The sequence below is a fragment of the Microbacterium oxydans genome, assembly GCF_000956405.1.
Lineage (GTDB): Bacteria > Actinomycetota > Actinomycetes > Actinomycetales > Microbacteriaceae > Microbacterium > Microbacterium oxydans_C.
Window position 1 is genome coordinate 1 of record NZ_JYIV01000011.1, and the last position, 48,157, is coordinate 48,157.

Annotated in this window: 43 protein-coding genes and 1 tRNA gene; 20 read left to right on the top strand and 24 right to left on the bottom strand. The window is 69.1% G+C overall.

The window, feature by feature from the left end:
• Positions 1 to 43: 43 nt before the first annotated feature.
• The 4 genes from RN51_RS00945 to RN51_RS00960 are packed head-to-tail and all read right to left on the bottom strand — an operon-like array spanning position 44 to position 4,403.
• The gene (locus RN51_RS00945; RefSeq protein ID WP_025103854.1) at positions 44 to 400 is read right to left on the bottom strand and encodes a YidH family protein; all 357 of its coding nucleotides are present in this window, start codon (positions 398 to 400) and stop codon (positions 44 to 46) included.
• A 25-nt stretch (positions 401 to 425) separates the two neighbouring features.
• Positions 426 to 2,069, bottom strand: a complete 1,644-nt coding sequence (locus tag RN51_RS00950; RefSeq protein ID WP_045262177.1) for an amidohydrolase — start codon at positions 2,067 to 2,069, stop codon at positions 426 to 428.
• A gap of 1 nt (position 2,070) precedes the next feature.
• Entirely contained in the window at positions 2,071 to 2,910 is an 840-nt protein-coding gene (locus RN51_RS00955) for a molybdenum cofactor biosynthesis F family protein (RefSeq protein WP_045262178.1), read from the bottom strand.
• Positions 2,911 to 2,948: 38 nt separating this feature from the next.
• Positions 2,949 to 4,403, bottom strand: a complete 1,455-nt coding sequence (locus RN51_RS00960) for an APC family permease (RefSeq protein WP_045262179.1) — start codon at positions 4,401 to 4,403, stop codon at positions 2,949 to 2,951.
• Between the two features lie 120 nt (positions 4,404 to 4,523).
• Between RN51_RS00960 and RN51_RS00965 the strand changes: the two genes are divergently transcribed.
• Positions 4,524 to 5,414 carry an SDR family NAD(P)-dependent oxidoreductase gene (locus RN51_RS00965; RefSeq protein WP_231579179.1) on the top strand — a complete coding sequence of 297 codons (891 nt, stop codon included), beginning with the start codon at positions 4,524 to 4,526 and terminating at the stop codon, positions 5,412 to 5,414.
• A gap of 89 nt (positions 5,415 to 5,503) precedes the next feature.
• Positions 5,504 to 6,319: an SDR family NAD(P)-dependent oxidoreductase gene (locus RN51_RS00970; protein ID WP_045262180.1), complete on the top strand. Its 816-nt coding sequence runs from the start codon at positions 5,504 to 5,506 to the stop codon at positions 6,317 to 6,319.
• A 16-nt stretch (positions 6,320 to 6,335) separates the two neighbouring features.
• On the opposite strand, the gene RN51_RS00975 is transcribed toward RN51_RS00970, so the two are convergent.
• Complete coding sequence (locus tag RN51_RS00975; RefSeq protein WP_045262181.1) at positions 6,336 to 6,893, bottom strand: TetR/AcrR family transcriptional regulator; 558 nt, start codon at positions 6,891 to 6,893, stop codon at positions 6,336 to 6,338.
• A gap of 117 nt (positions 6,894 to 7,010) precedes the next feature.
• Here RN51_RS00975 and RN51_RS00980 point away from each other — a divergent pair, with 117 nt between their 5' ends.
• On the top strand, positions 7,011 to 8,045 hold the full coding sequence (locus tag RN51_RS00980; RefSeq protein WP_045262182.1) for an aldo/keto reductase: 1,035 nt from the start codon (positions 7,011 to 7,013) through the stop codon (positions 8,043 to 8,045).
• A gap of 26 nt (positions 8,046 to 8,071) precedes the next feature.
• Here the strand turns inward: RN51_RS00980 and RN51_RS00985 are convergent, their stop codons facing one another.
• The 8 genes from RN51_RS00985 to RN51_RS01020 form a co-directional block, all read right to left on the bottom strand.
• Positions 8,072 to 8,722 carry an HAD-IA family hydrolase gene (locus tag RN51_RS00985; RefSeq protein WP_045262183.1) on the bottom strand — a complete coding sequence of 217 codons (651 nt, stop codon included), beginning with the start codon at positions 8,720 to 8,722 and terminating at the stop codon, positions 8,072 to 8,074.
• 68 nt (positions 8,723 to 8,790) lie between these two features.
• Positions 8,791 to 9,483, bottom strand: a complete 693-nt coding sequence (locus RN51_RS00990; RefSeq protein ID WP_045262184.1) for an ABC transporter ATP-binding protein — start codon at positions 9,481 to 9,483, stop codon at positions 8,791 to 8,793.
• Entirely contained in the window at positions 9,480 to 11,252 is a 1,773-nt protein-coding gene (locus tag RN51_RS00995) for an ABC transporter permease subunit (RefSeq protein WP_045262185.1), read from the bottom strand. The genes RN51_RS00990 and RN51_RS00995 overlap by 4 nt, the downstream gene beginning before the upstream one ends.
• Positions 11,239 to 12,099, bottom strand: coding sequence for a branched-chain amino acid ABC transporter permease (locus RN51_RS01000; protein WP_045262186.1), 861 nt, complete (start codon positions 12,097 to 12,099; stop codon positions 11,239 to 11,241). Before RN51_RS01000 ends, RN51_RS00995 begins: the two co-directional genes overlap by 14 nt.
• Before the next feature lie 80 nt (positions 12,100 to 12,179).
• Complete coding sequence (locus RN51_RS01005; protein WP_045262187.1) at positions 12,180 to 13,352, bottom strand: ABC transporter substrate-binding protein; 1,173 nt, start codon at positions 13,350 to 13,352, stop codon at positions 12,180 to 12,182.
• A gap of 91 nt (positions 13,353 to 13,443) precedes the next feature.
• On the bottom strand, positions 13,444 to 13,833 hold the full coding sequence (locus RN51_RS01010; protein WP_045262188.1) for a nuclear transport factor 2 family protein: 390 nt from the start codon (positions 13,831 to 13,833) through the stop codon (positions 13,444 to 13,446).
• A gap of 24 nt (positions 13,834 to 13,857) precedes the next feature.
• Positions 13,858 to 14,646: a MoaF C-terminal domain-containing protein gene (locus RN51_RS01015; RefSeq protein WP_045262189.1), complete on the bottom strand. Its 789-nt coding sequence runs from the start codon at positions 14,644 to 14,646 to the stop codon at positions 13,858 to 13,860.
• 220 nt (positions 14,647 to 14,866) lie between these two features.
• Positions 14,867 to 15,823, bottom strand: a complete 957-nt coding sequence (locus RN51_RS01020) for a helix-turn-helix domain-containing protein (protein ID WP_045262190.1) — start codon at positions 15,821 to 15,823, stop codon at positions 14,867 to 14,869.
• A gap of 114 nt (positions 15,824 to 15,937) precedes the next feature.
• Here RN51_RS01020 and RN51_RS01025 point away from each other — a divergent pair, with 114 nt between their 5' ends.
• Positions 15,938 to 17,059, top strand: coding sequence for a DUF998 domain-containing protein (locus RN51_RS01025; RefSeq protein WP_045262191.1), 1,122 nt, complete (start codon positions 15,938 to 15,940; stop codon positions 17,057 to 17,059).
• Here the strand turns inward: RN51_RS01025 and RN51_RS01030 are convergent.
• Positions 17,056 to 17,982 carry a spermidine synthase gene (locus RN51_RS01030; RefSeq protein WP_156149056.1) on the bottom strand — a complete coding sequence of 309 codons (927 nt, stop codon included), beginning with the start codon at positions 17,980 to 17,982 and terminating at the stop codon, positions 17,056 to 17,058. The two genes, RN51_RS01025 and RN51_RS01030, sit on opposite strands and share 4 nt — an antisense overlap.
• Before the next feature lie 106 nt (positions 17,983 to 18,088).
• On the opposite strand from RN51_RS01030, the gene RN51_RS01035 reads away from it, so the two are divergent.
• The 6 genes from RN51_RS01035 (at position 18,089) to RN51_RS01060 (ending at position 25,548) form a co-directional block, all read left to right on the top strand.
• Positions 18,089 to 19,912, top strand: a complete 1,824-nt coding sequence (locus RN51_RS01035) for an ABC-F family ATP-binding cassette domain-containing protein (RefSeq protein ID WP_045262213.1) — start codon at positions 18,089 to 18,091, stop codon at positions 19,910 to 19,912.
• Positions 19,913 to 19,952: 40 nt separating this feature from the next.
• Positions 19,953 to 21,719 (top strand): Na+/H+ antiporter, encoded by a 1,767-nt coding sequence (locus RN51_RS01040; RefSeq protein ID WP_045262192.1) that lies wholly within the window; start codon positions 19,953 to 19,955, stop codon positions 21,717 to 21,719.
• A 57-nt stretch (positions 21,720 to 21,776) separates the two neighbouring features.
• Positions 21,777 to 22,742 carry a quinone oxidoreductase family protein gene (locus RN51_RS01045; protein ID WP_082066196.1) on the top strand — a complete coding sequence of 322 codons (966 nt, stop codon included), beginning with the start codon at positions 21,777 to 21,779 and terminating at the stop codon, positions 22,740 to 22,742.
• Positions 22,743 to 22,838: 96 nt separating this feature from the next.
• Entirely contained in the window at positions 22,839 to 23,750 is a 912-nt protein-coding gene (locus RN51_RS01050) for a MetQ/NlpA family ABC transporter substrate-binding protein (RefSeq protein ID WP_045262193.1), read from the top strand.
• A gap of 95 nt (positions 23,751 to 23,845) precedes the next feature.
• Positions 23,846 to 24,889, top strand: coding sequence for a methionine ABC transporter ATP-binding protein (locus RN51_RS01055; protein ID WP_045262194.1), 1,044 nt, complete (start codon positions 23,846 to 23,848; stop codon positions 24,887 to 24,889).
• Entirely contained in the window at positions 24,889 to 25,548 is a 660-nt protein-coding gene (locus tag RN51_RS01060; RefSeq protein ID WP_045262195.1) for a methionine ABC transporter permease, read from the top strand. Before RN51_RS01055 ends, RN51_RS01060 begins: the two co-directional genes overlap by 1 nt.
• Here the strand turns inward: RN51_RS01060 and RN51_RS01065 are convergent.
• From RN51_RS01065 to RN51_RS01075, 3 genes are read right to left on the bottom strand one after another with little or no spacing between them, the layout of a single operon-like run.
• Entirely contained in the window at positions 25,535 to 26,482 is a 948-nt protein-coding gene (locus RN51_RS01065; RefSeq protein ID WP_197073153.1) for a pseudouridine synthase, read from the bottom strand. The genes RN51_RS01060 and RN51_RS01065 overlap by 14 nt on opposite strands.
• Before the next feature lie 16 nt (positions 26,483 to 26,498).
• The gene (locus RN51_RS01070) at positions 26,499 to 26,993 is read right to left on the bottom strand and encodes a MarR family winged helix-turn-helix transcriptional regulator (protein ID WP_029260528.1); all 495 of its coding nucleotides are present in this window, start codon (positions 26,991 to 26,993) and stop codon (positions 26,499 to 26,501) included.
• Between the two features lie 30 nt (positions 26,994 to 27,023).
• The gene (locus tag RN51_RS01075) at positions 27,024 to 27,497 is read right to left on the bottom strand and encodes a GNAT family N-acetyltransferase (RefSeq protein WP_045262197.1); all 474 of its coding nucleotides are present in this window, start codon (positions 27,495 to 27,497) and stop codon (positions 27,024 to 27,026) included.
• 112 nt (positions 27,498 to 27,609) lie between these two features.
• On the opposite strand from RN51_RS01075, the gene RN51_RS01080 reads away from it, so the two are divergent.
• From RN51_RS01080 to RN51_RS01105, 6 genes are all read left to right on the top strand, one after another.
• Positions 27,610 to 27,681: transfer RNA gene (locus RN51_RS01080), tRNA-Gln, on the top strand.
• Between the two features lies 1 nt (position 27,682).
• Entirely contained in the window at positions 27,683 to 29,113 is a 1,431-nt protein-coding gene (gene glmU / locus RN51_RS01085; RefSeq protein WP_045262198.1) for a bifunctional UDP-N-acetylglucosamine diphosphorylase/glucosamine-1-phosphate N-acetyltransferase GlmU, read from the top strand.
• Positions 29,114 to 29,119: 6 nt separating this feature from the next.
• The gene (locus tag RN51_RS01090; protein WP_045262199.1) at positions 29,120 to 30,154 is read left to right on the top strand and encodes a ribose-phosphate diphosphokinase; all 1,035 of its coding nucleotides are present in this window, start codon (positions 29,120 to 29,122) and stop codon (positions 30,152 to 30,154) included.
• A 93-nt stretch (positions 30,155 to 30,247) separates the two neighbouring features.
• Positions 30,248 to 30,721 (top strand): FMN-binding protein, encoded by a 474-nt coding sequence (locus RN51_RS01095; RefSeq protein ID WP_045262200.1) that lies wholly within the window; start codon positions 30,248 to 30,250, stop codon positions 30,719 to 30,721.
• A 15-nt stretch (positions 30,722 to 30,736) separates the two neighbouring features.
• Entirely contained in the window at positions 30,737 to 31,615 is an 879-nt protein-coding gene (locus RN51_RS01100; RefSeq protein WP_045262201.1) for an FAD:protein FMN transferase, read from the top strand.
• 32 nt (positions 31,616 to 31,647) lie between these two features.
• Positions 31,648 to 33,222: an FAD-dependent oxidoreductase gene (locus RN51_RS01105; RefSeq protein WP_045262202.1), complete on the top strand. Its 1,575-nt coding sequence runs from the start codon at positions 31,648 to 31,650 to the stop codon at positions 33,220 to 33,222.
• 60 nt (positions 33,223 to 33,282) lie between these two features.
• Here RN51_RS01105 and RN51_RS01110 read toward each other — a convergent pair whose 3' ends face one another.
• The 3 genes from RN51_RS01110 to RN51_RS01120 all read right to left on the bottom strand — a co-directional run bounded on the left by RN51_RS01110 (position 33,283) and on the right by RN51_RS01120 (position 36,610).
• A complete protein-coding gene (locus tag RN51_RS01110) occupies positions 33,283 to 34,785 on the bottom strand; it encodes a sensor histidine kinase (protein ID WP_045262203.1) in 1,503 nt (500 codons plus the stop codon).
• Between the two features lie 26 nt (positions 34,786 to 34,811).
• Positions 34,812 to 35,540, bottom strand: coding sequence for a response regulator transcription factor (locus tag RN51_RS01115; protein WP_045262204.1), 729 nt, complete (start codon positions 35,538 to 35,540; stop codon positions 34,812 to 34,814).
• 92 nt (positions 35,541 to 35,632) lie between these two features.
• A complete protein-coding gene (locus tag RN51_RS01120) occupies positions 35,633 to 36,610 on the bottom strand; it encodes an acetylxylan esterase (RefSeq protein WP_045262205.1) in 978 nt (325 codons plus the stop codon).
• 166 nt (positions 36,611 to 36,776) lie between these two features.
• Between RN51_RS01120 and RN51_RS01125 the strand changes: the two genes are divergently transcribed.
• Positions 36,777 to 40,745 carry a hypothetical protein gene (locus tag RN51_RS01125; RefSeq protein ID WP_156149057.1) on the top strand — a complete coding sequence of 1,323 codons (3,969 nt, stop codon included), beginning with the start codon at positions 36,777 to 36,779 and terminating at the stop codon, positions 40,743 to 40,745.
• Positions 40,746 to 40,825: 80 nt separating this feature from the next.
• Here the strand turns inward: RN51_RS01125 and RN51_RS01130 are convergent, their stop codons facing one another.
• Together RN51_RS01130 and RN51_RS01135 are read right to left on the bottom strand one after the other, a co-directional pair.
• Complete coding sequence (locus tag RN51_RS01130; RefSeq protein WP_045262207.1) at positions 40,826 to 41,986, bottom strand: mandelate racemase/muconate lactonizing enzyme family protein; 1,161 nt, start codon at positions 41,984 to 41,986, stop codon at positions 40,826 to 40,828.
• Between the two features lie 84 nt (positions 41,987 to 42,070).
• The gene (locus tag RN51_RS01135; RefSeq protein ID WP_045262208.1) at positions 42,071 to 42,874 is read right to left on the bottom strand and encodes an IclR family transcriptional regulator; all 804 of its coding nucleotides are present in this window, start codon (positions 42,872 to 42,874) and stop codon (positions 42,071 to 42,073) included.
• A 228-nt stretch (positions 42,875 to 43,102) separates the two neighbouring features.
• Between RN51_RS01135 and RN51_RS01140 the strand changes: the two genes are divergently transcribed.
• Genes RN51_RS01140 through RN51_RS17880 form a run of 3 tightly spaced genes read left to right on the top strand, consistent with a single transcriptional unit; the run spans position 43,103 to position 46,263 of the window.
• The gene (locus tag RN51_RS01140; protein WP_045262209.1) at positions 43,103 to 44,041 is read left to right on the top strand and encodes a carbohydrate ABC transporter permease; all 939 of its coding nucleotides are present in this window, start codon (positions 43,103 to 43,105) and stop codon (positions 44,039 to 44,041) included.
• Positions 44,041 to 44,898, top strand: a complete 858-nt coding sequence (locus RN51_RS01145) for a carbohydrate ABC transporter permease (RefSeq protein WP_052674532.1) — start codon at positions 44,041 to 44,043, stop codon at positions 44,896 to 44,898. Before RN51_RS01140 ends, RN51_RS01145 begins: the two co-directional genes overlap by 1 nt.
• A gap of 51 nt (positions 44,899 to 44,949) precedes the next feature.
• Complete coding sequence (locus tag RN51_RS17880) at positions 44,950 to 46,263, top strand: ABC transporter substrate-binding protein (protein ID WP_052674533.1); 1,314 nt, start codon at positions 44,950 to 44,952, stop codon at positions 46,261 to 46,263.
• Between the two features lie 131 nt (positions 46,264 to 46,394).
• Here RN51_RS17880 and RN51_RS01155 read toward each other — a convergent pair whose 3' ends face one another.
• Both RN51_RS01155 and RN51_RS01160 read right to left on the bottom strand, forming a co-directional pair.
• Positions 46,395 to 47,114, bottom strand: coding sequence for an SDR family NAD(P)-dependent oxidoreductase (locus RN51_RS01155; protein ID WP_045262210.1), 720 nt, complete (start codon positions 47,112 to 47,114; stop codon positions 46,395 to 46,397).
• Positions 47,111 to 48,004 (bottom strand): dihydrodipicolinate synthase family protein, encoded by an 894-nt coding sequence (locus RN51_RS01160; protein ID WP_231579180.1) that lies wholly within the window; start codon positions 48,002 to 48,004, stop codon positions 47,111 to 47,113. The genes RN51_RS01155 and RN51_RS01160 overlap by 4 nt, the downstream gene beginning before the upstream one ends.
• Positions 48,005 to 48,157 lie beyond the last annotated feature (153 nt).

The window sequence follows — 48,157 nt, forward strand, 5'->3', positions numbered from 1 at the left end:
GTCGGGGACCGGGGTATCGGGGGCGGTCATCGGCAGGCCTCGCTCAGCGCCACAGCACCCCGGCGAGGACGAGCAGCCCCGTCGTCACCACGACCACGGCGAGCACCACCGCCGACAGCGCGCCGGGCAGCGGTCGTCCCTGCCGGAGGGCGCGTTCGGCCCGCATCCACTCGAACCAGGCGAGCGGCGCCACGGCCGTGCCGGCGATCATCAGCAGCAGCGAGGCGGCCAGCCGGAACCCGGGGTGCAGATCGAGGCCGAGGACCTCGAGCGCGACGCCGCCCGCGATCAGCGCCAGGCCGGTCCGGGTCCAGGCCAGGAACGTGCGCTCGTTGGCGAGGGAGAACCGGGGATCGGGCTCGTCCCCGACCCGGTAGACGGAGGCGGGGAAGCGACGCATGCGCCCATCGTACGGCTCGGCGCGCTCAGCGCTCGTGCACCGTGCGCCCGGCGAACCACGTCGAGACGACCTCAGTGTGCACGATCTCCTCCGCCGGTCCGCCGATCGCATCCCGTTCCAGGATCACGAAGTCGGCCGACTTGCCGGGGGTCAGCGAACCGGTCTCCGCACCGAGCCCCATCGCCGTCGCGGCGTTGATCGTGAAGACCTCCAGCGCCTCCTCGGCAGAGATCGCCTGCTCCGGCCACAGCGTGCCCGCGGCGCGACCGAGCGGATCGGCCCGTGTCACGAGCCCCTGCAGGCCCTCGAGCGTGTTCGGCGACTCGCTCACGGGCCAGTCCGAGCCGCCGGCCACGAGGGCCCCGGCGTCGAGGAGCGCGCGGTTGGGCTGCGAGTGCTCGGCACGCTCTCCCAGCACGTCCGCCAGCGCCTGCGGGATGACGCCCGGATACCAGATGAACGGGGAGATGTCGGCGGAGACGTCGAGCGCCGCGAGCCGGGGGATGTCGCTCTCCGCGAGGAACTGCCCGTGCGCGATCTGCACCGGCGTCGTGAAGCCCTCCCCGCGCAGGCGCGCGGCGGCATCGAGCACGAGGCGTGCCGACCCGTCGCCGGTGCAGTGCACCTTGGCCCCGAGGCCGCGTGCCGCGACGGCGCGCAGCCAGTCGGTGAGCTCGTCGAGGGTCATGGTCGTCTCGCCGTGGAAGTGCGCGCCGTGCACCGGATCCGTCGGATACGGGTCGAGGAAGGAGGCGGTGCGGGCGGGCGGCACGCCGTCGAGGAAGATCTTCACGAAGTCCGGGCGATGATGCGGGGTGCGGAACTCCTCACCCCGGTCGAGCAGGGGCGCGCCGATGGGGTCGAACCCGAAGATCTCGTCGTTGATGAGGAGCGAGGAGACCACCCAGGCGTGCAGCTCGTCGGCGCGGTCGAGGCCGGCGAGCGCGGCGAGGATGTCGACGGAGACCCCGGCGTCCTGGAACGCGGTGATCCCGAACGAGTTCAGCAGCTCGATGCCGCGGCGGGACGCGGCGGCGTGCTGCTCCGCGGTGAGTCCGCCGCTGCGGTCGTACGCCTCCTGCACCGGGATGCCGGCGGCTTCCAGGAGCACGCCGGTGGGGGTGCCGTCATCGGGGTCGAGCACCGTCACTCCGGCGGCCGGGATGCTGCCGGCCGTGATGCCGGCGAGCTCCAGGGCCCGGGTGCTGGCCCAGCGGTTGTGGCGGGAGTCCTCCATGAGCGCCACCGGCCGTCCGCCCGCCGCCTCGTCCAGCCGGCGCCGCGTGGCGGTGTTCGCGAGGGTCGGGAGCAGGGTCGTGGCCACGGCGCCGCCGACGATCCAGGCGTCCTCCGGCAGCGTCTGCGCCTTCTCCCGCACCCGGTCGAGGATCTCGTCGAGAGTGAGGGACGGGGCGAGCGACAGTTCGAAGAGCTCGGTCCGTCCGGCGAGCGCGTGGTGGTTGTGCACGTCCACGAACCCGGGATAGACGGCCGCGTCGCCGACCTCGACGACCTGCGTGCGTCGGCCCCGGAACGCCTCCACGTCGGCGCGGTCGCCGACGGCGAGGATCCGTCCGTCGCGTACGGCGAAGGCCTCGGCGCGCGGGCGAGCGCGGTCGGACGTGCGGATCACGGAGCCGGTGACGAGGAGGTCGGCGACGTCGGTCATGTCAGGCGTCTCCGAAGGTCGCGGGCTCGAGCGCGGGCGTGTGGTGGGTGGTCGACAGCAGGCGGCCGTGTGCGCCGAACGTGAAGTGCGTCGGCACCTCGCCGGTCTCGTCCAGACCGAACAGCACACCGTGGGAGCGGATCGCGTTGACGTCGCGGTGGTCGGCGATCGTCACGGAGGCGCACGGGATCACCTTCTCGCGCCACGCGAAGACGTAGATGCCGGGGCGCACCTCCCACACGCTGTTCTCGTCGGTGTCCGCGAGTCCGCGCTCCGGACCGGCCAGGCACTGCCACGAGTACCAGCGCGGGGAGAGGTACACGTGCTCGTAGGCGTGCTCCCCGCTGTAGACCCACTCCACCCGGCGACCGATGAGCGTGGTCGTGGGGGCGGCCTCGGCGCCGGTGACCTCGGCGCCCTCGATGGTGCCGGGGGCGAAGTGGTGCTGCACCCGGGTGCGGCCCTGCTCGGGCGCGGGGAGGATCTCGGAGATCACCGCGAGGGAGCGTCCGTGTCGCAGGTCGAGCACGAGCGAGACGGCCTCGTTCGGGAGGTAGCGGTGGTGGAACTGCACGAAGTAGAGCTCGTCGTCGACCTCGAACGCCTCGTAGTCGTCGGTGTCGGACGCGGCCTCCGTGGGGTCCTCGGCGCCGGGCTGGTACTCCCAGGTGACCGTCGAGTCGTCGAAGCGGTGGACGATGCGAGTGCCGCGGGCGTCGACGACGGCGATCTCGCGACCGTTCAGGGCGGTGCTGTGCGGGGCCTTGTTGGCGTCGAAGCCGGGGGCGAGACCTTCCAGCGGCAGCCAGGTGGAGGTGTCGGCGGGGTTCAGGGTCGTCATGGGGATTCCTTCCTTCGGAGAACGGGGTCGGGCGGACGTCAGCGGTCGCTGAACCGCTCCAGATCGGTGGCGAGGCCGTCGTAGACGGCGGGCTTGGCACGACGGAGGTAGGCGGCGTAGACGATGCCGCCTATCAGCGCGAGCACGAGCAGGAGCGGCATCAGGCGGATCGCGAGCTCCTCGGAGCCGGCCACGATGTTGAAGTTCACGATCGCCAGGATCGAGATGGCCGCGATGCCGAGGAAGCCGATGCCCGGAGCGACGAACGTGCTCCACCACCGCGGGTCGTTCCGGCGCCGGAAGTACACGACGATCGAGATCGCCGCGAGCCCCTGCAGGATCAGCACGCTGAGGGTGCCGAAGCCGAGCATCGCGGGCACGAGCGTGACGATGGGGTCGGCGCCGGCGAGGGCGAACAGGATCGCCACGATCGCCGCGAAGCCGGCCTGCACGATGCCCGCGAGCTGCGGAGCGCCGTTCGGGCGGGTGCGGGCGAGGGCCTGCGGGAGGATCTTCGCGCGACCCAGCGAGTACAGGTAGCGGGTGGCGGAGTTGTGGAAGGCGAGCATCGCCGCGAACAGGCTCACCAGGAGCAGCACCATCATCACGGTCGTGAGCGGGCCGCCCAGGTACTGCTGCGAGAGCGAGAAGATGAGGTCGCCCGTGGGCAGGTGCTCCAGCGCGGTGGCCTGCGCCTGTGCGACACCGGTCGCGCTCACCACGGCCCAGGTCGTGATGCCGAGGATCACCCCGATCGCGATGATCGAGGTGTAGGTCGCCCGCGGGATCGTGCGCAGCGGCTGCTTGGCCTCCTCGCTGAAGAGCGCCGTGGCCTCGAACCCGAGGAAGCCGGTCGCCGCGAGCAGCAGCCCGATGGGCAGCGAGCCGGAGAAGACGGCCTCGGGGCTGAACGCCGCCACGTCGTAGCCGGTCTGCACGAGCACGGAGACGTCGAACACGACGAGCATGAGCACCTCGAGCACGAGGCACACGCCGAGGATCTTCGAGCTGAAGTCGACGCCTACCCGGGCCAGCACGAAGCACACGACGATCGACAGCAGGCCCCAGACGAGCCAGTGCACGTCGAGTCCGGTGAGGTCGCGGATGATCGTCTGCATGAAGAAGCCGCTGGTGCCGATCGTGCCGACCACGAAGAAGTTGTAGCCGAGCGTCGCGATGAGGCCGGCGATGAGCCCGCCGGTGCGGCCGAGGCCCTTCACGACGAAGGCGTAGAAGCCCCCCGCGTTCACGAGCTGCTTCGACATCTGGGCGTAGCCGATAGCGAACAGCAGCAGGATCCCCGCGACGAGGAAGAACGACATCGGGGTGCCGCCGCCGTTGCCCAGCGCGATCGCGAGGGAGGCGACGACCACGATGCCGGTCAGCGGCGCGACCGCCGCGAGGACGAGGAAGACGATGCCGGCGACGCCGAGGGCGCCGGGTCGAAGAGAGGTGTGGGCGTGCGTCGTGGACGCGGATGTCGGGTCTGCCACGTCGGCTCCTTTGCTGGGTGACGGCCGTGCGGACACGGCATCGACGACGAGGGGAATCGTCGATAGAGCGAGTCTGCTCGTGCTGTCGACGGCGCGCTTGACCCTGAGGGAAGGACGATGGTGCCAGCGTGCACAGCCTCCTCCGGGACCTTCGAGCCGCCGGGGGCAGAGGAGCAGGATGACCGTGATGACACCGCCGTCCTCCTCCGCACCACCGGTGCACGGACGGCCTGCGAGGAACAGATGGATCTGCAGCTGCACGACAGGACGGCCCTGATCACGGGAGCCGGGAGCGGCATCGGTCGTGCCACGGCCCGCGCACTCGCGGGGGAGGGGGTGCGGGTGGCGTTGCTCGACCGCGACGGCGCCGCCCTGGAGGCCACCGCTGCGCTCGTGCGGGACTCTGTTCCGGAAGCGCCGGCGGCGGTGCTCGTGGTCGCCGACGTGACGGATGAGGAGCAGGTCCGGGCCGCCGTGTCCGCAGCGATCACGGGGCTGGGCGGTCTGGATCACGTCGTGTGCTGCGCAGGGATCTCCGGTCCGGTCGGTTCGTCGATCGAGGACACCGACCTCGCCGCGTGGAACGCCGTGCTCGCCGTCAACGTGACCGGTCCCTTCCTGGTGCTCAAGCACGCGCTCCCTGCGCTGCGGGTCGCGGTCCGGGCGTCCGTCGTCCTCCTCGCGAGCGACTCGGCCGTCGTCGCCTCACCAGGGATGGCCCCCTATTGCGCCTCGAAGGCCGCGCTCGTGCAGTTCGGGCGCGCGCTGTCCGTCGATCTCCTCGGCACCGGGGTCCGCGTGAACTCGATCGCGCCGTCGGTCGTCGACACCCCGATGAGTCGCGGAGATCTGGGTGAGGCCGCTCTCGACGATCCCGGATTCCCCGTGCAGACCGCCGACCAGGTGGCCGCCCACGTGGCCTACCTGCTGTCGCCTCACGCCGGAGCGGTGAACGGCACCACGCTGATCAGCGATTTCGGCTACACCGCCCGCTCGGGATTCCCCGCCTGACGCGGACGCATCGGACCAGACCATCGCGCGCACGCGCATCGTACGAACAGCGCGCACGCGCATCACGCGAACACCGCACAGGAGAAGACATGGGAATCACGGTCGGATCGAGCGTCTCGGGGCGCGTCGTCGTCATCACAGGGGGCGGCACGGGCATCGGCGCGGCCATCGCCGAGCGCTACGCGGCAGAAGGCGCCCACGTCGTGGTGGTGGGCCGGCGAGCGGAGCCGCTGCACGAGGTGGAGCGGGCGGTGGGCGCGGTGCCCGTCATCGCGGATGCCGCGGACACCGCGTCGGCCCAGGCCGCTGTCGCCGAGGTGCTGGCGCGCTTCGGTCGCATCGACGTGCTCGTCGCGAACGCCGGCGGCCACGGGTTCTCGCCGGTCGGGGACACCGACGATGCGAGCTGGGAGGCGGCGATCCGGGCGAACCTCACGACCGCGTTCACGATGGCGCGCGAGGCCCTTCCCGCCCTGATCGAGGCGAAGGGGCAGATCGTGATCGTCTCCTCGCTCGCCGGTCTGTTCGCCGGCCCGTCGGTGGCCGGGTACACGGTGGGCAAGCACGCGCTGATCGGTCTGACCCGCACGCTGGCGCGTGACTACGGCCGGCACGGCGTGCGGGTGAACGCGATCTGCCCCGGCTGGGTGCAGACGCCCATGGCCGATGACGAGATGGACGAGTTCGCCTCGCATGCGGGCCTGGGGTCCCGTGAGGAGGCGTATGCGACGGTCACCGCCGACGTGCCGCTGCGTCGCCCGGCGCGCCCCTCCGAGATCGCCTCGGTGGTGCGGTTCCTCGGGTCGGGGGAGTCGTCCTACATCACCGGTGCCGTGATCGTGGCGGACGGCGGTTCGCACGTCGTCGACGTGCCGACCATCGCCTTCGATCACGCCGGGATGTGACCGACCCGCGGGTGCGTCAGGGGCGGGTTCCGGCCGTTGCTCGGTAGCGGAGACCGTCCACGAGCAGCCCGACCAGGACCTGGCTCTGCTCCTCCGATCCCGCGGAGTGGCAGAGGTTCGCTGCGGCGTACAGGAGTTGCGTCGCGTCGACGTCGCGGCGGATCCTTCCCGCCTCGGCTGCGGCGTCGAGAAGACGTTCGAGCGCTCCGCCGAGTTCGGCGGTGAAGTAGGACGGCAGTGCCTCGAAGGCGGGATCTCCGGAGTGCAGCGCGGCAGCGAGTCCGCGCTTCGTGGCGATGAACTGCGTGAAGCGCTGCAACCACAGAGCCAGCGCCTCATCCGGGGCGTGCGCGGCGGCGAGCTCGTCCGCGGCCGCCGCGGTGGCATCGACGGCATGCCGGAAGACGGCGACCACGAGGTCAGACCGCTGCGGGAAGCGGCGATACAGGGTGCCCACTCCGACGCCTGCGCGCTCGGCGATCAGCCTCGCGGGCGCATCGACCCCCTCCGTGGCGAAGACCTCGCGCGCGGCGTCGGTCAGGGCGTCGGCATTGCGGCGGGCGTCGGCGCGCATGGATCCTCCAGGGGTTGCATAAACGGAACACCGTTCCGTATGCTTCCGGAAAGGCGTTCCACTTCGGTCGACGATACGGCACCGGACAGCAGAGCGCCATTCAGGAAGGAACACGACATGCACTACCGCACCCTCGGCCGCACCGGCATCCAGGTGAGCCCGTTCGCCCTCGGGGCCATGATGCTCGGGACGGACGGCAGCATCGGGAACGGCGACGAGCGGGACTCCCTCCGCATCGTGCACCGCGCGCTCGATGCGGGCATCAACATCATCGACACGGCCGACCGCTACTCGCAGGGCGGCTCCGAAGAACTCATCGGCAAGGCGCTCGCCGGCCGTCGCGACGACGTGGTCCTGGCCACGAAGTTCAACGGACCGATGGGCACCGACCCGAACAGGCGCGGCAACTCCCGCCGATGGATCATGCGCGCCGTCGAGGACTCGCTCCGTCGGCTGGGTACCGACTACATCGACCTGTACCAGGCGCACCGTCCTGACGACACCGTCGACCTCGAGGAGACGCTCTCCGCGCTGACCGATCTGGTCCGCAGCGGCAAGGTGCGGGCGATCGGCAGCTCGGACTTCCCCGCCTCGATGCAGGTCGAGGCGCAGTGGATCTCCGAGCGTCGGGGCCTCGAGCGCTTCCGCACCGAGCAGCCGACCTACTCGATCCTGAACCGTGGCATCGAACGGGAAGTCCTGCCCGTCGCGCAGCGCTACGGCATGGGCGCCCTCGTCTGGAGTCCTCTCGCCGGCGGCATGCTGACCGGACGGTTCCGGAAGGGACAGCAGACCGATCTCGCTCGCGCGACCATGTTCCGGCACAACCAGGACGAGCGGCGGATCGACGCCGTGGAGCAGATCGTCGCGCTCTCCGAGGAGACCGGCATCCGGATGACCCACCTCGCGATGGCGTTCGCGATCGCGCATCCCGGTGTCACGAGCGCGCTGATCGGCCCGCGGTCGATGGAGCAGCTGGACGACCTGCTCGCGGGAGTGGACATCGCGCTCACGGACGAGGTGCTCGACCGGATCGACGCGATCGTCCCGCCCGGCACCGATGTCGGACGCCTCGATCAGCAGTACAACCCGCCCGCTGTGCTCGAGGCCGCGCTGCGACGGCGACCGGTGGCGCACCGCTCCGCCGCCTAGGCGACCGGGTGTGAGCTCCGGACCGCTCAGCCGATCCGGAGCTCGAAGCCGTCGTCGACGGCGGCGATCGACACGTGCGTGAGGTCGTCCACGTGCGCGGTCGGCGCGTGGGCGGCGGCGTGCGGGCCGACGCCGATCACTCGCATGCCCGCGGCGTGGGCGGCCTGGATCCCGGCGCCGGAGTCTTCGAACACGAGGCAGTCCGCGGGGTCGACGCCCAGAGTGCGCGCAGCGAGGAGGAAGCCCTCCGGGTCGGGCTTCGACGCCGACACGTTCTCGGCCGTCACGGCGAGGGCGGGCACGGTCAGCCCGGCCTGCCGCATCCGCGCGGTCATCAAGGCGACGTTGGCGGAGGTCACGATCGCGTGGGCGAAGGGCTCCAGAGCATCGAGCAGGCCGTCGGCGCCGGGGATCATGATGACGCCTTCCACGTCGGACGCCTCGTTCGCGAGCATGACCTCGTTCTCGCGGAGGTTGATCGCGTGGTCGCGCTCGGGCAGCATGATCGCCATGCTCTGATGACCCTGACGTCCGTGCACGACGCTCAGCACCGTCTCTGGGGCGATCCCGTGGGGCTCCGCCCAGGCCAGCCACAGCCGCTCCACCACAGCGGTCGAGTCGACGAGTGTGCCGTCCATGTCGAGGAGGGCGGCGCGGGCGTGGATGGTCTGGGTCATCCTCTCAGGCTAATCCCCGCCGCCCGTTCGTCCCTGCCCGCTCGTCCTCGCCTGCCGCCCGTGTCTGCTCAGCCGCCGAGGTAGGCACGGTGCAGCAGCGCGGGGTCGGCCTGCAGCGCCTGTGCTGTGCCCTGGAAGGAGACGCGTCCGCCGGCGACGACCACCGCTTCCTCGGCCAGCCCGAGCGCGAGCTGGGTGAACTGCTCGACCAGCAGCACTCCGACCCCCGACTCGGCGATCGACTGCACGATCGGCATCAGCCGCAGGAACACGACGGGGGCGAGGCCGAGCGACATCTCGTCGATCAGCAGGATGCGCGGTTTCGCGGCGAACGCCCTGGCGAGCACGACCATCTGCTGCTCGCCGCCGGACAGCAGCGCGGTGGGGGCGTCGATGCGCTTCTCGAGTTCGGGGAACTGCGCCAGGACGGCATCGAACTCCGCAGGGGTGCGGGCCGTGAGCGAGAGGTTCTCGCGCACGGTCAGCGACGGGAACACCGCTCGTCCCTGCTCGATGTGCACGATGCCGCGTCGTGCCCTGGTGACTCGGGAGAGCTTGTCGATGGGTTCGCCGTCGAGGGTGATGCTCCCCGCGGAGTGAGGGGTCACGCCCGAGACGGATTCGATCAGGCTGGTCTTGCCCGCGCCGTTGGGGCCGACCAGGGCCAGCACCTCGCCGCCGGCGACCCGCAGCGAGACGTCCGAGATGACCGGTCCGGCTCCGCGACTCACCGTCACGGCGTCCATCACGAGTTCGCTCATGTCAGCAGCTCCGTCTCTCCCATGTAGGCCTTCACCACGTCGGGGTTCGCGAGCACCTCGGCCTGCGGTCCGCTCGCCAGCACCCGACCGAAGTCGAGCACGGTCAGGGTGGGGCAGACGGAGCGCACGAGGTCGAGGTCGTGCTCGATGATGATCAGGGCGACGCCGTAGCGTGCCGGCAGGTCTCGCAGACGTGCCGCGAGCGCCAGGTGCTCCTCGTGCGACAGGCCGGCAGCGGGCTCGTCGAGGATCAGCAGGCGGGGTCGGGCGGCGACGTTCGCGGCGACCTCCACCAGCCGTCGGGTACCGACGTCGACACTCGACAGACGTGCGCGGGCGTGCGGGCAGCCGAAGAACTCCAGCACCTCGTCGATGTCGGCCTTCGCGAGCCGGCGTCTGGCCACGAACCGCACGTAGGCGCCGACCGTGAGCGCGGGCGGGACCCGATCCTGTTGGAACGTGCGCCGCAGCCCCCATCTCGCACGACGGGTGGGGGAGAGACCGGCCAGATCGCGGTCGTCGAGCAGCACGCGTCCTCCGTGCTTCGGCAGGAAGCCGCTGATTGCGTCGACGAAGGTCGACTTCCCGGCACCGTTGGGCCCGATCAGCCCCATGATCGACGCAGCCGGCACCTGGAACGACACATCATCCAGTGCCTTGAGTGCGCCGAACTGCACCGTCAGACCCTCCACGGTGAGCACGGGCGCACCGTGGAGGATGGCATCGTCGACCGTCGCCGTGGTCGTCGTCGTGACGACCGAGGCATCGGCTCCGGCATCGGCGGGCAGCGCGGTGAGCTGCGCGTTCGCGGTTCTCCGGTCCGCGCGGCGGTAGAGCAGGTTGCGGATGCCCTGGCCGAGGTTGGTGCCGCTGGTGAGCGCCTGCACGCCCAGCACGCCGAAGACGACGAAGGCCCAGTCCTGCGGCACGCCCCAGCGCTTGAGGAGCTCGGGCACGAGCACCCAGAGCAGCCCGCCGAAGATCGCCATGTCGATCAGGTGGGCGCCGGACATGATCGCCAGCACGTAGAGCGCGAGCGACTGCAGCGGGGTGAAGCTCGACGCGAACGGCAGCTGCACCTGACCGGCCAGCAGCCCGCCCGAGATGCCGCCGAGGGCCGCGGAGACGGCGAAGGCGGTCAGCTTGGCCGCCTGAACGCTCTGCCCCGAGGCGGCGGTTCCCCGTTCGGAGAATGCCACGGCCTTCCAGCTCGACCCCCAGCGGCCACGCTGCAGGAAGAACACGCCGAGGGCGCAGACCGCGAGCACGACGATGGAGAGGAAGAAGAACTGACGGTCGTTCGAGAACATCTCCGGTCGTTCGATGGCGGTGCCGTCCGCCGAGCCGGGGAACTGGATCTGCACCAGCGTGACGTCGGCCGCTGCGGCGAAGCCGAGGGTCACGACCGCCAGGTTCACCCCCCGCAGTCGCAGGGCGGGGAGGCCGACCAGGATCCCGACGAGCCCTGCGGCGATACCGCCGAGGAGCAGCCACAGGAGGAATCCGCCCGGTGCCTGCAGGACGTTGAGCAGCGAGACGATCCACGCGCCGACGGCGGCGAACGTGAGCTGGCACAGGGCGATCATCCCCGCCGAGCCGGTCACGATGCCGAGGCCGAGGATGGCGATGGCGGCGGTGACGGCGCTGATGGCGAGGAAGACGAAGTACCCGGGCAGGGCCGAGCTGAGGATCGCACCGACCCCGATGCCGACGAGGGCGACGGCGAACGGCCAGGTGATGCGGAACCAGGGGCGGTCAGCGAGCGGCATCCCACACCTCCTTGCGCTGCGTCCAGAGCAGCAGGACGACGATGAACAGGAACGGGAGGAAGTTGCGCACCAGCGCCACCTCGTCGATCTGGGCGACGAGTCCGCCGAGCACGCCGAGGACGAGTCCCCCGACCACAGCGAGGTCGAGGCGACGGAAGCCCCCGAGGAGCGCGGCTGCGGCGGCGGGCACGATGAGCATCGACAGGCTCGTGGCGTCGTTGGACTGCGACGGCGCCACGATGATGATCGCGATCGCGCTGATCACACCGGTGACGAACCACACCGCGATGGAGAGCGGCCGCGAGCGGATGCCGAGCAGCTCCGCCGTCGTGGGGCGCTCGGAGAGGGCGCGCAGCTGCGTTCCGACCCTGGTGCGACGCAGGACGATGCGCACGGCGACGGCTGTCACGATCGCCATCGCGACGGTCGCGACGGTGACCTGGCTGACGACGACGCCGCCGATCGTGAAAGCGGGCCCGGCGATGATCGGCGCGAACGGCTGCGGCTTGTTGCCGAACAGGATGAACGACATCGAGATCAGCAGCAGCAGCGGGCCGACGGTCATGGCCGAGCGGGTCGTGGTCGACGCCTCGGACAGCCACGTCGCCGCGATGAACCCGATCGCCGCGGCCAGCAGACCCGCCACGAGCACACCGAGCACGGATCCGACCCAGATGGGCAGCCCGAGTTCGCGCACGAACCAGACGGCCGTGAAGCCGCCGAACATGCCGGTCGCGGCCTGGGCGAAGTTGACGACCCGCACGAGCCGGGACATGAGCGTCAGGCATACGCCGAGAACCGCGTAGAGACCGCCGGCGGCGAGTCCCGCGATGGCACCTTGCAGCATGGGCGTCCTTTCTGTTCCGAGGGGGAGGGCGGAAGGTGCCTGCCGCCGGTAATGCGCCCGGCGGCAGGCGGTCAGGTGGACTACTCGCCGATGCGGAGCCAGTCGTCGGCGACCTGCTCCCAGGCGTGGGTGCCGGACTTGAGGATGATCGGCCAGCCCGCGGTGTTCTGCGTGCCGAACGCGTAGGGCGTGCCGACCATCGGGTTCTCGATCGGCTCCATGTTCTTCAGCGCCTCGGAGACGCTCTCCCGGGTGATGTCGCCGTCGATGCCCTTGAGCACCTCGATGAAGTAGGTTGCGGCGAGGTAGCCGCCCTGGCTGAACGACGTGAGCGGGATGTCGTTGTCCTCCATGAGGGTGCGCCAGTCGGCGTTGATCTCGCTGTCGTCCGTGAACGGGTAGAACTCCGCGGGAACGTAGATGCCGGCTCCCGCATCGTCCACGGCCTCGGCGAAGTTCTCGCTGTAGACGCTCGTCAGGTACAGCCAGGTCACGTCGTCCCAGCCCTGGGCGTTCGCGGCCTTGACCTGACCGATCGCGTCCGGCTCGACGGGGTTGATCGCGAGGGCCTTGCAGCCGGCTTCGCGCGCCTTGACGATGTAGGGCGTGTAGTCGGATGCGCCGTACGGGACGGTGTCGTCCACGTACTTCGGCTCCTTGCCGGTGATCTCCGACCACTTGTCGATCGCGGCCTGGTAGGTCGGTCGGGTGGAGCCGGCGATCTCGAGGAGGATGCAGATGTCGTCGAGGCCGAGCACCTCGGAGCCGTACTGCAGCGTGAGGGTCATGTCGTTGAAGGGGCCGACGTTCGCCGGGGAGATGTTCTCGCTGTCGAAGCAGCCGGTGTCGACACCGATGCCCGGCATCGACAGGATGCTCTCCTGCTCGTAGTACTTGGCGTTGATCTCGCACTCGATCAGGCTCGCGGAGCCGACCAGCGCGACGGCGCCGTCGCTGCCGACCAGCTCCCGGGCCGAGGCGGTCGCCGTGGCGGGGTCGCCCTTGTCGTCGAGGGTCTTGTAGTCGATCTTCCGGCCGTCCAGTCCGCCAGCGTCGTTGAAGGCGTCGAACACCGCGGCTGCTGCCTGGGACGCCTCGGGGAAGGTGGCCGGCCCGCTGATGGTGTTGATGGACCCGACCACGATCGGGGCGCCGTCGCCCCCGCCGGATCCGTCATCTCCTCCGGCGCAGCCGGCCAGGGCGAGGGCTGCCACGGCGATGAGTGCCGCGGTGCCTGATACTCGCTTGTTCATGTGATTCCTGCCTCTCGAATTCGGATCGTGCTGTGCGTGCGGTGCGTGTGGTGGTGCGGTGTGTGTGGCGGTGCGGTGCGTGTCGCGAGCCTCAGTCGCGCAGTGCGCGGGACACGAGCTCCGTGTCGGTGAACTGCTCGAAGGCCACGACCCTGCCGTCGGCCAGGCGCCACACATGGGCCACACGTGCCGCGAAGAAGCGGCCGGTGCGCCGGTAGGTGCCGGAGTACGTGCCGATGCCCACGACCGCATCGCCCGCGTCGAGGACCTCGTCGATCGCCACGGTGTAGTCGTCCCAGTCCTCCTGGATGCGCTGGAACACGTTGGCGGCCACCGCGTCGGGGCCGATGTAGGTTCCCGCGTAGGGGAAGCCGGCGGCTTCGGTCCACTGCACATCGGATGCGAGCGGTGCGAGCATCCCGTCGAGGTCGCCGCGGTCGCTCGCCGCATAGTGCTCGCGGATGATGTCGGCATTGCCCATGGTGTCTCCTGTTCTCGCTGTCGATCAGACGGGCTGCGCGTCGGGGTAGGCGACCGAGCCGAGCGGGTAGATGTGCCCGCCGGCCTTGGAGTGCTCGGAGTCGCCCTCGCCGTTCAGCCCGAGGAAGATCCCGGTCGTCATCAGCTGGTAGCCGAGGTCGTGCAGCCAGACGCTCGCGACGGCGATGCGGAACTCGCGGAAGCAGAACAGATACAGGCCGTCGGCGAACTTCCAGACGGTCGACAGGTCCATGTCGCCGTGACCGCGCTGCACGCCCTCCAGGCACTGCCACGCGTACCGCTGGCTCGACACGTACACGTGCTCGTACAGGTGGTGCGGGCTGTAGCGGTAGATGTTGCGCTTGCCGATCAGGTCGCGGCTGGGGCCGGGAACCTCGCCCGTGGCCGCTCCGGCATCCGTCGTCGCCGCCCAGAAGTCCTGGCCGACCTGCGGCGTGCCCTCGACGGCCTCGGCGGCGATACGCGAGCGGATGACGGTCGCCCGATGCGTGGTGGAGGAGACGACGACCGTCAGGGCCTCGCGCTCGCGGCTCTCGAACGGGATGTTGACGAACACGACGTCCTCGCGCACGCGGACGGCGTCATACGGGTCTCTGCCGTCGGTGCCGAAGCCCTCCCAGGTGACGGCCTCCTCGTCGAAGCGCAGCGAGAGCGTGCCGCCGTCGTCGAGGGTCAGCGTCAGGGAGGTGCCGGCGAGCTGCGTGCTCGGCAGGCGGAAGGTGTCGATCCCGGCGGCGAACTCATCGTAGGTTCGCCATTCATCCAGTGCCGGGTCGGTCGTGATGTCGGTCATGCGGGTCCAGACGTCGCACGCGGCAGGGCCTCTTCGCCCCGGGCACCGCGTCGTCGCGATGCGCTTGCCTCATGCTCCGTCCCACGCCCTCAGACGCTCAAGGTCGCGGGGCCCATCGCGCGCCGAGAGTCAACCGGCGTGCCGTCCAGGGCAAGCGGGCATGACGGCGATTCCGCGCACGCCGGTCACCCGACCTGCGCGGCGGGTCTTCGTGTCGTGTTCAGTGAGCGGCGCGGTACTCGCTGGGGGAGATGCCGAACGCCGCCTTGAACGCGCGGCTGAAGTGCGCCGCGTCGACGAAGCCCCAGCGCGCGGCGATCGCGGCGACGGGCCGGTCTGCGAGCATCGGGTCGAGCAGGTCGCGGCGGCACTGCTCGAGACGACGCGTGCGGATCCACGTCGACACGGTCACACCCTGCTCCTGGAACAGGCCGTGCAGGTGGCGGGTCGAGATGAAGTGTGCCGAGGCGATCGAGGCGGGCCCGAGGTCGGTCGACGCCAGGTTCCGGTCGATGTGGGAGCGGATGCGCTGCACGAGCGCGCGGTGCGGGTCGGCCGAGACGCCGTCGAGACCGAGTTCGCGGGTGAAGACCGTGGAGACGAGGTCGAGGGCGCTGTGCGCGAGGCGAGCCCCCGTCGCTCCGGCGAGCTGGTCGAGGTTCCCGGCGAGCTGGGTCAGGTACGGCACGACCACGCCGCCCAGGCCCTCCTGCCCAGAGATACGCACGGCGGTGAGCTGGCCGACCACGTCGGGAGGGAGGCTGAGGAGATGCTTCGGGAACATCACGACCATCGTGCGGAACCCCTCGTCGAAGACGAGTGAGTACGGTCGGTCGGTGTCGTACACGGCGAGATCCCCGGCCTGGAGCACGGCCTCCCGATCGTCCTGGATCAGCAGACCGGTGCCGGCGAGCATCAGGCTGAGCTTGAAGTAGGAACGGTCGCCCCTGGCGATCAGCTCGGGGGTTCGCTCCACGACGTGCGATGTGGCGCGCACCTCGGTCACGTGGACCTCATCGACCGACGCACCGCGGATGATTCCACGGAAATGGTCCGGCCCTGCCGTGGAGACCTGCAAGGGGACGAAAGACTCGGAGACGGCGGCTCTGAAATCACTGATGTTGCGCGCGACGAGAGTCGATACCGATTCGGCGGGGGCAGCGGGTGCACCGTTCATGACTGATCACCTCGGGTGGTGGAACGACGACGTTGTATACGATCCGTTCCGCGATGCTATCACCGGCGTCGCGGAACTGCGCGCCTTCTATGATGTGGACCGGGAAGGACGAGGATGAACGCGCTCGCGAGCAGGGTCGTGCAGGTGCTGAGACAGGTGCGGGGACCGGAGACATCCACTGCCGTCTTCGAGGCGACGGCACTCATCGTCGGCGCCGGGTTCTTCGTCGCGGGCTTCGCGATCGGCCTACCGGTGTTCTGGGGGCACGACCTGGCGATCAGCGGCAGCGGGTCGATCGGGGTCTTCGCCGCGTGCGGTGGGGCGATCACCGCGGTCATCGCCTTCACGCTCGGCCGCCTCGCCGTGCGGCCGGAACAGCAGGACCCGCAGGCGACCCGCGACGGGTTCAGCGTCCCGGGGGATCGGCTGCGCTGGTACGACCTGACCGCCATCGCCTTCGCCCACGCGGCGATCGCCTGTCTCGGCTGGCTCGGCATCGCAGAGCTTCTGGAGCGCAGTTTCACGGATGCCCCGGTGTTCCCCTTCCCCGGGGCGATCCTGGTGGCTGTGGCCTTCGCCCTGACCGGATACGTCTGCTTCCTCAGTGCGGTCGCTCTCACCCCGATGGTGCTCTCGCTGGTGCTCGCCGTCTTCCTCGTGGTCGGAGCGTTCGCCAGCATGCTCGCCTCCAGCGATGTGCACTGGTGGCGGGACAACCTCTCGGCGCTCGGGATGAGCACCAACAGTGCGTCCGTCGCCTTCAACGTGACACTGGTCATCGCCGGGGTCATGGTCACGACGATCTCGAGATACGCGACCGCGGGCCTGCCTGCCGAGACCGCCGAGGAACGCCGAGGCCGGTTCATGGTGCGCGGCGGACTCATCCTGATCGGGATCTTCCTCGCGTGCGTCGGGCTCTTCCCCGTCGACGAGTTCTTCCTCCTGCACAACACGGTCGCGACGGGCATGACGGTCGTCTTCGGAGTCATCGTGGTCGGGCTGCCGTGGTTCCTGCCGACCATCCCGCGCGTGTTCGTCGCCTTCGGGTGGATCTATGTGCTCGTGATCATCCTGCTCGCCGCTTTCTTCGCGGTCGGCTACTACAACCTCACGGCGGTCGAGCTGATCGCCGCGGTGCTGATCTTCAGCTGGATCATCGTCTTCCTGCGCACGGCGGGGTCGGTCGCTGCGCCCACTCCCGACGCGCGGGCCGACCGGTCCGCTGTCGGCTCCTAGTCCCAGATCGGGTCGTCGGGGTCGGGGGAGTCCGTGCCGTCCGCGTCGGTCATGATGCGCGCTCCGTCGATCCACGCGGTCAGGGACGCGTCGTGCAGCATATGCGGTCGCGGTGAGCCGAGAAGGTCGGGGTCCGTCACGACGCTCAGCGGCTCATCGCTCGCGAAGACCACGACATTGCCGAGCGGGCCCTCATCGTCTTCGGGTTCTGCGTCGAGGACGACGGCGACGTGCTCGAACACCGAGCGCAGCGTGGCAGCCTGTCGTCGTGAGTACTCGAAGGGGTGCCCGTCGAGGAGGTTCACCGCCACGGTGGCCCCTGCTGCGGAGCGTGCGGCGACGCGACGGTAGAACTCCTGGCTGGCCACACGGTGTCGGATGACCGCGGCGTCCCACAGGTCGACGACGGTGAAGCGCGCATCCACCCAATCGGTGTCGACGGCGCTGCCACCGGACGTGACGACGCCGAGCGCGGGAGAGGAGGAAGGCGGCCCCGCAGGCTTTCCTCCATCCGGGAGTTCCGCGTCAGCGACCGCCCGCGCGTCCCCGAAGACGACGCGCACATCGGCGCCGGGCGGCAGGGGCAGCGCCTCGAGCACGGCAGCGTAGAGGGTGGGCTCGAACTCGACCACGAGCTGGGGGGACCCGGGGCGCGTGGCCTCGACGTAGCGCGCCAGCGTGAGTGCCCCTGCTCCCAGATGCACGGTGAACAGCGGGGCACCGGGGGCTGCCGCGGCATCGATCGCTCTGGCGATGTGCTGCGTGTAGGCGTACTCGAGTGCGGTCGGATCGGTCATCGAGACGACGGACTGGGCGATCCCGTCGACGCTGAGCTCGTAGTGACCTGGCCGCCTTCGCGACTCCATCAGCTTCGCCTTGCGGTTGTCGAGCATGAACGAGAACACCCGGCGATTCCTTGGCACCCGTCGATCCTAGATCGGGCGGGACCGGACGACGATCATGGCGACCGCTCGCCGTCAGACGGCGGCGGGAGTCATGATCACCGCGCGCGGCTACCCTGGAAGGAACATGGCACATCTTCTCGGGGCTGAAGCCCTCCACCTCGAATATCCGACCAGGGTCGTCTTCGACTCCGTGACCCTCGGCATCGAGGAGGGCGATCGCATCGGCATCGTCGGCCGAAACGGCGACGGCAAATCCAGCCTTCTCGGCATGCTGGCCGGCATCAAGGAGCCGAACTCCGGACGTGTCACGGTGCGCGGGGGAACGCGCATCGGGGTTCTCGATCAGGCCGACAACCTGCCGGACGACCTCACGATCAGCGCCGCGGTCGTCGGCGACACCCCGGAGTACGAGTGGGCGGGCGACGCGCGGGTGCGCGACGTGATCGAGGGACTTCTCACCGACCTGCCGTGGGACGGTGAGATCGGTTCCCTCAGTGGTGGCCAGCGTCGGCGGGTCTCGCTCGCCAGGCTCCTCACCGGGGACTGGGACGTCATCGCGCTCGACGAGCCGACCAACCACCTCGATGTCGAGGCGATCACGTGGCTCGCGGGGCACCTCAAGAGGCGCTGGTCGGCGAACTCGGGCGCCCTCATGGTCGTCACGCACGATCGATGGTTCCTCGACGAGGTGTGCACCGAGACCTGGGAGGTGCACGACCGCATCGTCGAGCCCTTCGAGGGCGGGTACGCGGCGTACATCCTGCAGCGCGTGGAGCGCGACCGGATGGCGGCCGCCACCGAGGCCAAGCGCCAGAACCTCGCCAAGAAGGAGCTCGCCTGGCTGCGTCGCGGCGCCCCGGCCCGCACGGCGAAGCCGAAGTTCCGCATCGATGCGGCCAACGAGCTCATCGCCGATGTCCCGGAGATCCGCGACAAGGTGTCGCTGCAGTCGCTCGCGGTCTCACGCCTCGGCAAGGACGTGGTCGACCTGCTCGACGTCGGCGTGACCTACCCGACGGCGGACGGCGGCGAGAAGGTGGTGCTGCGCGACATCGAGTGGCGCATCGCACCGGGGGAGCGCACGGGCATCCTGGGCGTGAACGGTGCGGGGAAGTCGACCCTGCTCGGCCTCATCTCCGGCACCGTTGAACCCACCGTCGGTCGGGTCAAGCGCGGTACGACCGTCAAGGTGCAGACCCTCACGCAGCGGCTCGACGAGCTCACCCAGCATTGGAACGACCCGGTGCGCGTGATCATCTCCGGCTTGCGCACCTCCTACACAATGGGTGCGGGCTCGAAGGCACAGGACCTCACGCCGGGGCAGCTGCTCGAGCGGCTCGGGTTCGACTCCGCTCAGCTCTCCACCCCGGTCAAGGACCTCTCGGGTGGACAGCAGCGTCGCCTGCAGCTGCTCCTCGTGCTGCTCGACCAGCCGAACGTGCTGATCCTCGACGAGCCGACCAACGACCTCGACACCGACATGCTCGCCGCGATCGAGGACCTCCTCGACTCGTGGTCCGGCACCCTCCTCGTCGTCAGCCACGACCGGTACTTCCTGGAGCGCGTCACCGATCAGCAGTACGCGATCCTCGACGGCCATCTGCGCCACCTTCCCGGCGGGGTCGACGAGTACCTCCGCCTGCGCGAGCTGCAGTCGTCCACGGGCTCGAAGCAGACCGCGACGGCTGCGGCGACGGCGACCACAGCGGCGTCGACGAAGGGCCTCGACGGGGCGGCGCTGCGCGCGGCGCAGAAGGAGATCTCCGCGCTCGAGCGCCGCATCCAGAAGCTCACCCAGCAGGTGAACGCGGCCAAGACCGCGCTGGCCGATCATGACCAGTCCGACTATGCGGGGCTGGGCGATTGCATGAAGAAGATCAGCGAGCAGCAGGCCGAGATCGAGGAGCTGGAGCTGCGCTGGTTCGAACTCACCGAGGAGATCGGCTGACGGAGGAATATCCTTCTCTCACCGCTGTTGGGAGGTAGGGATGGAAGGCCTCGAAGTAACAGTCCTGCTCGGACTCACGATTCTCGTCGGAACCCTGATCGCCCCGCGCGTGCGTCTCGCGCTGCCCCTCGTCCTCGTCATCTTCGGGCTGCTGCTGGGCTTCGTGCCGCAGCTGCGCGAAGTGCAGCTGCCCCCGGAGACGGTGCTGCTGCTGTTCCTCCCCGTCATGCTCTTCTGGGAGAGCCTCACGACCTCGCTGCGGTCGATCCGCCGCGACTTCCGCTACATCTTGCCCATGAGCACGGTGCTCGTCGTGGCCTCGGCGTTCGCGGTCGCCGGCATCGGTGTGCTGTTCGGGATGCCCTGGGAGGTCGCTCTCATCCTCGGAGCCGCGGTCGCGCCGCCGGACGCCACGGCTGTCGCGGCTCTCGGCCGGCTGCTGCCGCGCCGCATGTTCATGAAGCTCAAGGCCGAGAGCCTGACCAACGACGGCACTGCCCTGGTGCTGTACGCGATCGCGGTGTCGCTCGCGCTCGGCGGCCAGATCACCCCGCTGTCGGTCACGCTCGATGTGCTGATCTCCTACGTCGGCGGAATCGCCGCGGGAGTGGCCATCGCGTTCCTCGGTTATCTGCTGCTGAGGCGCACATCCTCGACGATCGTGATCAACGTCACGCTGCTGCTGATCCCGTTCACCGCATTCCTCGCCGCCGAGATGGTGCACGCCTCCGGGGTGCTGGCCGTCGTGGTGGCCGGGCTCATCGTGGCGTACGTGTCTCCGCGGGTGACCACCGCCTCGTCTCGACGGCAGGCCGATGCGGCGTGGCCCTTCGGCGTCTTCCTGCTCAACGGCGCGCTGTTCGTGCTGATCGGTCTCGAGGTGCAGTACGTCGCACACCAGATCTCGGCGGCCGCCATCGGCCGCCTCGTGCTCGTGACCCTGGCCGTCTGGGCGACGCTGCTGGTGGTGCGCTACCTGTTCCAGCTGCTGAACGTGCCGTTCCAGGGAAAGCCTGTTCCGCGTCCGGCGCCGGGTGCACGAGCGCGCGCCAGGGCCGTCTCCACCGTCGCGGGCATGCGCGGCGCCGTCTCCCTCGCCATCGCGCTCTCCGTGCCGACGAGCATCACCGAGGGCGGCGCGATCAACGGGCGAGACGAGATCGTGTTCGTCACGGCGGGGGTCATCCTGCTGAGTCTGCTCGTGCAGGCGCCGCTGCTGCCCGCCACCGTCCGATGGGCGAGGTTCCCGGTCGATCATGTCGAGGACGAGGAGTACGAGCTCGCCGAGCGGGCCATCTCCGGAGCGGCCCTCGCGGCTCTCGACGACCTGGCCGCCGAACACGGTGTGGGCCAGGAGGTCCTGGATCGCGTGCGGTCGGAGGGCTATCAGATGCTGGAGTTCGCCAACGCCCGGTCGCTGGCCCGTGAGCAGGCGCTGGTCGACGCTGAGGCCGACGTGCTGGACGAGATGCTCGGAGAGCCCGACCCTCTCGGAGCCGGCACCGCCGATGTCGGGGACGATCCCGCACCCGGCGGTGGCTCCTCGCAAGCCGTCGAGGGGGAGGCAACAGACGGCACAGTGCTGCAGATCATCGCGACCTCGACCGACGTCGATCTCGCACAGCGTTCGCCTTTGATCCGACACGAAGAGCACACGCGCCTGAAGCTCGCCCTGCTCGACCGCAAGCGCGAGGTCCTGCTCGGACTGCGCGGCGCCGGCACCGTCGACGACATCGTTGTGCGTCGCATCTCCGCCCGCCTCGACCTCGAGCAGGTGCGCCTGCAGGGGATCGAGGACTACGACTGAGCGTCCGGGCCTCCGGGCGTCCGAGAGCCAGACCCACCGACGAGAACGAGGAGTCCCATGCCCACGACGATGAAAGCCATCATCCTCGATCGATTCGGTGACGAGACGGAACTGCATGAACGATCGGTTCCGGTTCCCGCGGTCGGGGACAGCGACGTGCTCATCCGCATCGATGTCGCCGGACTCGGGTCGTGGGACCGGGAGGAGCGCGAGGGGCACTACGACGGCGCGTTCGGCGTGCCGTCGACGTTCCCCTACATCCTCGGGTGGGAAGGGGCGGGGACCGTCGAGGCGATCGGGGCTGAGGTGAGGCGTTTCGCCCCGGGCGACCGGGTGTACGCGGCGTCGACGCCCGTTCCGAGGGGAGGCTTCTACGCCGAGTACGCCGTGGTCGACCAGGAACACGTCGCTCCGGTGCCCGCCCGCCTGACCGACGAGCAGGCAGGTGTGCTGGCCTGGGACGCGCTCACGGCCACGAGCGGACTCGACACCATCGATGCGAGTCCCGGTGATGCCGTGATGATCTTCGGCGCGAGCGGAGGGATCGGCCATCTCGCGGTGCAGCTCGCCAAGCATCGAGGGCTTCGTGTCCTCGCCGTGGCCTCGGGACAGGACGGAGTGGAGCTCGCGAGCAGTCTCGGAGCCGACGCGGTCGTCGACGGTCGGAGTGACGACGTGCCGGCGGCCATCGCGCGCTTCGCACCGGACGGGCTCGACGGGGCCCTGGTCACGGCGGGAGGAGCAGTGGCCGAGGAGGCGCTGCGCGTAGTCGCACCCACCGGCCGCATCGCGTGGGCGCACGGCGTCAACCCGCCGCCGTCCGCGCAGATCGCCGATCGAGTGTCCTTCTACGACGGCGATCGCAGTCGCGCAGCACTGCAGCGTCTGAACGAGATCATCGAGTCGAGCCACATCGCACCGCATGTGACCCGCGTGTTCGACGCCGATGACGTCGTGGCGGCGCACCGGGCGCTCGGAGAGCACTACGTGGGCAAGCTGGCCCTGAGGGTGCCGCGGCCCTGACCACGCCTCGCTGTGACGCCGTGTGACACTCGATTCCGCGTGCGAGATGCGGCCTGCCTAACGTATTCGAGTCCCCCAAGAGAGGAACTCACTCACATGTCACGCCGCACCACTTCCATCCTGGCCGCCATCGCCGCGGTCCCGCTCTTCGTCGCGCTCACCGGGTGCGCCACTGGATCGTCCGATGCCGGATCCGGCAGTGAGGGATCGTCCGAGAACGAGGTCGTCAAGATCGGCGTCGTCGGCAAGGGCGACGAGCAGTGGCCGGCCTTCGTCGAGGCCGCCGCCGAAGAGGGGATCACGGTCGAGCTGGTCGACTTCGGCTCCTACGAGCAGCCGAACCCCGCGCTCACCGAGGGTGAGATCGACCTCAACCAGTTCCAGCACATCGTGTACCTGGCCGAGTACAACAACGCCTCGGGCTCCGACCTCACCCCGATCGGCTCGACCGCCATCTACCCGCTGGGTCTCTACTCGCAGAAGTACGACGACGTCGACAGCATCCCGGAGGGCGAGACCGTCGCCGTCCCGGACGACGCCTCCAACCAGGCGCGTGCGCTGAACGTGCTGCAGCAGGCGGGCCTGGTCGAGCTCAAGAGCGGCGGCACGCCGTACTCGGACCTTGCCGACATCGACACCGACAAGTCCAAGGTCAAGGTCACGGCTCTGGAGGCCGCGCTCATCCCGACCTCGCTGCCTGACGTCGCCGCCGCGATCATCAACAACGACTTCGTGCAGGACGCGGGGCTCACGTTCGACGACGCGATCGCGCAGGACGACCCCGAGGACCCCAGCGCGCTGCCGTACGTGAACATCTTCGCTGCCCGTGCCGAAGACGCCGACAACAAGACCTACCTCAAGCTGGTCGACATCTTCCAGACCAACGAGGCCGTCCAGAAGGGGCTGCTGGATTCGTCCGGAGGCACCGCCGTCGCGCTGAAGACGCCGGTGGACGACCTGGTCGCCTCGCTCGCGAAGGTCCAGAAGGACGCTGACGCGAAGAAGTAGGGCGCGGGGAGATCACCCCGTCCGATGAGGGAGAATCGGGTGGCGCGAGAACGCGTCACCCGATTCTTCGTTCCCGAAGCAGACCGGAGCATTACATGCCGATCGTCACCCTGACGAACGTGTCCAAGACATACCCGCCCCGCACCCGTGACGGCGCGGAGGTCGTGGCCGTCGACGACGTCTCCCTCTCGATCGAGAAGGGCGACGTCTTCGGGATCATCGGCTACTCCGGGGCCGGCAAGTCGACCCTCGTGCGCCTCATCAACGCACTGGAGCCGGCCACCGGAGGCACGATCACGGTGGATGGCGTCGACATCACCGCGCTCAAGGAGAGCGAGCTGCGCAAGGTCCGTGGCGGGATCGGCATGATCTTCCAGCAGTTCAACCTGTTCTCCTCCCGCACGGTGAAGGCCAACATCGCCTACCCGTTGAAGCTCGCCGGCTGGTCCAAGGCGGACATCGAGAAGCGTGTCACCGAGCTGCTGAGCTTCGTGGGCCTCTCCGACAAGGCGAAGGCGTATCCGGAGCAGCTCTCCGGTGGACAGAAGCAGCGTGTCGGCATCGCCCGCGCCCTCGCCACCGATCCCGCGATCCTGCTCGCCGACGAGGCCACCAGCGCCCTCGACCCGCAGACCACGCACGAAGTGCTGGACCTCCTCCAGCGGGTCAACAAGGAGCAGGGCGTCACGATCGTGGTCATCACGCACGAGATGGATGTGATCCAGACGATCGCCACCAAGGTCGCCGTGATGGAGAACGGTCGCGTGATCGAGCAGGGTGACGTGTTCGACGTGTTCTCGGCCCCGCAGAATCCCGCATCCCAGAGGTTCGTCGGCACCGTGGTCAAGGGCGTGCCTTCGCCGTCGGAGCGCTCGGTGCTGCGCAACCGGCATCAGGGCCGCCTCGTGACGCTCTCGTTCCGCGACGGCGACTCCTCGCAGGCCCAGGTCTTCCTCGACCTCGCGGGTGCCGGCCTCGACTTCGAGCTCGTGTACGGCGGGATCAACGACATCCGCGGACGCGCGTTCGGCCATCTCACGCTGGCCATCAGAGGAGACGATTCCGTGGTCGACCGGACGCTCGCCGAGATCGCTCAGCGGGTCGAGGTCACCGAGATCGCCGGAGAGGAGGCCCGCTGATGGATCGCCTGAACGAACTGTGGCCCGAGCTATGGAAGGCCGCGCTCGAGACGCTCTACATGACGACGTTCGCGCTCGTCCTCGGTGGCATCCTGGGGCTGGCGATCGGCGTGATCCTCTATGTCACCCGCCCCGGCGGTCTCGTGCAGAACCGGCCGGTCGCGTTCATCGCGAACCTCGGGGTGAACTTCTTCCGCCCGATCCCGTTCGTGCTCTTCGTCGCCGTCGCGCAGCCGTTCGCCCGAGCCGTGGTCGGCACCGGAATCGGCACCACAGCGGGCGCGTTCATGATCGCGCTCGCGGCTGCCTTCGCGATCGGCCGCATCGTCGAGCAGCATCTCGTCTCGGTATCTCCCGGGGTCATCGAGGCCGCGCGAGCGATGGGTGCGGGTCCGTGGCGCATCCTCTTCACCGTGGCGATCCCCGAGTCGCTGGGGCCGCTCATCCTCGGGTACACCTTCATCGTCGTCGCGCTCATCGACATGACGGCCATGGCCGGGCTGATCGGCGGTGGCGGTCTCGGTGCGTTCGCGCAGATCTACGGATTCCGGCAGTTCGAGCCGGTCGTGATGTGGACGGCGATCGTCCTGATCGTCGTGTTCGTGCATCTCGTGCAGATGCTCGGCACGCGCCTGGCGCGCAAGGTCATGCGCCGCTGACGGAGCCCGACGGGTCCTGGGCGCGCGGTGCATGCTGCAACGTGCGCCGCGTGGTGAACACCCGCTCGACCCCGCTCAGCGGATCGACGAAGCGCAGTTCCCGTGCGAGCAGCTGCAGCGGGCGGTCGAAGTCGTCCGGCAGATCGTCGAGCAGCTCGGGGTAGAACCGGTCGTTCAGGATGCCGATGCCGAGCGCGGCGAGGTGCACGCGCAGCTGATGCATCTTGCCGCTGTGCGGGCGGAGCAGGGTGTGCACCACCCGGTCATCGGCGTCGATCAGCTCGATCCGCGTCTCGGCGTTCGGCTCCCTCGCGTCGTCGACCTGCACGCGCACCTGGGCGCGCGGCTTCTCGATGTGGTTGCGGTAGACGAGGGGGAACGAGGGGAGCGCACCGTGCGCTGGCTGTGCCGACACCGCCTCGTAGACCTTCTGCACCTGCCGGTTCTCGAACATCAGCTGGTAGGCACCGCGGGTGGCCGGTCGCGTCGAGAACATGAGCAGTCCGGCGGTCGCGCGGTCCAGCCGGTGGATGGGCGCCAGATCCGGGTTGTCCAGCAGGTTGCGCAGCCGCACCAGCGCCGAGTTCTGCAGGAACTTGCCGCCGGGTGTCGTGGGCAGGAAGTGCGGCTTGTCGACGACCACCAGATGCTCGTCCTGGTGCAGCACCTCGATCTCGAACGGTATCCGCGTCTCGACGGCGGGCTCGCGGTAGTACCAGATGAACTCGACGCTCCCGAGGGCGGCATCGCGGGGGACCGCAGTGCCGTCGGACCGCACGATGTCACCGCGGTCGAAGCGCTCGAGCAGCCGTTCCGGGTCGAGGTGGAAGAAGCGTTCGATCATGTAGGCGGCGACGGTCGGCCACGAGCCGGTGAGGGGCACGTGCAGCCGGGTGGCACCCACGCCGTCGCGGACGGGGAGGGGAGAGGGCATGCCCATCAGCGGACGGTCACGAGTCGAAGCTCAGGCTCAGCTTGCGCAGCAGCCCCGCGAGGCGATCGCGGTCGGAGCGGGAGAGCGCCTGCAGCAGGTCGGCCTCCACGTCGACGAGACGCGTGATGGCGGCGTCCACACGGATGCGCCCGTCGTCGGTGAGCGTCACCAGCACGCTGCGGCCGTCACCCGGGTCTGCCTCGCGCCGCACGAAGCGACGACCGACCAGGCGGTCGATCCGGTTGGTCATCGTGCCGCTCGAGACCAGGGTCTGCTGCAGCAGTTGCTTGGGGGAGAGCTGGAACGGAGCGCCCGCTCTGCGCAGCGCCGAGAGCACGTCCCACTCCCAGTGCTCGAGATCGCTGCGCCGGAACACGTCGCGGCGGGCACGGTCGAGGTGGCGCGACAGTCGATCCATCCGCGACAGCACCTCGAGGGGGGAGAAGTCGAGGTCGGGACGCTGGGTGTTCCATGCGCCGACGATACGATCGACCTCATCCACCTCGCTCATCCGCCCATTATCGCGCGTGCGAGGCGAGGATCAGGACTTCGCGGGAAGCGCGAGCGTCATGAACGTGCTGTGCGGGTCGAGCACATAGGAGCCGAAGGGGCCGCTTTCGCGGAAGCCCGCCGCGGCGTACAGCGCCCGCGCCGGGACGAAGAAGTCGGCGCTCCCGGTCTCGAGCGAGATCCGTCGGATGCCGCGTGCCTCGGCGTCCGCCAGAAGGAAGGCGAGCATGGTGCGACCCAGACCTCGCCCGCGCAGCGCGGGATCCGTGCGCATCGATTTGACCTCCTCGTGCCCCTCGTCGATCGTCGCCAACGCGCCGGTGGCGACGGGCGCACCGTCGAGGTGGGCGGCGAAGAGTCGCACCCTCGGGGCGAGCAGCCGCTCGAAGACGAGGGCGTGGCGGCTCTCCGCGGGAGCTGTGTGCTCCAACTCCGCATGGTGGGCGACCAGGAATTCGGCCAGGGCGGGGGTCGCGTCATGCACCCGTTCGATCACGATGCTCATGTCGTCAGCATCGCAGATCGGTATTTCGCGCAGATGTCGGGCGGTGGTGTCAGCAGAACAGGGGCTGGAGCATGGCAGACTTGTCCCCGCGGTGCCCTCTGAGGCGGCGCGGTCCGCCGTGGTGTAATGGCAGCACGACAGCCTTTGGAGCTGTGAGGTCTAGGTTCGAGTCCTGGCGGCGGAGCATGACTGGGAACAATCTCGCCATCATCGTCCTCGCTGCAGGGCAGGGCACTCGCATGAAGTCCCGCCTGCCGAAGGTACTGCACCCGATCGGCGGGCGTCCGCTCGTGGGACACGTGCTCACCACCGCTCAGCGGTTGCAGGCTGCGCACGTCGAGGTCGTCGTCCGGCACGAGCGTGACCAGGTGGTCGCCGCGCTCGCTGCCGACTACCCGGACGCGGTGTTCGTCGACCAGGACGAGATCCCAGGAACCGGTCGTGCTGTGCAGGTGGCCGTCGATGCTCTCCCCGCCGATTTCGAAGGCGACGTGCTCGTGCTCTCGGGTGACTGCCCGCTGGCCGATGTCGACACCCTCTCGGCCTTCCTGGCGGAGCACAGGGAGTCCGGTGCACCCGCCACGCTCATGACCGCGCTGGTGGACGATCCCACCGGCTACGGCCGCGTCGTGCGAGATGCCGACGGCGGTGTCGACCGCATCGTGGAGCAGAAGGACGCCAGCGCCGAGGAGGCCGCCGTCCGCGAGATCAACGCCGGCATGTACGTGTTCCGCGCCGCGACGCTGCGCACCTACCTGCCGCAGCTGAGCCTCGACAACGCTCAGCGCGAGATGTACCTGACCGATGTGCCCGGACTGCTCCGTCGTGACGGCGACCGGGTCGCCGCATCGGTCGTGTCCGATGTCACGGTCACCTACGGGGTGAACGACCGCACGCAGCTCGCGCTGGTCGGGCGTCTGCTCAACCAGCGGATCGTGCGCCGCTGGCAGCTCGAGGGCGTCACCGTGATCGATCCGGCCACCACCTGGATCGACGACGACGCGACGCTCTCGCCCGATGTCACGGTCCTCCCGAACACGCAGATCCTGCGCGCCACGACCATCGCCTCCGGCGCCGTGATCGGCCCGGACACGACGCTGGTCGACTGCGAGGTCGGTGAGGACGCGGTCGTCCGCCGTACCGATGCCACCCTCGCGGTGATCGGCGCCGAGGCGACCGTGGGTCCGTTCTCGTTCCTCCGCCCCGGTACGGTCCTCGGTGCCAAGGGGAAGATCGGCGCCTACGTGGAGACCAAGAACGCCGAGATCGGTGAGGGCAGCAAGGTGCCGCACCTGTCATACGTGGGTGACGCGACGATCGGCCGTGGGGTGAACCTGGGCGCGAGCACGATCACCGCGAACTACGACGACGTGCACAAGCACCGCACCGAGATCGGCGACGAGGTGCACACCGGGTCGCACACGGTACTCGTCGCGCCCGTTAGGCTGGGAGCCGGTGCGAAGACCGGTGCAGGCGCCGTCGTCCGCAAGGACGTCCCCGCCGGCGCTCTGGCCATGAGCGTCGCCCCCCAGCGCAACATCGAGGGCTGGGTCGAGAAGAACAGAGCAGGGACGGGCGCGGCGGATGCCGCGTCCCGGGAGAATTCGGCGGAATAGGCGGAAATGGCGCGCAAGAAGAAGACGGTCGATCTGGATCGCGACAACGGCGTGGCCCCCGGGATCATCGCCAAGACCAAGAAGCGGCTCGTCGTCGCCGGAGGCCGCTCGCATCCCGCCCTCACCGCGGCTGTCGCCGAGGCGCTGGGCACCGAGATCGCCCCGGTCGAGCACCGTACGTTCGCCTCGGGTGAGATCTACGCCCGTTTCGAGGTGTCGATCCGCGGCGTCGACCTCTTCCTCATCCAGACGTTCGGCGAGCCGGTCAACGAGTGGCTCATGGAGACCCTCATCATGATCGACGCGGCCAAGCGCGCGTCGGCCAAGCGCATCACCGTCGTCGCGCCGTACTATCCGTATTCGCGCCAGGACAAGAAGGGGCGCGGTCGCGAGCCGATCAGCGCCCGTCTCGTGGCCGACCTGCTGAAGACGGCCGGTGCCGACCGGGTCATGAGCGTCGACCTGCACGCCGCGCAGATCCAGGGCTTCTTCGACGGTCCCGTCGACCACCTGTTCGCCAAGCCCGTGCTGCTCGACTACTTCGAGCGCACGCTGTCGCCGGCCGACCGCGAGATCCTCACGGTCGTCTCTCCCGACATGGGTCGCGTGCGCGTGGCCGACACCTGGTCGGACAGTCTCGGCGCTCCGCTCGCGATCATCCACAAGCGTCGCGACCCGAAGGTCGCCAACCAGGTCTCGGTGCACGAGATCGTCGGTGCCGTCGAGGGTCGCACCTGCCTCCTCGTCGACGACATGATCGACACCGGTGGCACGATCGTCAAGGCCGCGCAGGCACTCAAGGCGAACGGGGCGCACCGCGTGATCGTCGCCGCGACGCACGCGATCTTCAGCGACCCGGCATCGGAGCGGCTGCAGGACGCGTCCATCGACGAGGTCGTCATCACCGACACGATCCCGCTCACCGAGTCACGCCAATGGGACAAGCTCACGATCCTCCCGATCGCTCCGCTCCTGGCCCGCGCGATCCATGAGGTGTTCGAGGACGGCTCCGTCACCAGCATGTTCGGCGGAGACGCGTAACGCATCGCCGCGACACAGCCCGCGCATAGCTGTGGTGCTTACGGTCGAATGGTCGGCGAGCGCGTCGGCCGACACCGAGCCGGGAGGACCACCATGATCCGCACGACCATACCGACCTCTGTCCGCAAGGGATCCGCACTCCTCGGGATCGCAGGTCTCTTCGTCCTCGCCGGATGCTCCGGCGCTGCCGATGCCGAGGGCTCCTCCGGGGCCGACAGCTCTCCCGATACGGGTGCCTCCGCATCGTCTTCGGGAGGCGACGGCACGGCCACCTACAACGACGGTACCTACACCGCCGAGGGCTCGTACCAGACCCCCGAGACCGTGGAGAAGATCTCCGTCACGCTGACGCTCGCCGACGGCGTCGTCACCGATGTCGAGGTCACGGGAGATCCGCAGGCGCCCGAGAGCAAGCGCTACCAGGGCGAGTTCATCGACGGTATCGCCGCCGAGGTCGACGGCAAGCCGATCGACGAGCTGAACGTCACCCGGGTCGCGGGATCCTCGCTCACCAGCGGCGGGTTCAACGACGCGGTCGAGTCGATCAAGGAGCAGGCTGCCGCGTAGGCGCCTGACACCCGCATGGCCATCTGGAGCTTCGAGGCCATCGGAACGCACTGGGAGATCGAGACCATCGACCCGTTGCCTGCTGCGGCGAAGGCGGCGGTGACCGCAGAGATCGAGCGATTCGACCGCGAATGGTCTCGGTTTCGCGCCGACTCCGAGGTCGTGCGCCTCGGGAGGCTCGGTGGTGTTCTCACCTCCGCCGACGCGGCTCCCATGCTCGACGCGTACCGTGAGCTCTCCGTGGCGACCGCCGGTGCCGTGAATCCCCTCGTCGCCGAGAGCCTGGAGGCGCTCGGCTACGACGCGGCATACACGTTGATCGCCGGGCAGCCGCTCGCGGCACCGGAAGAGTGGGATCGGCATCTCTCTTGGGATGACGGCGAGGTCAGGGCTTCGGCTCCGGTGCTGCTCGATGTCGGAGCTCTCGGGAAAGGCCGCCTCGTCGATCTCGTGTCGGCGGTGCTGGATCGTGTGCCCGGTGATCTCGTGGTCGATGCCGGTGGCGACATCCGGGTGCGCGGCGCCGGTGTGCGCATCGCCCTCGAGCATCCCTACGACGCGACGAAGGCGATCGGTGTCGTCGAGGTGCACGACCACGCTCTGTGCGCCTCGGCGATCAATCGACGCGCATGGGGGAGCGGTCTCCACCATGTCCTGGATGCCCGCACCGGCGTGCCCGTGCGCACCTGGGCGGCGACCTGGGCCCTCGCACCGGATGCCATGAAGGCCGACGCCGTGGCGACCGCGCTCTTCTTCGACGGCGGTCCTGAGGTCGCAGCAGCCTGGGGGGTCGAGTGGGTGCGGATGAGCACCGACGGGCGGGTGCAGCGTTCGCCCGATTGCCCGGCCGAGCTGTTCCTCACGGCGGGGGAGTCGCCCGCAGCCCGGGGCTAGCCCGCAATCCAGAACCAGGGAAGAGTGGAAACGTGATCACCTCATTCACCGCCGCACGTCAGCGGGTCCTCGCCGTGCTGGGCTCGCTGTCGATGTACCGTCTCGTCCTGTTCGCGCTGATCGCCCTGGCCGTCATCGCCTTCGTGCTCTCGCTGTTCGGAGTGATCGTCTCGCCGACCCCCATCGAGCTCGTGGTGTCCTTCCTCGTGCTCGCCGTCGTCATCTCGGCCGTCGACGCCGCGGCACAGCGCATCCTGCGGCTGCCGTGGCGCATCGAGTCCTCCCTCGTGACCGCCCTGATCCTGTTGTTCGTGCTCCGCCCCGGCGTCGAGCCGAGCGCGCTCCTCGGCCTCGCGCTCGCGGGTGCCGTCGCGAGCGTGTCGAAGTATCTGATCGCGTGGCGGGGCCGCCATATCTTCAACCCGGCCGCGTTCGGAGCGGCCGTGGTCTCGATCCTCGGTGCCTTCGGCGCCTTCGAGTGGCTGGGCACCTCATCATCGTGGTGGGTCGGCACGCCCGTACTCACGATCCCGGTCGCGGTGCTCGGCCTCGTGGTGCTGTGGCGCACCGAGAAGATCCGGGTCGTGCTGGTGTTCCTGCTCGTCGCGGTCGCCACCTCCGTCGTGCGGCAGGCGGTTCAGGCGGTCGAGTTCGACATCGCCTTCGACGTCCCGACAGCGCTGCAGTTCGCGGTGCTGCAGTCGCCGTTCCTCTTCCTCGGGGCCTTCATGCTCTCGGAGCCGCTCACCCTTCCCCCGCGGCGTCGGCAGCAGCTGGTGGTGGCCGTGGTGGTCGGTCTGCTCGCGGGATGGCCTCTCTCCGTGGCCGGCCTGTTCACCCTCGGACAGGAGCGCGCGCTGCTCATCGGAAACCTGGTGGCGTTCGCCTTCGCGCTGCGCGGGTCGGTGCGGCTCGTGCTCGAACGGCGCGAGTTCGTCACTCCGACCGCACAGGAGCTGACCTTCCGCGCCAAGGGTCGTGTGCGGTTCCTTCCCGGCCAGTATCTCGAGCTCGACGTTCCGCATCACCGCCCGGACGCGCGCGGCACCCGGCGCGAGTTCAGCATCGTGTCCGCGCCGGCCGATCTGCCCACGCTGCGCATCGCGTACAAGAACGGCGACCAGAAGCACCCCTCCAGCTACAAGCGTGCTCTCGCGGCCGCCGAGCCCGGAGCGACGTTCGCGGTGACCGGCACGTGGGGCGACTTCATCCTCCCGCGCGGTGACCAGCCTGTTCTCATGGTCGCTGCAGGCATCGGCGTGACCCCGTTCGTGTCCCAACTGCGACAGCTGCAGGCGACGGGGCAGCACCGCGACGTGGTGCTGATCTACGTCGCCGCCGATGCCTCGGAGCTCGCGTTCCGCGACGAGCTGGCCGCGACCGGTGTGCGCACCGTCGTGTTCACGCGCGACGAGCCGGCCGCTCTGCCCCCGCACTGGTCGTGGGCACAGGGGTCGCGTCTGGACGCCGATACCCTCGAACGCGCGGTAGCCGACCTGGGTGAGCGCCACGCCTTCATCTCGGGACCGCCCCGCCTGATCGCCGACCTCGCGCCCGCGCTGCAGAAGGCCCGAAGCCTCACCACGGACGCCTTCGCCGGCTACTGATCACGCTGGCGCAGGAGTCTTCCTGCAAGGCGGCGCAGCGGGTTCCGCCGCGGCGCGGGGTCAGGCGTCCGGGCTCTCAGCCTCGGAAGGTGCTGCCGGGTTTGTCGGGATGCGGACGCTGAAGGTGGTGTTCCCCGGCTCGCTGTCCACCGTGATGGAGCCGTGGTGGCCCTCGACGATGGCCTTCACGATCGCGAGGCCCAGACCCGTGCCGCCGGTCTGGCGAGCGCGGGAGCTGTCTCCGCGGGCGAAACGGGCGAACAGCTCGTCTCGTATCGCCGGATCGATCCCAGGACCGTCGTCGTGCACCCGCAGCACCGCCTGGTCACCCTCCTGCGCGACGCTCAGTGTCACGGTGGTACCCGCCGGCGTGTGGGTGCGGGCGTTCGCGAGCAGGTTGGCCACGACCTGATGCATGCGTCCCGCATCTCCCAGGATGGTGACGGGCTCGTCGGGCACGTCGATCTTCCAGTGATGATCCACGGCCGTCGGGCGTGCATCCGACAGTCCCTCCAGCGCCAGCTGGGTGAGGTCGACCGTGCCGTAGACCAGCTCGCGCCCTTCGTCGAGGCGGGCGAGCAGCAGCAGATCTTCCACGAGTCTCGTCATCCGGAGCGACTGCGCCTGGATGCGCTCGAGTGAGGAGGTCGTGCTCTCGATGACCTCGGGACGCTCGGCCGGTTCCTTCGTCTGGCGGAGGGCTCGCAGCGACAGCTCCGAGTAGCCGCGGATCGAGGCGAGCGGTGTGCGCAGCTCGTGGCTGGCATCGGCGACGAACCGGCGCATCCGCTCCTCGTTCTTCTGTCGAGACGCCAGTGAGGTGTTCACGTGATCGAGCAGTTTGTTCAACGAAGCGCCCACAAGCCCGGTCTCAGTGCGCGGGTCGGCTTCGGAGGCGGGAACACGTTCGGTGATCGTGACCTCGCCGCGATCGAGCTGCTGGTTCGCGACCCTGGTCGCGGTCGTCGCGACGGCGCGCAGCGGGCGCAGGCTCACGCGGATCGTGATCGCCGTGGTGAGCGCCAGCAGGATCAGTCCGCCGATCGTCGCGAGCGCGATCACCGTGAGGAGCTGCGTGAGCTGGTTCTGGATGTCGTCACGGGGGAGACCGGTCACGACGATGACCCCGTTGTTCGTCGGCAGCGCCATCACCCGGTACGAGCCCACGTCGCTGATGGAGACGGAGGCGACAGAGGAGTCCTTCAACGCGCCGGCGATCTCGGCGAGCTGGGCGCCGCTCAGCGTCTGCAGCGACCCGGCGAGCGAATCGCCGTCCGTGGTCTTCGCGACGACGCCGCTGAAGCCGGTCACAGGGCTCGAGACGACGAAGAGCACACCCGCCGGCGGGGCGGAGCTGTTCGCGAGCACGTTCTGCGCGGTGGCGGACGACGGGGGGAACGCCTCGGTCACACGGACGAGCTGGTGCGCATTGTTGGAGAGCTTCTGGTCGAGCTGATCCTCCATGGTCTTGCCCAGCGTCGCGCTGGTGATGATGGCGACGATGATGAGGATCAGCGAGACGAACCCGATCACGGCGGTCATCAGCCGTGTCTGCAGGCTCATCGGCCGTCTCATCGTCGTCGCCGAGCTCACTGAGGGGCCTTGATCATGTAGCCGACGCCGCGGACGGTGTGCAGCAGCGGCGTGCGTCCGGCGTCGATCTTCTTGCGCAGGTACGAGATGTACAGCTCGACGACCGATGACTTGCCGCCGAAGTCGTAGCTCCACACCCGGTCGAGGATCTGCGCCTTCGAGAGCACCCGGCGCTCGTTGCGCATCAGGTAGCGCAGCAGCTCGAACTCGGTCGCGGTGAGCTCGATCTCGGTGCCGTCGCGCACGACCTCGTGGCTGTCCTCGTTGAGGGTGAGGTCGGCGACGCGCAGGATCGACTGGCCGTCGTCAGCGGTGGCGTGGCCGGTGCGTCGGATGATCGCCCGCAGGCGGGCGATCACCTCTTCCAGGCTGAAGGGCTTGGTGACGTAGTCGTCGCCGCCGGCGGTGAGTCCCGCGACGCGGTCGCCGACGGCGTCCTTGGCCGTGAGGAAGAGCACGGGGACGAGGTTGCCGGCATCCCTGAGCCGCTTGAGGACCGACATGCCGTCGAGGTCGGGCATCATGATGTCGAGCACGAGGGCATCGGGCTCGAACTCGCGCGCGACCTGGAGCGCTTCCATGCCGGACGAGGCGGTGCGCACCTCCCAGCCCTCCATGCGCAGCGCCATCGCGAGCAGGTCGGTCAGCATCTGCTCGTCGTCGACGGCGAGGATGCGCAGGGGGGAGCCATCAGGACGGCGCAGTTCAGGCAGGTCGCTGGTCATGTCCCTATTCTGCGGAATCTCCTATGCGATTTCTATGGAGAACGCTATGCATTCTCTGGGAGGCGGTCGCAGGCGGTGGCCAGAGGAGGCGATCAGGCGAGCCGGTCGTCGGGGAGCGCAAGGAAGTCCATGCCGTCCTGCAGGGCGAGTCGGTCGGACTGTTCGCCGACCGTTCCGGGGAGGTGGCCCGCCGCCCGCACCGCGAGGCGCTTCGGGCCGGACAGGGCGTGGTACACCGCGAACTGCCCGCGTGGATCGACGGCGGGGTCGAGCACGGCCGCACTCACGTGCACGGGCAGCCGCAGCCGCCGCGCCGCGATCGCCGCGTCGAAGTAGTCGAGCACGGGCCGGTGCTCGGGGTGCTCGCGGAGGTGCAGGCGCACGGCCTCGCCGCTCCCGGTGCATCTCCGTGACAGGCGGACGTCATGGTTGCCGAAGCTCGGGACATCGAGCGCGGCGCGACGGAAACGCCCGTCCCACGGCAGGGCGATCGCGCCGATGCCACCGCCGAAGCTGCCGCCGCTGAAGTCGAGCGCTCCCGCTGCGGATGGGGCCATCTCGAGGAGCACGGTCGCCGCGCGCCAGATGTCGGCGGCGCTGAAGCGGTGTGAATAGGTGTCGCGGTGTTCGATGCCCGCCAGCACGTGCTCGTCGGGCGATGCAGGGAACCGGCTGCTCGTGCCGACGTGAGTCCCCGGGGCGACCGGGAAGATCGCGGCGGTGTCGGAGGCGACGCGCTCGAGGTCAGGGCCGGTGCGGCCGCCGTAGCCGTGGCCGACGACGAGGCCTCGGCGGGTCACGTCGGCGGTGTGCGGAAGCATGACGAACGCGACGGCCGTCTCGTCGGCGGAGGAATGGAAGCGGATCTCGGTGACGCGATGCGTCGGGGTGTCCGGGTGCTCCTGGGCGACCTCCCATGCCGCGGGCCCGGTGCCGAACTCCTCGAAGGAGGCTCTCCAGAAGTCGTCGAAGTCCGACGGCTCCGCGGGGGGATCGAGCGGTGTGAGGAGCGTGCTCAGCGAGTACTCCGTCATCTCCTCGGGTGGGGTCTCGGGAGGGGTGTGCGTCACCGCGTGCGTCCTTTCGGGTGGGCTGCCTCGTCGACGCTACCGGTGCCGACGGCCAGGCGGGGCTCGGGCGATCGGTGCGGCGCATCCATTGACATCCTCGCATGAGAATTGCATTATGTGCATCATGGATGCAACTCCTGGCGACGGTGCCGAACACAATCCTCTGATGTGGAGCCGACGCTCCGTGCTGCGAATGCTCGTGATAGCCGGTGTGCTCCCTCCGGTGCTCGGCTCGCCGGGTGGCCCGGCTCCCGCCGCGGCCACCGAGCTCACGACCGCCGGCGGGGTGTATGCCGATGCTCTTCGGCGCCTGGACAAACCGAACCTCGCGTTCACGCAGGTCGCTCAGCTGGTGGGGCAGAACCATCGCATGACCTTCCTGCAGGCGACATGGGACGGCGGCGCGACGATCGTCCGCGACCTCGAGGTCAAGCACAACGGTGGATGGCTGCAGATCACTGACCCCGCACGCCGCTTCGACGAGCAGTGGCTCGTGCTGGAGGGCACGTTGCCGGCCGGGAGCGCCCCCGAACTGTACGGCCCGCTCACGCCGAGCTGGCTGGGCTTCACGTCGTTCCAGGTGCTCGGCCCACAGGCGATCGAGCTGACCACCAGCACCGACGACGTCGACCTGGTGGTCCGCTGGCGGCTGGAGGGCGCGCACCCGGAGGCGCACTACGTGCTCACGGCCAAGACCGCGGGTGACTACATCGTCGGCTACCAGAGCCAGGACACCCGGTCCATCGACGACCTCGACGAGGTGCTCTGCGGGTCCTACCAGCACGCGCTCTCGGTGCTCGACGGCTCGGCGCCGCTGGGCGCGTGGGAACTCTTCGCACCGATGGCGCTGACCCAGTACGCGGTCGGCGACGTCGCCGTCACCTCGGGGGTCTATCTGCCGTCGGAGGTCGCCGAGTTCGTGCACGAGCGGCAGCTGATGTCGGACCGGCAGCCGTACGGCATGAGTCTGCGCAACGACAGCCTCGACATCGTGCCGTCGATGTACGCGCCGCAGCCGGGCCTGCGGACGGCGATGACGGTCGGCCAGCAGCGCGGGTTCGCCTTCGGTCTCGCCGCTCGCGCCGACACGCTGTACGGCACCTACACCCAGCTGTGCCGCAATGAGTACGGCCTCACCGCCTACCGGCACAACGTCTACGACCGGTCGCTCACCGACGCCGTGCACGCCATGGCGGAGCTGATCGCCGTCGAGCCGAGCGGCGACGACTCCATCGACTACGTGCCGTCGTACTCGGGCTGGTGGAACCGCGCCAAGGGGTTCGTCGACGTCGAGAACGAGGACGCCGTCCGCACGGCGGCGAGCGGCGTCGTGCTCTCCGCGCACTACCTGACCGGAACCGCGGACGGCACCCTCTACGACCGCCGTGCCAGGCCGCTCGTCGAGTACCAGCTCTCCCGCAAGGGCATCGGGCACACTCCGATGATCGGCAGCCCCGTCTACAACGACAAGACGCAGTACCGGATCGGTCGCATCCCCACCGACGCCGTGAACCTCGCATCGCTGTACCAGCTCACCCATGGGCGCAACGCCGGCATCCAACGACTCGCGGTGCAGGCCACCAAAGCGGGTGTGGTCGGGCAGAGCAGGGCCCCGTTCTCGAACGCGCTGGCGACGCATCGGGTCACGGGGGATCCGGCTTACCTCGCGGAGGCGACCCTGATCGCGCGGCGGTATTCGCAGGAGCAGATCCTCACGCCCTATCGGAGCAACGGCCAGCCGCCCGGTGGCTTCGCCTACAGCTTCTCGAAGTACTGGGTCGACCTGCTGGAGATGTTCGAGGCGACCGGGGAGTCCGAGTTCCTCGACGGCGCCTACCGCGAGGTGCAGCGCTTCATCACGCAGACGGCCGTGCGCCCGGTGCCCGACACGACGGTCACGGTGCCGGTCGGGTCCGTGATCACGCAGCAGTACGACTGGGAGTCGCGCTCGTCCCTCCCGTCGTATCCCACCACCAACGTGCCGACCGAGACGGTGCCGGCCTGGTACGTGTCTCCGTCGGGTCTGACGTTCGAGGCATTGTCGTCGTTCAAGCTCGGTGTCAGCACTCTGACGAACCCCGGTGGCGGCTACGTGTTCAACCCGTGCTGGGCCGGAGCACTGCTGCGGCTGGCGCACCACACCGGAGACGAGCTGCTCGCCGACATCGCGCACAACATGGTGATCGGTCGATTCACCACGTACCCCGGTTACTACGGGCGGCAGTTCCAGGTGGCGCACATGAAGCCCGACTTCGCCACGAGCGGCCCGGTGGGGATCACGGGGTACTACTTCCATCACGCGCCGGCCCAGCTCGGCCTCGCGATGGACTACCTGATCAGCGAGAGCTTCTATCGGAGTGCGGGGGCGATCGAGTTCCCGCACGTGTTCGAAGCCGATTTCGCGTACTTCAAGTTCTTCGCCTACGGCCATGCCCCGGGTACCTTCTTCGGCGAGGACGGTGTGTGGCCGTACTTCCCTGCGGGGCTCATCGCGGTCGACAACCCGTTGGTCAACTGGATCGGCGGTGTCGGCAACGGCGCTCTGTACATCAGCCTGACCAACTCCGCCGGGACCGCGCAGCAGGTGGTCGTCGACCTCTCGAGCGATCTCACCGGAGTGCCCCGCAGCTCCTCGACTCCCGTGGAGCTCGTGACGGCGAACGGCACCCGATCGACCGGGGCGGCGAGCAGCGGACGGGTCACCGTGACAGTCCCGGCCCGCGGGCTGGTGGCCCTCGTGGTGCGTGACGTGGATGTGCAGCGTCCGGAGCTGCCGTTCGACGACATCGTCGATCACGGGCCGGACAGCTTCCACGAGGTCGACTCCGACCCGGCGAGCGACTACGGCGTCGCACGAGGGATGCTCCTGGTGCGCCCCGACGGGCAGGGGTACGACGCGTACGTGCAGATCGACACGGAACAGCAGGCGACGTTGTCGTACCGGATCGGCGGGCAGGCGGTGCAGCAAGCGCCTCAGAAGGCATACCCGTTCGAGTGGACGATCCCGGTCGACGACCTGACCGAGACCTTCCGCTACACGATCACCTCCGGCGGAGCGACCACGCCCGAGGTCACGCTGAAGCTGCCCGCACGGATCAGCGGTGCGAATCCGGGCCTCGCGGGAGACGTCATCGCGCAGGCGACGGGCACCGCAGGGGACCGCGTGCCCCTGACGATCGAAGTGCGCAACGCGACGGATGACCCGATCGCCGGCACGGTCGCGATCACACTCCCGTCCGGGTGGCAGCTCGACGGCGCCGTCCCCGGCATCTCCGTCCCTGCTCAGGGGTCCGCCGGCGTGCAATCGGCCGCAGTGATCGCCACCGCCGCCCCGCTCGGTGAGGTCGAGGTCAAGGCGAAGCTCACGGTCGCCGGCGAGGACCCTGTCACGCTCAGGCCGGCAGCGATCGAAGTGATCGACCGGCGCAGGCTGGTGTCGCTCACCTCCGATGTCGAGATCGTGAGCGGGCCGGGCGCCGTCGCGAAGCTGACCGCGCTCGTCATCAACACCGGGGTGACGCCCCTGCAGGGCACGCTCGCGCTCTACGGCGTCACGGGGTGGAGCGTCGGGCAGCAGAGCACGACGATCACCGTGCCACCTCGATCGGACCTGACCCACACCTGGACGGTGACAGCCGGCTCAGGTGTCGCACCGGGATCGTCGACCCGCTTCGAGGCACGCCTGGATCAGAGCCTGCGACGAGGAGTGCTCGTGCGCGTCGCCGACGAGGGCGTGATCGCCCACACGCAGTCACCGTGGCCGGGCTACCTCGAGGCCGGGAACTGGTACCCCAGTGGTCTCTCCGGATGGAACGGCACCCGCACCCGGTACAGCGACTCCGACTCGGTGGGCAGCACCGTGACGTGGAACGTCGACCTCCCGCAGGCAGGGCTCTACCGCGTCTCGGTCTGGTACCCGACGAACCCCACGACCACGACGTCGGCGGCCTACGTCGTGGAGCATCAGAACGGCAGCTCCGAGGTGATCGTCGATCAGACTCAGGGCGCAGCCGCCTGGCGCTCGCTGGGCTCGTTCCGCTACGCGGCCGGTGCGACGGGCACGGTGCGACTCGAGGTGCGCAACACCAGCATCCACCGGGTCAGCGCCGCGCAGTTCGTCCGTACCGGCGACTGATTCCCCGGTTCGAATCGCGCAAATGGTCGCATCCGCCAGGCGGATGCGACCATTTGCGCGATTCGAAGGAGACCGCGGCGTCAGTGACGTACGTACTCCTTGATCGCGGCCTCGTCGACCGCGACGCCGAGGCCTGGGCCGGTCGGGACCACGAAGCCGCCATCGGCGCGCACCTCGAGAGGTGTCGTGAGCAGGCGGTTGGCGACCGGGAGCGTGAACGGCTGGTACTCGAACGCGAGAAGCGAGGCAGCGCTCGCCGCGACGTGCACGCCGGCGGCCATCGCGATGCCGAAAGCCGCCGAGTGGTGAGGGGCGACCTGCACGTGGAAGGCGTCTGCCATCGCTGCGATCGCGAGGCCCTCGGTGATGCCCGTGCGGCCGATGTCGGGCTGCGTGAGACCCACGGCGCGGCGGGTGAGCCAGTCGGTGAACTCGAAGCGGCTGCGCATCGCCTCGCCGACCGCGATCGGAGTCGCGAGCGCGGCGGCGAGGTCTCGGTGGCCCTCCACGTCTTCCGGAGCGAGCGGCGCCTCGAAGAACCAGGCCCTGCGGTCGTCGAGCTCCCGGCCGAGAGCACGAGCCTCGCCGAGGCGGTAGGTCCAGTGCGCGTCGAGCGCGACGTCGAGGTCGGGGTGCACACCTCGCACCGCGTCGTAGGTGGCGAGGTCGGTGCGGATGTCGACGCCGAGGTGCAGCTTGATGCGCCGCACACCGCCTTCGACGAGCTCAGCGGCCTTCTCCGCGCGCTCGACGTCGTCCACGCCGCGGATGCCGGAGACGTAGGTGGGCAGCACCTCGTGGAAGCGTCCGCCGGCGAGTTCCGAGACCGAGAGCCCGGTCGCGTGACCCCAGAGGTCCCACAGCGCGATGTCGACGGCAGCCATGGCGTCGGCCTGATGCCCGGTGAGGTGTCCGCGTTCGCGCATCGACTCGGTCATCCGGTGCCAGAGCGTGCGCACCGAACGCGGGTCCTCACCGAGGATGAGCGGGGAGAGCAGGTTGTCCACGATCGCCGCGACCACGACGGGGGCGACCGGTGCGAGCGCCTCACCCCACCCGATCAGACCGTCGTCGGTCTCGATCTTCACCAGCAGCGTCTCGTAACCGGGGGAGTACAGGCTCCGCCACGGCGGACGGATCACATAGCCGCGGTGGTCGACGGCGGTGTCGCCCGCGTAGGAGTTGTTCGCCTCCTCCTTCGAGAGGTAGAGCGGGAAGGTCTGGACGCGCGTGATTCTCACAGGGGTCTCCAAAGACATGTATGGGCGAGCGGCCGGCGGCTGATGCCGCGGTCGGGGGTCAGGGGCCTGCGTTGCGGCCCGACGTCAGAGCGCCGCGAACGCCGATGCGGTGCGGGAGGGGCTGTATCCGAGGGCGACGGAGATCTCGTCGGCGGCCTCGATCAGCTGGAGCGCGAGCTCCTGGTGTGGGGCATGCAGGTCGAGCACCGACAGCGGGCCGCTCGCCGAGATGCCTGCCACGATCTCTCCCGCACGGTTGCGGATCGGGGCGGCGATGCAGGCGCGTCCGAAGGCGAGCTCTTCGATCTCGGTCGAGTACCCGCGGCTGCGCGTCTCGTCGAGCGCGAGCTGCATGGCGTCACGGTCGACGATCGTGTGCGGCGTGAAGCGCTGGGGTGCCTGCGCGAAGTACTCGTCCACCTGCGCGTCGGTCATGCCGGAGAGCAGTGCCTTGCCGATGCCGGTGGCGTGCAGCGGGCCGGTGCGGCCCGCCATGTCGAACGACTTCGGTGCGAGTGCCCCCTCGAAGTTGCAGAGGTACATGAAGGTGAAGCCGCTGAGCTCGGCGACGTTCACACCGATCTCGATCCGGCGGGCGAGGTTCTGCGCGATCTGCCGCGCCGCGCGGAAGATGGGGGAGCCGTTGAGGGCGATCGTGCCGAGCGAGACGGCAGCGGGGCCGAGGCGGTACAGACCGGTGCGAGGGTCCTGGACCACGAACTTCATACGGTCCAGCGCCGACATCATCCGCGAGACCGTCGACTGGCCGAGCCCGGTGAGGGTGCAGAGCTCCGAGACCCGCAGCTCGCCCGACTCCTCGGTGAAGCAGGCGAGCAACGACATCGCCCGTTCGACGGTCTGGGTGCCGCCCACCGATTCCGATGCCATGGTCACTCCTCCTCAGTACTGCCGCCGCGTGGGCGACGTCGCGGCTGGTCACCGCTGCCAGTCATCCTATTCAGAGAAATGGCTTCGAGCAACACAAATGTGGGTGTCGTATGCATTTTGTGGATTTCGCATCCGCATTGTGGTTAACTGGCCGCACGTCGACGTCGACGACTGTGACGACGACGCGCAGGGCCCCGCGGGGGTCGTCTCTACTGGAAAGTGACTGCAATGCAACAAGCCATACTCGAGCGGCCCGCAGAGAGCGAGCAGAAGGCCGTCGAGCCACGCTCCGGGCGACGCTCCACGCTGGGCGCGAAGGATCGCACCTTCGGTTTCATGATCGCACTTCCCGCGGTCCTCCTGTTCCTCGTGATCGCGATCTTCCCTCTCGTGTCGAGCATCTTCACAAGCCTGTTCGATCAATCCCTCCTGCGTCCGGAGCGCACATTCGTCGGTCTCGACAACTACGCGGCCGTCTGGGACGAGTTCTTCGCCCGACTCGGCACGACCCTCGTCTTCGCGTCGCTCTCCACGATCTTCCCGCTCGTGCTCGGCGTGGCCCTGGCGCTGCTGCTGAACGCCCGCATGCGCGGGCGGAACATCCTGCGCGGAGCCCTCATGCTTCCCTGGCTGCTCCCCGGTGTGGTCGTCTCCTTCCTCTGGGCGTGGATCTTCAACGACAGCTACGGCGTCGTCAACCACGTGCTCTCGGTGTTCGGCCTTCCCGAGGTCAGCATGCTCGGCACCCCGACCGGCGCCATGGCGGCCGTGGTCATCGCCAAGACGTGGCACTCGTTCCCGTGGATCATGGTCGTGGCCCTCGCGGTGCTCCAGACCCTGCCGAGCGAGCAGATCGAGGCCGCCACCATCGACGGCGCGACCCGCGCACAGCGGTTCCGGCACATCTCGCTGCCGCACATCGCCGGCCCGGTCACCCTCGTCGCGGTGCTGGAGTTCATCTACAACTTCGGCAACTTCGACACGATCTTCGTCATGACCGGTGGGGGGCCGGGCAACTCGACCACGACGCTCGCGGTCAGCCTCTACGACCTGGCCTTCGGCAGCTACGAGCTCGGCAAGGCCTCGGCCATGGGCACGCTCTGGCTGGTCCTGCTGGCGATCATCACCACCGGATACCTGTTCCTCAACCGACGGCTGGAGAAGTGATGCGCCGTAGTCGCGATGTGGGGGAGTCGATCATCCGCCCCCACCTGTCCATCCCCGGACGTGTCCTGCTCCTGCTGCTGGCGCTGTTCGGCCTGCTCCCGGTGTACTGGCTCACGGCCACCGCGTTCACGAAGAAGGAGGACGTCTTCTCCCTCGACCGTCCGTTCTTCCCGGTGGATCCGACCTTCGAGAACTTCATCGGCTTCTTCCAGAACGACCTGCTGCTGAAGAACCTCCTCAACAGCATCATCGTCTCCACCGGAACCGCTCTGCTCGCCGTCCTGGTCGGCGGACTGATGGCGTACTCCCTGTCGAAGTTCCGCTACCGCGGTCGCAACGCCGTCATGTTCATGTTCCTCATCGGCCAGCTGATCCCCGGTGCGCTGCTGCTCATCTCGCTCTACCTGATGCTGAGCTCGGCCGGGTTGCTGTACACCTACACGGCACTGATCATCTCGTTCACGACGTTCACGCTGCCGCTCGCGGTGTTCCTGCTGAAGGGCATCATCGACGCGCTGCCGGACGACATCATCGAGGCCGCCAAGGTCGACGGACTCTCGCGCACGGGGACGATGTTCCGCATCGTGTTCCCGCTCGTGGTCCCCGGACTCATCACCGCCGGGATGTTCGCCTTCATGCGGGGCTGGAGCGATCTCCTCTTCGCCCTCACGCTCGCAGGACCCGACAAGCAGACGCTGCCGGCGGGTCTCACCCAGGCGTTCATCCGCGAGGGCACCGCGGACTGGCCCGCGCTCATGGCGGCGTCCCTGATCACCTCCCTCCCACTCGTCCTCATCTTCATCCTCCTGCAGCGCTATTTCGTCTCCGGCCTCGCCGCCGGGGCGGTCAAGGGATAGCGCCGCACCGCAGCACCGCTCGTCACCCCTCATCCCGAAGGAGCAGTCTTCATGAACATCTCGAACTCGCAGCTGAGCCGCCGAGCCTTCCTCGGAGGCGGAACCGTTCTGGCGGCGTTCGGCGCACTCGCGCTCGCCGGCTGTGCGACCCCCGCCGCCCCCGGCACCGGAGCCGGAGCCACGGCCGCAGGAGCCACCGAAGCCAAGACCATCAACTTCTACGGCAACTCGCTCGGCGAAGAGGCTCTGAAGTCGGCGTGGCAGGGCATCCTCGACGGCTTCTCGAAGCAGGAGGGCGTCAAGGTCGCCCCGGTCATCTACCCCTACGATCAGGCCGCCACGCAGCTGGCCCTGACCGGCCGCTCCGGCAACCTCATGGGCGTCGGACAGTCGGGCGGATGGCAGGTGCTGACCCCTATGAACGTGCTCGCCGATCTCTCCGACCTGGCGAAGGGGCTGGGCATCCCGCAGGGTGTGCTCGACTCGTACACGATGGACGGCAAGCTCCTCGTGCTGCCGCTCACGGCCGCCGGTATCGGCATCATCACCAACGGCGAGATCGCGAAGAGCGTCGGGATCAAGTCGGGCATGACCGTGGAGCAGTTCGCCACGGCGCTCGAGAAGATCAAGAAGCAGGACTCCTCGCTGATCCCGTACGCCGCCGTCACCAAGAACCCCGATCTGAAGGACGCCGTGCCGTGGATGTGGGGCTTCGGCAGCGATGTGGTCACCGACGACCTGACCTGCACCCTCGGGGATGCCGAGAGCGTCAAGGCCGTCACCTGGTACAAGTCGCTGCAGGACGCCGGTCTGACGCAGACCAACGTGGCGCGCAGCGACGCCCGCATCCTGTTCGCGAGCGGCAGGGCGGCGCTGTACGACGATGCCCCCCTCGCGTCGACCTTCGTCAAGACGAACGGCGCCGCGCAGAACATCATCGACAACATCGGCGCCATCGCGCGTCCGACCGCCGGTGGCAAGGACTCCTTCAACCGGGCCTGGGGAAGCGGCGTGTTCGCCACGGCGGGTGAGGGGGAGCTCACGAGCCGCGACTTCATCCTCTACGCGGCGACGAACGTCGAGGCGGCGACCGCGCTCTACGAGAACTCCGCTGTGGCACCGGCCGCCAAGAGCGTCGCGGACAAGATCCCCGCCCTCGCAGCGGACAAGTTCCAGGGAGCTTTCCGCACCGAGGTCTCCGAGCATGCACGCGGTGCCGCGTGGGACCGTGTCGCGGTGACCGCGCAGATCGATGCCGCGATCGGCGCGGGTGTCGCGACGATCCTCGCGGGGCAGGTCGAGGTGCAGGCCGGCCTCAACGCGCTGAAGAAGGAAGTCCAGGGGCTGCTCGACGCCAACTCCTGATCGTCTCGAATCGCGCGAATGGTTGCATTCTTCTCGGGGATGCAACCATTCGCGCGATTCGAGTACGGCCGGAGGAGACGAAGCAGGCCGCGCCCCGGAACGGGACGCGGCCTGCTTCGTGGGTGAGCGGCTCAGAGCCAGCGCTCTCGCAGCACCGGCTTGAGCCAGGCGGCGGGGGAGGAGATCGACAGGCCGCCGTCGACCGCGATCGACGTCCCTGTGACGAAGGACGCCGCGTCGGAGGCGAGGAACGCCACGACGGACGCGACTTCCTCCGGGCGCCCGATGCGTCCGAGCGGGTAGCCCTCGCTCTCGCCCGTGTCCTGCGCGGAGATACTGCCCGGCTGCACGGCGTTCACGCGGATGCCACGGGGCCCGTAGTCCAGCGCCAGCTGCCGTACGAGGCCGTCCACACCGGCCTTGGCGGCTGCGTAGGCGGCCAGGGCCGGGGCGGCGAGCGAGGAGTTGACGGAGGTCACCGCGACGATCGAGGACCCGGCGGAGAGGCGGGGAAGGGCCGCGCGTGCCACGAAGAACGCCGAGTCGAGCGTGGCCCCCAGGGCGCCGCGCCAGTCCTCCTCGCTCGTGTCCTCGGCGCGGGCGATCGGCATGCGTCCAGCGGCGAGTACGACGACATCGAGTCGGCCGAGAGTCTGCTCCGCATCCGCGACGGCGGCGTCGGCGTGCTCCGGGCGGCTGCAGTCGGCGACGAGGTACCGCGCGAAGACGGGATCGTCGGAACGGTCGGGTCCTGCGCCGACCACGGTGTCCCCGCCGTCGGCGAAGGCGCGGGCGATCGCGAGACCGATGTCGGAGCTGCCGCCGATCAGCAGCACGCCGCGGCCGGTCACACGCGCACCGTGGCGGGGATGGGAGGAAGGGCCAGCTCGTCGATCACGAGCTTCACCGACGCGCGGCTGCCGGCGTCGAGGCGAGACGCGGGGTAGCGGACCGTCGCATGGTCGATGATGCCGCGCGCGACGAGAATCTCCTTGTGCACCGCCCACGCGATGCCGCCCTGCAGACCGATGAGCACGAGAGGGAGCATACGACGGAACTCGGCACGTGCCTCGTCGACGCGCCCCTCCAGGAAGCTGTCGAGCACGGGGCCGAGCAGGTCGGGGAATTCGCAGGCGGGCATGGTGCCGACGGCACCCCTGGCGTACTCCTCGAGGCAGAACTGCGCGTTCTGCCCGCCGAGCACGGCGAAGTCGGGGTCATCGATCGCCGAGACCACGGCCCCGACCTTGGGTGCGGTCGGCGGAGCCTCCACCTTGACCGAGTCGACGCCGTCGAGTCGGGCGATCTCGGCGATCAGGGTCGGAGCCATCACCACGCCGGTGACGCCGGGAGCATCCTGCACCATGACGGAGAGGGAGGTGGCAGCGGCCACGTCGCCGTAGAAGTCGACGAGCGTCGCGGCCGGCGGCTTGACCATGAACGGCGGAAGCACCATGAGGGCGTCTGCGCCGCCTTCTTCTGCGAGGAGCGCCTGCTCGATCGAGGTCGCGGTGGACGTGCCGTTGACGCCGGCGATCACCGGGATCCGGCCGTCGACGACCTGGACGACGTCGTCCAGGATCGTCCGTCGCTCCTCCGTCGTGAGTGCGAAGCCCTCGCTCGCCATGCCGAAGACCGCGACACCGTCGACATCGGAGGCGAGTTGGAACTCGACCAGCCGACGCAGGCCGGCGCGGTCGAGGGCACCCGATTCGTCGAAGGGTGTTGCCAGGATGGGCATCAAGCCATGGAGTGTCGGAGCCATCAGCTGTTTCCCGTCTTCATCATCGTCTGTCCACATTTCTCGCAAGTGTTATGCATATTGTGAGATAGTCTGCCACATAACGGTTACGAGCTACCAGCGAAGGATGCCCCGGATGTCGCCCACCCACCC

Bases quoted from the DNA above. Each gene is read 5' to 3' on its own strand.
- RN51_RS01010 (WP_045262188.1), bottom strand. From the start codon at position 13,833: ATGGGCAATGCCGACATCATCCGCGAGCACTATGCGGCGAGCGACCGC.
- RN51_RS01090 (WP_045262199.1), top strand. From the start codon at position 29,120: ATGGCGCGCAAGAAGAAGACGGTCGATCTGGATCGCGACAACGGCGTG.
- RN51_RS01025 (WP_045262191.1), top strand. From the start codon at position 15,938: ATGAACGCGCTCGCGAGCAGGGTCGTGCAGGTGCTGAGACAGGTGCGG.
- RN51_RS01135 (WP_045262208.1), bottom strand. From the start codon at position 42,874: ATGGCATCGGAATCGGTGGGCGGCACCCAGACCGTCGAACGGGCGATG.
- RN51_RS00975 (WP_045262181.1), bottom strand. From the start codon at position 6,893: ATGCGCGCCGACGCCCGCCGCAATGCCGACGCCCTGACCGACGCCGCG.
- RN51_RS01160 (WP_231579180.1), bottom strand. From the start codon at position 48,004: ATGCCCATCCTGGCAACACCCTTCGACGAATCGGGTGCCCTCGACCGC.
- RN51_RS00995 (WP_045262185.1), bottom strand. From the start codon at position 11,252: ATGCCGCTCGCTGACCGCCCCTGGTTCCGCATCACCTGGCCGTTCGCC.
- RN51_RS01040 (WP_045262192.1), top strand. From the start codon at position 19,953: ATGGAAGGCCTCGAAGTAACAGTCCTGCTCGGACTCACGATTCTCGTC.
- RN51_RS01065 (WP_197073153.1), bottom strand. From the start codon at position 26,482: ATGCCCTCTCCCCTCCCCGTCCGCGACGGCGTGGGTGCCACCCGGCTG.
- RN51_RS00985 (WP_045262183.1), bottom strand. From the start codon at position 8,722: ATGACCCAGACCATCCACGCCCGCGCCGCCCTCCTCGACATGGACGGC.
- RN51_RS01000 (WP_045262186.1), bottom strand. From the start codon at position 12,099: ATGCTGCAAGGTGCCATCGCGGGACTCGCCGCCGGCGGTCTCTACGCG.
- RN51_RS01095 (WP_045262200.1), top strand. From the start codon at position 30,248: ATGATCCGCACGACCATACCGACCTCTGTCCGCAAGGGATCCGCACTC.
- RN51_RS01145 (WP_052674532.1), top strand. From the start codon at position 44,041: ATGCGCCGTAGTCGCGATGTGGGGGAGTCGATCATCCGCCCCCACCTG.
- RN51_RS01045 (WP_082066196.1), top strand. From the start codon at position 21,777: ATGCCCACGACGATGAAAGCCATCATCCTCGATCGATTCGGTGACGAG.
- RN51_RS01125 (WP_156149057.1), top strand. From the start codon at position 36,777: ATGTGGAGCCGACGCTCCGTGCTGCGAATGCTCGTGATAGCCGGTGTG.
- RN51_RS01075 (WP_045262197.1), bottom strand. From the start codon at position 27,497: ATGAGCATCGTGATCGAACGGGTGCATGACGCGACCCCCGCCCTGGCC.
- glmU (WP_045262198.1), top strand. From the start codon at position 27,683: ATGACTGGGAACAATCTCGCCATCATCGTCCTCGCTGCAGGGCAGGGC.
- RN51_RS01050 (WP_045262193.1), top strand. From the start codon at position 22,839: ATGTCACGCCGCACCACTTCCATCCTGGCCGCCATCGCCGCGGTCCCG.
- RN51_RS01140 (WP_045262209.1), top strand. From the start codon at position 43,103: ATGCAACAAGCCATACTCGAGCGGCCCGCAGAGAGCGAGCAGAAGGCC.
- RN51_RS00945 (WP_025103854.1), bottom strand. From the start codon at position 400: ATGCGTCGCTTCCCCGCCTCCGTCTACCGGGTCGGGGACGAGCCCGAT.
- RN51_RS01110 (WP_045262203.1), bottom strand. From the start codon at position 34,785: ATGAGCCTGCAGACACGGCTGATGACCGCCGTGATCGGGTTCGTCTCG.
- RN51_RS01115 (WP_045262204.1), bottom strand. From the start codon at position 35,540: ATGACCAGCGACCTGCCTGAACTGCGCCGTCCTGATGGCTCCCCCCTG.
- RN51_RS00980 (WP_045262182.1), top strand. From the start codon at position 7,011: ATGCACTACCGCACCCTCGGCCGCACCGGCATCCAGGTGAGCCCGTTC.
- RN51_RS01070 (WP_029260528.1), bottom strand. From the start codon at position 26,993: ATGAGCGAGGTGGATGAGGTCGATCGTATCGTCGGCGCATGGAACACC.
- RN51_RS01015 (WP_045262189.1), bottom strand. From the start codon at position 14,646: ATGACCGACATCACGACCGACCCGGCACTGGATGAATGGCGAACCTAC.
- RN51_RS00950 (WP_045262177.1), bottom strand. From the start codon at position 2,069: ATGACCGACGTCGCCGACCTCCTCGTCACCGGCTCCGTGATCCGCACG.
- RN51_RS00970 (WP_045262180.1), top strand. From the start codon at position 5,504: ATGGGAATCACGGTCGGATCGAGCGTCTCGGGGCGCGTCGTCGTCATC.
- RN51_RS00955 (WP_045262178.1), bottom strand. From the start codon at position 2,910: ATGACGACCCTGAACCCCGCCGACACCTCCACCTGGCTGCCGCTGGAA.
- RN51_RS01060 (WP_045262195.1), top strand. From the start codon at position 24,889: ATGGATCGCCTGAACGAACTGTGGCCCGAGCTATGGAAGGCCGCGCTC.
- RN51_RS01035 (WP_045262213.1), top strand. From the start codon at position 18,089: ATGGCACATCTTCTCGGGGCTGAAGCCCTCCACCTCGAATATCCGACC.
- RN51_RS17880 (WP_052674533.1), top strand. From the start codon at position 44,950: ATGAACATCTCGAACTCGCAGCTGAGCCGCCGAGCCTTCCTCGGAGGC.
- RN51_RS00990 (WP_045262184.1), bottom strand. From the start codon at position 9,483: ATGAGCGAACTCGTGATGGACGCCGTGACGGTGAGTCGCGGAGCCGGA.
- RN51_RS01100 (WP_045262201.1), top strand. From the start codon at position 30,737: ATGGCCATCTGGAGCTTCGAGGCCATCGGAACGCACTGGGAGATCGAG.
- RN51_RS01055 (WP_045262194.1), top strand. From the start codon at position 23,846: ATGCCGATCGTCACCCTGACGAACGTGTCCAAGACATACCCGCCCCGC.
- RN51_RS01005 (WP_045262187.1), bottom strand. From the start codon at position 13,352: ATGAACAAGCGAGTATCAGGCACCGCGGCACTCATCGCCGTGGCAGCC.
- RN51_RS01020 (WP_045262190.1), bottom strand. From the start codon at position 15,823: ATGAACGGTGCACCCGCTGCCCCCGCCGAATCGGTATCGACTCTCGTC.